The 57,671-nt window shown below is 48.0% G+C and carries 48 protein-coding genes and 6 pseudogenes (2 of these 54 only partly in view); 21 read left to right on the top strand and 33 right to left on the bottom strand.

The features are described 5' to 3' along the window. Together NST99_RS11325 and NST99_RS11320 are read left to right on the top strand one after the other, a co-directional pair. Positions 1–513, top strand: the final stretch of a protein-coding gene (locus NST99_RS11325) for a hypothetical protein (RefSeq protein ID WP_341091679.1). Its footprint begins 711 nt before the window's first position; 513 of the gene's 1,224 nt are visible here — the last part of the coding sequence; its start codon lies off the left edge, out of view; the stop codon is at positions 511–513. Between the two features lie 43 nt (positions 514–556). Then, a complete protein-coding gene (locus tag NST99_RS11320; RefSeq protein WP_341091678.1) occupies positions 557–1,384 on the top strand; it encodes a GNAT family N-acetyltransferase in 828 nt (275 codons plus the stop codon). 179 nt (positions 1,385–1,563) lie between these two features. Here the strand turns inward: NST99_RS11320 and NST99_RS11315 are convergent, their stop codons facing one another. Then, entirely contained in the window at positions 1,564–2,856 is a 1,293-nt protein-coding gene (locus NST99_RS11315; protein ID WP_341091677.1) for an amidase, read from the bottom strand. Between the two features lie 156 nt (positions 2,857–3,012). Here NST99_RS11315 and NST99_RS11310 point away from each other — a divergent pair, with 156 nt between their 5' ends. The 4 genes from NST99_RS11310 to NST99_RS11295 all read left to right on the top strand — a co-directional run bounded on the left by NST99_RS11310 (position 3,013) and on the right by NST99_RS11295 (position 8,371). Beyond that, positions 3,013–3,687 carry a response regulator transcription factor gene (locus NST99_RS11310; RefSeq protein WP_341091676.1) on the top strand — a complete coding sequence of 225 codons (675 nt, stop codon included), beginning with the start codon at positions 3,013–3,015 and terminating at the stop codon, positions 3,685–3,687. Then, the gene (locus tag NST99_RS11305) at positions 3,684–4,739 is read left to right on the top strand and encodes a HAMP domain-containing sensor histidine kinase (RefSeq protein ID WP_341091675.1); all 1,056 of its coding nucleotides are present in this window, start codon (positions 3,684–3,686) and stop codon (positions 4,737–4,739) included. Before NST99_RS11310 ends, NST99_RS11305 begins: the two co-directional genes overlap by 4 nt. A 120-nt stretch (positions 4,740–4,859) precedes the next feature. Next, entirely contained in the window at positions 4,860–6,611 is a 1,752-nt protein-coding gene (locus tag NST99_RS11300) for an ABC transporter ATP-binding protein (RefSeq protein ID WP_341091674.1), read from the top strand. Then, positions 6,611–8,371: an ABC transporter ATP-binding protein gene (locus NST99_RS11295; protein WP_341091673.1), complete on the top strand. Its 1,761-nt coding sequence runs from the start codon at positions 6,611–6,613 to the stop codon at positions 8,369–8,371. Before NST99_RS11300 ends, NST99_RS11295 begins: the two co-directional genes overlap by 1 nt. A gap of 481 nt (positions 8,372–8,852) precedes the next feature. Here the strand turns inward: NST99_RS11295 and NST99_RS11290 are convergent, their stop codons facing one another. The 7 genes from NST99_RS11290 to NST99_RS11260 all read right to left on the bottom strand — a co-directional run bounded on the left by NST99_RS11290 (position 8,853) and on the right by NST99_RS11260 (position 17,513). Further along, positions 8,853–9,095 (bottom strand): hypothetical protein, encoded by a 243-nt coding sequence (locus tag NST99_RS11290; protein WP_341091672.1) that lies wholly within the window; start codon positions 9,093–9,095, stop codon positions 8,853–8,855. 161 nt (positions 9,096–9,256) lie between these two features. Beyond that, positions 9,257–11,713, bottom strand: a complete 2,457-nt coding sequence (locus tag NST99_RS11285; protein ID WP_341091670.1) for an O-antigen ligase family protein — start codon at positions 11,711–11,713, stop codon at positions 9,257–9,259. A gap of 191 nt (positions 11,714–11,904) precedes the next feature. After that, positions 11,905–12,093 (bottom strand): glycerol-3-phosphate acyltransferase, encoded by a 189-nt coding sequence (locus tag NST99_RS11280; RefSeq protein ID WP_341097619.1) that lies wholly within the window; start codon positions 12,091–12,093, stop codon positions 11,905–11,907. A 170-nt stretch (positions 12,094–12,263) separates the two neighbouring features. Continuing rightward, the gene (locus NST99_RS11275; protein WP_341091669.1) at positions 12,264–13,199 is read right to left on the bottom strand and encodes an aminoglycoside phosphotransferase family protein; all 936 of its coding nucleotides are present in this window, start codon (positions 13,197–13,199) and stop codon (positions 12,264–12,266) included. Between the two features lie 12 nt (positions 13,200–13,211). After that, positions 13,212–13,679 (bottom strand): GNAT family N-acetyltransferase, encoded by a 468-nt coding sequence (locus NST99_RS11270; RefSeq protein ID WP_341091667.1) that lies wholly within the window; start codon positions 13,677–13,679, stop codon positions 13,212–13,214. 19 nt (positions 13,680–13,698) lie between these two features. After that, the gene (uvrA, locus tag NST99_RS11265; protein WP_341091665.1) at positions 13,699–16,578 is read right to left on the bottom strand and encodes an excinuclease ABC subunit UvrA; all 2,880 of its coding nucleotides are present in this window, start codon (positions 16,576–16,578) and stop codon (positions 13,699–13,701) included. A 20-nt stretch (positions 16,579–16,598) separates the two neighbouring features. After that, entirely contained in the window at positions 16,599–17,513 is a 915-nt protein-coding gene (locus NST99_RS11260; protein ID WP_341091664.1) for a nucleotidyltransferase, read from the bottom strand. A 123-nt stretch (positions 17,514–17,636) separates the two neighbouring features. On the opposite strand from NST99_RS11260, the gene NST99_RS11255 reads away from it, so the two are divergent. Next, on the top strand, positions 17,637–18,527 hold the full coding sequence (locus NST99_RS11255; RefSeq protein WP_341091663.1) for an AraC family transcriptional regulator: 891 nt from the start codon (positions 17,637–17,639) through the stop codon (positions 18,525–18,527). 103 nt (positions 18,528–18,630) lie between these two features. Here NST99_RS11255 and NST99_RS11250 read toward each other — a convergent pair whose 3' ends face one another. Beyond that, complete coding sequence (locus NST99_RS11250) at positions 18,631–19,524, bottom strand: GNAT family N-acetyltransferase (protein ID WP_341091662.1); 894 nt, start codon at positions 19,522–19,524, stop codon at positions 18,631–18,633. Positions 19,525–19,627: 103 nt separating this feature from the next. Beyond that, positions 19,628–19,969, bottom strand: a complete 342-nt coding sequence (locus NST99_RS11245) for a winged helix-turn-helix transcriptional regulator (RefSeq protein ID WP_038589298.1) — start codon at positions 19,967–19,969, stop codon at positions 19,628–19,630. Between the two features lie 105 nt (positions 19,970–20,074). On the opposite strand from NST99_RS11245, the gene NST99_RS11240 reads away from it, so the two are divergent. Further along, the gene (locus tag NST99_RS11240; protein ID WP_341091661.1) at positions 20,075–20,455 is read left to right on the top strand and encodes a RidA family protein; all 381 of its coding nucleotides are present in this window, start codon (positions 20,075–20,077) and stop codon (positions 20,453–20,455) included. A 170-nt stretch (positions 20,456–20,625) separates the two neighbouring features. On the opposite strand, the pseudogene NST99_RS11235 reads toward NST99_RS11240, so the two are convergent. The 7 genes and pseudogenes from NST99_RS11235 to NST99_RS11200 all read right to left on the bottom strand — a co-directional run bounded on the left by NST99_RS11235 (position 20,626) and on the right by NST99_RS11200 (position 27,102). After that, positions 20,626–22,186 (bottom strand): annotated as a pseudogene (locus tag NST99_RS11235) (IS1182 family transposase). A gap of 199 nt (positions 22,187–22,385) precedes the next feature. Beyond that, positions 22,386–23,153, bottom strand: a complete 768-nt coding sequence (locus NST99_RS11225) for a hypothetical protein (protein ID WP_341091659.1) — start codon at positions 23,151–23,153, stop codon at positions 22,386–22,388. 356 nt (positions 23,154–23,509) lie between these two features. Beyond that, a pseudogene (locus NST99_RS11220) lies at positions 23,510–23,920 on the bottom strand (transposase); the annotation flags it as partial. Positions 23,921–24,188: 268 nt separating this feature from the next. Next, positions 24,189–24,455: a CD3324 family protein gene (locus tag NST99_RS11215; RefSeq protein WP_341091658.1), complete on the bottom strand. Its 267-nt coding sequence runs from the start codon at positions 24,453–24,455 to the stop codon at positions 24,189–24,191. Positions 24,456–24,841: 386 nt separating this feature from the next. Next, positions 24,842–26,143: a DUF1963 domain-containing protein gene (locus NST99_RS11210; RefSeq protein ID WP_341091657.1), complete on the bottom strand. Its 1,302-nt coding sequence runs from the start codon at positions 26,141–26,143 to the stop codon at positions 24,842–24,844. Positions 26,144–26,180: 37 nt separating this feature from the next. Continuing rightward, positions 26,181–26,588 (bottom strand): iron chaperone, encoded by a 408-nt coding sequence (locus tag NST99_RS11205; protein ID WP_341091656.1) that lies wholly within the window; start codon positions 26,586–26,588, stop codon positions 26,181–26,183. Positions 26,589–26,634: 46 nt separating this feature from the next. Continuing rightward, positions 26,635–27,102, bottom strand: a complete 468-nt coding sequence (locus NST99_RS11200) for a DUF1801 domain-containing protein (protein WP_341091654.1) — start codon at positions 27,100–27,102, stop codon at positions 26,635–26,637. A 214-nt stretch (positions 27,103–27,316) separates the two neighbouring features. On the opposite strand from NST99_RS11200, the gene NST99_RS11195 reads away from it, so the two are divergent. Together NST99_RS11195 and NST99_RS11190 are read left to right on the top strand one after the other, a co-directional pair. After that, positions 27,317–28,300: a glycosyltransferase family 8 protein gene (locus NST99_RS11195; protein ID WP_341091653.1), complete on the top strand. Its 984-nt coding sequence runs from the start codon at positions 27,317–27,319 to the stop codon at positions 28,298–28,300. A gap of 110 nt (positions 28,301–28,410) precedes the next feature. Beyond that, entirely contained in the window at positions 28,411–28,809 is a 399-nt protein-coding gene (locus NST99_RS11190) for a hypothetical protein (RefSeq protein WP_341091651.1), read from the top strand. 41 nt (positions 28,810–28,850) lie between these two features. Here NST99_RS11190 and NST99_RS11185 read toward each other — a convergent pair whose 3' ends face one another. Beyond that, positions 28,851–29,882 (bottom strand): phosphotransferase, encoded by a 1,032-nt coding sequence (locus NST99_RS11185; protein ID WP_341091650.1) that lies wholly within the window; start codon positions 29,880–29,882, stop codon positions 28,851–28,853. A gap of 277 nt (positions 29,883–30,159) precedes the next feature. Between NST99_RS11185 and NST99_RS11180 the strand changes: the two are divergent. Further along, a pseudogene (locus tag NST99_RS11180) lies at positions 30,160–30,375 on the top strand (transcriptional regulator); the annotation flags it as partial. A gap of 429 nt (positions 30,376–30,804) precedes the next feature. Here the strand turns inward: NST99_RS11180 and NST99_RS11175 are convergent. Then, the gene (locus NST99_RS11175; RefSeq protein WP_341091648.1) at positions 30,805–33,141 is read right to left on the bottom strand and encodes a hypothetical protein; all 2,337 of its coding nucleotides are present in this window, start codon (positions 33,139–33,141) and stop codon (positions 30,805–30,807) included. 191 nt (positions 33,142–33,332) lie between these two features. Here NST99_RS11175 and NST99_RS11170 point away from each other — a divergent pair, with 191 nt between their 5' ends. The 4 genes from NST99_RS11170 (at position 33,333) to NST99_RS11155 (ending at position 38,767) form a co-directional block, all read left to right on the top strand. Then, positions 33,333–34,031, top strand: coding sequence for a response regulator transcription factor (locus NST99_RS11170; protein WP_341091647.1), 699 nt, complete (start codon positions 33,333–33,335; stop codon positions 34,029–34,031). A gap of 24 nt (positions 34,032–34,055) precedes the next feature. Then, positions 34,056–35,498, top strand: a complete 1,443-nt coding sequence (locus tag NST99_RS11165; RefSeq protein ID WP_341091646.1) for a sensor histidine kinase — start codon at positions 34,056–34,058, stop codon at positions 35,496–35,498. 99 nt (positions 35,499–35,597) lie between these two features. After that, positions 35,598–36,365, top strand: a complete 768-nt coding sequence (locus tag NST99_RS11160) for an ABC transporter ATP-binding protein (protein ID WP_341091644.1) — start codon at positions 35,598–35,600, stop codon at positions 36,363–36,365. Beyond that, positions 36,365–38,767 carry an ABC transporter permease gene (locus NST99_RS11155; protein WP_341091642.1) on the top strand — a complete coding sequence of 801 codons (2,403 nt, stop codon included), beginning with the start codon at positions 36,365–36,367 and terminating at the stop codon, positions 38,765–38,767. The genes NST99_RS11160 and NST99_RS11155 overlap by 1 nt, the downstream gene beginning before the upstream one ends. 132 nt (positions 38,768–38,899) lie before the next feature. On the opposite strand, the gene NST99_RS11150 is transcribed toward NST99_RS11155, so the two are convergent. From NST99_RS11150 to NST99_RS11135, 4 genes are read right to left on the bottom strand one after another with little or no spacing between them, the layout of a single operon-like run. After that, complete coding sequence (locus NST99_RS11150) at positions 38,900–40,207, bottom strand: MBL fold metallo-hydrolase (protein ID WP_341091641.1); 1,308 nt, start codon at positions 40,205–40,207, stop codon at positions 38,900–38,902. Next, complete coding sequence (locus NST99_RS11145) at positions 40,204–41,883, bottom strand: ABC transporter permease (protein WP_341091640.1); 1,680 nt, start codon at positions 41,881–41,883, stop codon at positions 40,204–40,206. Before NST99_RS11145 ends, NST99_RS11150 begins: the two co-directional genes overlap by 4 nt. A gap of 5 nt (positions 41,884–41,888) precedes the next feature. Then, entirely contained in the window at positions 41,889–42,983 is a 1,095-nt protein-coding gene (locus NST99_RS11140; protein ID WP_341091638.1) for an ABC transporter substrate-binding protein, read from the bottom strand. Positions 42,984–43,010: 27 nt separating this feature from the next. After that, positions 43,011–43,979, bottom strand: coding sequence for an ABC transporter ATP-binding protein (locus NST99_RS11135; RefSeq protein ID WP_341091635.1), 969 nt, complete (start codon positions 43,977–43,979; stop codon positions 43,011–43,013). Between the two features lie 210 nt (positions 43,980–44,189). Here NST99_RS11135 and NST99_RS11130 point away from each other — a divergent pair. Beyond that, a pseudogene (locus NST99_RS11130) lies at positions 44,190–45,065 on the top strand (LysR family transcriptional regulator); the annotation flags it as partial. A 204-nt stretch (positions 45,066–45,269) separates the two neighbouring features. On the opposite strand, the gene NST99_RS11125 reads toward NST99_RS11130, so the two are convergent. The 4 genes from NST99_RS11125 to NST99_RS11110 form a co-directional block, all read right to left on the bottom strand. Then, entirely contained in the window at positions 45,270–46,538 is a 1,269-nt protein-coding gene (locus NST99_RS11125) for a hypothetical protein (RefSeq protein ID WP_341091632.1), read from the bottom strand. Positions 46,539–46,805: 267 nt separating this feature from the next. Further along, positions 46,806–47,594 carry a helix-turn-helix domain-containing protein gene (locus NST99_RS11120; RefSeq protein WP_341091630.1) on the bottom strand — a complete coding sequence of 263 codons (789 nt, stop codon included), beginning with the start codon at positions 47,592–47,594 and terminating at the stop codon, positions 46,806–46,808. A gap of 103 nt (positions 47,595–47,697) precedes the next feature. Beyond that, positions 47,698–48,606 carry an alpha/beta fold hydrolase gene (locus NST99_RS11115; protein WP_341091627.1) on the bottom strand — a complete coding sequence of 303 codons (909 nt, stop codon included), beginning with the start codon at positions 48,604–48,606 and terminating at the stop codon, positions 47,698–47,700. Positions 48,607–48,872: 266 nt separating this feature from the next. Further along, positions 48,873–49,616, bottom strand: coding sequence for a MerR family transcriptional regulator (locus NST99_RS11110; protein ID WP_341091626.1), 744 nt, complete (start codon positions 49,614–49,616; stop codon positions 48,873–48,875). Positions 49,617–49,782: 166 nt separating this feature from the next. Between NST99_RS11110 and NST99_RS11105 the strand changes: the two genes are divergently transcribed. From NST99_RS11105 to NST99_RS11095, 3 genes are all read left to right on the top strand, one after another. Continuing rightward, the gene (locus tag NST99_RS11105; protein WP_341091624.1) at positions 49,783–51,474 is read left to right on the top strand and encodes a M3 family oligoendopeptidase; all 1,692 of its coding nucleotides are present in this window, start codon (positions 49,783–49,785) and stop codon (positions 51,472–51,474) included. 177 nt (positions 51,475–51,651) lie between these two features. Then, on the top strand, positions 51,652–52,302 hold the full coding sequence (locus NST99_RS11100) for a Vat family streptogramin A O-acetyltransferase (protein ID WP_341097616.1): 651 nt from the start codon (positions 51,652–51,654) through the stop codon (positions 52,300–52,302). A gap of 103 nt (positions 52,303–52,405) precedes the next feature. After that, complete coding sequence (locus NST99_RS11095; protein WP_341091623.1) at positions 52,406–52,597, top strand: hypothetical protein; 192 nt, start codon at positions 52,406–52,408, stop codon at positions 52,595–52,597. A 79-nt stretch (positions 52,598–52,676) separates the two neighbouring features. On the opposite strand, the gene NST99_RS11090 is transcribed toward NST99_RS11095, so the two are convergent. From NST99_RS11090 to NST99_RS11080, 3 genes are all read right to left on the bottom strand, one after another. Continuing rightward, positions 52,677–53,390, bottom strand: a complete 714-nt coding sequence (locus tag NST99_RS11090) for a glycosyltransferase family 2 protein (protein WP_341091621.1) — start codon at positions 53,388–53,390, stop codon at positions 52,677–52,679. Positions 53,391–53,592: 202 nt separating this feature from the next. Beyond that, the gene (locus NST99_RS11085) at positions 53,593–54,228 is read right to left on the bottom strand and encodes a hypothetical protein (protein ID WP_341091620.1); all 636 of its coding nucleotides are present in this window, start codon (positions 54,226–54,228) and stop codon (positions 53,593–53,595) included. Between the two features lie 132 nt (positions 54,229–54,360). Continuing rightward, complete coding sequence (locus NST99_RS11080; protein WP_341091618.1) at positions 54,361–55,140, bottom strand: hypothetical protein; 780 nt, start codon at positions 55,138–55,140, stop codon at positions 54,361–54,363. 228 nt (positions 55,141–55,368) lie between these two features. Between NST99_RS11080 and NST99_RS11075 the strand changes: the two genes are divergently transcribed. Together NST99_RS11075 and NST99_RS11070 are read left to right on the top strand one after the other, a co-directional pair. Beyond that, positions 55,369–55,743, top strand: coding sequence for a VOC family protein (locus NST99_RS11075; protein ID WP_038589217.1), 375 nt, complete (start codon positions 55,369–55,371; stop codon positions 55,741–55,743). Between the two features lie 152 nt (positions 55,744–55,895). Continuing rightward, entirely contained in the window at positions 55,896–56,768 is an 873-nt protein-coding gene (locus NST99_RS11070) for a stalk domain-containing protein (RefSeq protein WP_341091617.1), read from the top strand. Positions 56,769–56,865: 97 nt separating this feature from the next. On the opposite strand, the pseudogene NST99_RS11065 reads toward NST99_RS11070, so the two are convergent. From NST99_RS11065 to NST99_RS11055, 3 genes and pseudogenes are all read right to left on the bottom strand, one after another. Continuing rightward, a pseudogene (locus NST99_RS11065) lies at positions 56,866–56,948 on the bottom strand (formylglycine-generating enzyme family protein); the annotation flags it as partial. A gap of 22 nt (positions 56,949–56,970) precedes the next feature. Further along, positions 56,971–57,339 carry a DUF4180 domain-containing protein gene (locus tag NST99_RS11060; RefSeq protein ID WP_341091616.1) on the bottom strand — a complete coding sequence of 123 codons (369 nt, stop codon included), beginning with the start codon at positions 57,337–57,339 and terminating at the stop codon, positions 56,971–56,973. Positions 57,340–57,363: 24 nt separating this feature from the next. Beyond that, positions 57,364–57,671, bottom strand: a pseudogene (locus NST99_RS11055) (TetR/AcrR family transcriptional regulator); its annotated part runs 138 nt beyond the window's last position; the annotation flags it as partial.

Genomic DNA, 57,671 nt, shown 5'->3' with positions numbered 1-57,671 from the left:
CTGGAACAGTTCGTTCAGAATATCCGCAATCACCTGCCAATCGACGAAACTTTTATTATTGACCAATGTGATCCGGCCCATGGGTATGCCGGCATCAGCCAGAGAGGCTCTTCGCTTTTCCTATGCAAACAGAATTTTAGCGAGAATTCTTCAGAACTATGTACATACGGTCTAAAGAACAGGCAGATGGAAAGATGCGGACTTGAGGAGTGTTATGACACTATTTATATCGGAGAAGATCTGAACAAGCTTGGAATCAGAACATCGGAGCCTCTGGACCAGATTTATGATCTTGACAGCGGTGAGCTGTTGTACACGGCCAGCGATCAATATACGATGGTAAGGATGATCAATGCTCAGTGTATGCTTACCCGCAAGTTCATCGCAGAGCAGGAAACCCTGTTGCTGCAGCTGATCGACATTTATACCTTGCAAGTCATTGGAGCTGTTACCGGCCGCTGCGCATCCATCAGTTATATTCCGGAGGCTGGGGTATACCTTTGTTCTGAATAAAACAATTAAGGATTTACGATTACAAAAAACGGAGTGTGCAGCCATGAATATTCGCAGAGCAACCACGGCAGATGCCGGGATTTTAGCTGAAGTAATGAAAAGAACGTTCGACCTGGAGATGAAGCGCTGGGCAACGGAAGAGAATGAATATGATAATAATCTACGCCCGCCGGGATATGACTCTGCAGAAATGCACAAGTATTTCATCCGGGAATCAGATTATTTTGTCTTAGAAGTAGAGCAGCATATTGCAGGCGGGTTCAGCATTAATTACACCGGAAGAAGACATGCCCGTCTCGATAAAATCTTCATTGACCCGCAGTATCAAGTCCGGGGCTTCGGATCGAAGATCATGAGTTTTCTCGAAGAGGAATTCCCTGCTGTCCGGGTTTGGAAGCTGGAAACCTCCAGCAAGCAGCTGAGCAACCACCATTTCTATGAGAAATCCGGTTATACGCGAATCTATGAATCCGCCACCGAATTCGGCTATGAAAAGGTCAAATCGGGCACGGCTGTAACAGCAGAGGAAGGTGTGAGATTTGAGGACCAGCAGCTCTCCAAGGCGGAATTCGAGAATTGTATGATGAATGAAGCCGACTTTTACAATATGAATCTGGAAAAATCCTCCTACAGCAACAGCAATTTAAGACGCAGCCTGTTTACGGACTGCAATATGAGTGACTCCAAATTCACCAACCTGAACCTTCAGAGCACACTTATTGCAGATTCCCGGTTAACCGGCAGCACCCTATTCGGCTGTGATCTTTCCAATGTGAATATTCAGGAATGCAACCTGTCCGGCCTGCGAATCCATGATATTCCGGTAGAAGACTTGTTTGCAGCTTTTCGTTTCCTCACCTGTCGAGAATAGGTACATTGCCATGCCGCCGATAATGATTTCAGGATCTCCTCCCATACCTTTAGCTTGGCGGTATTGGTATCAATGGCTTTTACAAGTGGAAACGGATACCGTCCTCATAAGGACGGTATCCGTTTCAGCGAGAAATAGAAGGATAATTTATAGCATAAAGCATATGAATTCTTATATTTTCACAAATCCCGAGCCACTTCCCGGGCCCAGGCCAGCAGCCATTCATCCTCGCCAAAGCTTCCGATGCACTGAAAACCGAGCGGCAATCCCTCAAGGCTTGCTGACGGAAGGCTGAGAGCCGGGCATCCGGCAAACCCCCATATGGCGGGCATACCAGACCATCCGGTATTATTGTCCGCTACCTTCGGAGCGATTCCGCCTTGGGCTGGAGACACCCAAATATCTATCCCTTCTTTCACCATCAGCAATTTCAGCTCTTCACGCAGCCCCCATTGCTTCCTGCGGTACCCGTCCAGTTCATCTTCCGGGATGGCTTTGCCTCTAAGAATAGCCTCTCTCACCGGAGGACCATAGAGCTCAGCATAATGCTCAAACCAGGATGCATGCCCGCGCGCCATCTCTCCTTCAATGAACCGGAGCATGCTGTCCCCGTAAATAAACTCATCTTCCCATGGCATGTCTGCATAACGGACCTCGTAGCCCAACTGCTCAAGATGTTCGATTTGCGCAGTAAAGGTGGCTTTGACCTCCGGGCTCATCAGTTCCATGTACACTCCCCGAGGGATACCGAGTACAGGCTTCCGATCTACCTGGCGGGGGGTCCAGTCCGGAACAAGATGGGCTGCAGCCACTTCCATGCTTGGCAGATCCTGTGTGAAGAAGCCTATTGTGTCAAAAGAAGGTGACAGCAGAATCACTCCATCCAGCGGGACTCTTCCATAGCTCGGTTTGAATCCGGTCACCCCGCAAAAGGACGCCGGTGCGATCACAGAGCGCAAGGTTTGGGTGCCTACTGCGAGGGGACATAGGCCGGCGGCTACCGCTGCTGCAGATCCTGCGCTTGATCCGCCGGGCGTGTGTTCCGTGTTATGCGGATTCCGTGTAGCAATAGGCCCATTGTAGGCAAATTCTTCGGTCACTGTTTTTCCGGCAATCAGCACTCCCAAGTCACGAAGACGTCTTACCAATGAGCCTTCCTTATCAGCCAATACTTCTGGAGGAAGCGCGGAACCGGCACAAGTGGGTAAACCGTCGACATGCAACAGATCCTTAATGGCGATAGGGATTCCCCATAAAGCCGGTTTGACTGCCATTGCAGCGGATGAAGCCAGCAAACGCTCCGCTTCAATGGCCAACCGCCCCTCCAGATGCTCTTCCGGAACAAAGGCATGGATCTGTGGTTCAAACTGGCGGACCCTTTGCAGATAAAGCTTTACCGCTTGCAGTAATATAATATCCGGTTCTTCATCATTACTGTGCAGGTCGGTTAAGGTGGAGCGGGCAAGTTGCACGGTATCATCTCCAAGGTCATTTATATAATCTCAAATGATATACGATGCCAAGTCCTATAAGTTACATAAATTCCCTATACTTCACAGTTTGTTCATTGCAGAAGAAAGATGATATTATGACCCTGAACCCCCAATGAAATGAATTGGAGTGAAATCATGATCAACATTCTGGTCGTAGAAGATGAAAAGCATGTAAGAAGACTACTTGAAGCTGTTCTAAAACGTGAAGGATATTCTGTTGTTACTGCCGAAGACGGAGTTAAAGCTTTGGAGGTCCTTGATTCACAGCATATTGATCTAATCATTCTGGACATCATGATGCCTAATATGGATGGTTATGAATTCGCAAAGGAAGTAAGGGATGCCAATAGCTTGATCCCCATACTTATGGCTACAGCCAAACAGCTCCCTGAAGATAAGAAAAAGGGGTTCCGGCTTGGAACCGATGATTATATGACCAAACCCATTGATACCGAAGAAATGCTTCTCAGAATCCAAGCTCTGCTTCGCCGTTCCCAAATTGCGAGTGCCCGTAAGCTGGCAGTGGGTAAAGTCGTACTTGATTATGACGCCTTGACGGTAACCCGCGAGGATGAGAAACAGACCCTTCCGCAAAAAGAATTTTATTTGTTGTATAAGCTATTATCTTATCCTGAGCGGATTTTCACCCGAATCCAGCTCATGGACGAAATATGGGGCATGGAAAATGAAAGTACGGATACAACCGTTAATGTGCACATCAATCGTCTGCGGAAACGGTTTGAAGCTTATCCGGAGTTTGAACTGGTTTCTGTTCGGGGTCTGGGATACAAGGCGGTGAGAACACCATGAGCAAGATGAGTAATAAACTCAGCAGCAGAATCTCTCTTCCCCTCTATTTCTCTCTTGCCGTATTCGTCATCTTTCTCATTACTGTTGTGATTACCGGGCTGCTCTTCTATCTTGCGAATGTTTTTGGTCTGTTAAATGAAGAAATCGCCAAAGATGGCACCTTGCTTCCCGTAATGACATTAATCGCCTGCACAATTATCGGTACGACGATATCGGCTGTCACAAGCCGGAAAATGGTAAAATCCATCCGGATGTTTATAGAAGCCACGGACCGGCTTGCCAAAGGTGACTTTTCCATGCGTCTTCAGCTCAAAAGCCCTCCGGAATTTAAAATTCTTTCGGAGAACTTTAACCGGATGGCCGAAGAGCTTGGGGGAATTGAAATTCTGCGAACCGATTTTATCAATAATTTCTCCCATGAATTCAAAACCCCCATTGTCTCGATCAAAGGATTTGCCGAAGTGCTCAAGCATGATGATCTTAGCAAAGAGGAACGGGATGAATATCTGGACATTGTTATTGAGGAATCGGCTAGACTAGCCTCCCTCGCCTCGAATGTTCTTGAGCTTTCAAAAATTGCGGCGCAGACGATTTTAACGAATAAAGTACGGTTTAATGTTGGGGAGCAGATTCGCCAATCTGTGCTGCTGCTTGCTGCCAAATTGGAGAAGAAGAATATGTCGCTGAATGTTAACGTTCAGGATTACAATATCTCTGGAAACAAAGAGCTGTTGAATCAAGTCTGGCTGAATTTGTTGGATAACGCGATCAAGTTCACACCTGACAATGGCCTAATTGAAGTTCAAATGAAGCAAAATGAAAATACCATTGTCATTCTGTTCCGCGACAACGGTTGCGGGATTAGCCAGGAAGGACTTACCAAGATCTTCGATAAATTTTATCAGCAGGATACTTCCCACTCGACAGCAGGCAATGGGCTTGGATTAGCGATCGTGAACCAAATCATTCATCTGCATGAAGGAACGATTGCCTGCAGCAGCACCCCGTCACAAGGTACCACGTTTACAATTACAATACCGGATGGACTTTGACTCTAGTCTTGAAAGAACTGAATGGTTCTTTCAAGGCTTTTTATTTTTTCAGAAAAGTTAACTTTCAGTTTATCTTGTTTCGTTATCATGAATGCAACGCCACATAAAGGAGTCAGAGATATGGTCACTATACTTAAATACTTGAAACCGAAGGAATGGGCTCTGGTCGGGTTTAGCCTCCTCTTCATTGTTGCACAGGTATGGCTGGATTTGGAATTGCCCGGCTATATGAGCGATATTACCCGTCTTATACAGACACCGGGAAGTGAAATGAGCGAAATCATTACAGCCGGAGTCTGGATGCTGCTCTGTGCCCTCGGCAGCTTAGCCACCTCCATTATTGTGGCAGGCATTGCCGCCAGAACCGCGGCTAACTTCTCTTCAAGATTACGCTCCAAATTGTTCGATAAGGTACAGTCCTTCTCCATGGAAGAAATCAACAACTTTTCTACAGCCAGTCTAATTACCCGGTCCACGAATGACATCACGCAAGTGCAGATGCTGATTGTCATTGGTCTGCAGCTGCTGTTGAAGGCTCCTATCCTGGCAGTCTGGGCGATGCTCAAGATCACGGGCAAAAGTTGGCAGTGGTCGCTCTCTACCGGTGTCGCTATTGGAGTGTTAATCCTGATTGTCGGCATATGTATCGTGCTCGTGCTGCCGAAATTCCAAAGATTACAGCAACTGACGGACAACCTAAATCGTGTAGCAAGAGAGAACCTCACCGGACTGCGTGTCATTCGCGCGTATAATGCAGAAGGCTATCAGGAAGATAAATTCGGCGTAGCCAACAACGAGCTTACCCGGACGAATCTCTTCGCTAACAATGTATTGTCCATGCTGATGCCAAGTATTTCTCTCATTATGAGCGGTTTAAGTCTCTCTATCTATTGGGTAGGTGCTGTGTTGATTCAGAATGCCGATGGTGCCGCGAAGCTGGGCTTATTTTCCGATATGATTGTCTTCTCATCCTATGCGATGCAGGTGGTTATGGCGTTCATGATGTTGATCATGATTTTTATTTTAATGCCCCGTGCCCATGTCTCTGCCAAAAGAATCAACGAAGTGCTGGACACTAAACCAAGCTTACAGAACGGATCGCTTACTTCCTCCAAGGCGGATCGGGTTGGCGAAGTCGAATTTAGAAATGTCAGCTTCAAATATCCTGATGCAGAGGATTATGTTGTTGAGGACATCAGTTTTACGGCAAAAAAAGGAGAAACCGTGGCATTTATCGGTTCAACCGGATGCGGAAAAAGTACCGTTGTTAACCTGATCCCCCGCTTTTATGATGCTACAGCAGGTGAGGTGCTGGTGGATGGTATCAATGTCAACCAATACGAGCAAAGTGCACTGCGCAACAAAATAGGATATGTATCCCAAAAAGCGATTTTGTTTGGCGGCACGGTAAGCTCCAACGTTGCTTTTGGTGACAACGGAAGTAATCTTGCATCTGATGTCGTTGATGCCGTTTATACCTCTCAAGCTTCGGATTTTGTGGAAAAGATGGACGGCAGCTACGAGGCTCATGTCGCCCAAGGCGGCTCGAACCTGTCCGGCGGGCAGAAACAACGTCTGTCCATTGCCCGGGCCATTGCGCGCCGTCCTGAAATATTGATCTTCGACGATTCCTTCTCAGCCCTTGATTATAAGACAGACCGCAAATTGCGCAGTGAGCTGAAGAAAGAAGCCCGCGGCACAACGATGCTGATTGTTGCCCAACGAATCGGTACAATCAAAGACGCGGACAAAATTATTGTACTGGAAGCTGGACGTATGGCAGGCATGGGGACACATGATAAATTAATGCAGTCCTGTAGTATCTACCAGGAAATTGCCTACTCACAACTTTCTAAGGAGGAGCTGGCCTAATGAACAAGAGCAAAGAGCAACTCAACACCTGGAGCAAACTTCTCCGCTATGGCAGAAAATATATTCCCGTAGTTCTTATTGCAATTATCAGTGCAGCAATCGGTACGGTACTGACTTTGCTCGGGCCGGATAAGCTTTCAGAGATAACAGACTTGATCACCGAGGGCATCGTCACCGGTATTGATATGGAAGCTGTAACTTCCATTGGACTCTTCCTTGTATTTATCTATCTCCTTAGCTCTGTATTGTCTTTGGCACAAGGATTAATTATGTCCGTAGTTACACAAAAGGTTTCCAAAAGCTTAAGAACCGATCTCTCCCGTAAAATGAACAGGCTTCCGATCTCTTATTATAATAAGTCTACAACCGGTGACATCCTGTCCCGGGTTACAAACGACGTGGATACCATCGGGCAAGCGTTAAATCAAAGTGTCGGCACACTGGTCACTGCCCTCGCCCTGTTTGTCGGGTCTCTCCTCATGATGTTCAAAACGAACGTGATCATGACCATTACAGCGATTGTTGCCACCGTAATTGGCTTTGGCCTCATGGCGGCAATTATGAAAAAATCTCAAAAGTATTTTCAAAGCCAGCAAGAATATTTAGGAAAAATCAATGGCCATGTGGAGGAAGTCTATTCTGGACATACTGTAGTGAAGGCCTACAATGGCGAATCGCAAATGCGCAGTACATTTGAATCCTTGAATACGAATCTTAAAGATAGTGCATTTAAAGCACAGTTCCTCTCCGGTCTCATGATGCCGATTATGATGTTTATAGGCAATCTGGGGTTTGTGGCCGTTTGTGTCGCAGGTGCTATACTTGCTATGAACGGAACGATATCCTTTGGGGTTATTGTGGCCTTCATTCTGTATGTCCGTTATTTTACACAGCCGCTGTCACAGATTGCGCAAGCCGCACAAAGTCTGCAATCGGCGTCTGCCGCAAGCAAACGTGTCTTTGAATTCCTGGATGCCGAGGAAATGGACAATGAGAGTCACAAGGAAGGACATCTTGAAACCGCTGCGGGCAAAGTGAAATTTGAGCATGTGCAATTTGCTTATGACAATTCAGCCAAGCTTGTTATTAAAGATTTCTCTGCAGAGGTTAAGCCTGGACAAAAAGTCGCTATAGTCGGTCCTACCGGCGCAGGTAAAACAACGCTTGTAAACCTTCTAATCCGGTTTAATGAATTAATGGGCGGGGAAATTTATATTGATGATACCCCAATCAGCAGTTTGACCAGAGAAAATATCCATGATTTATTCTGTATGGTTCTGCAGGATACCTGGCTTTTTGAGGGCACTATCAGGGAAAACCTAGTGTACAACAAAACGGGCGTAACCGATAATGAAATCGAAGAGGCTTGTAAGTCAGTGGGCTTACACCATTTCATACAGACCTTGAGTGCCGGATACGATACCGTGCTAAACGACAAAGTCAATTTATCTACCGGGCAAAAGCAACAGCTTACGATCGCCCGCGCGATGCTTAAGGACGCGCCGATGCTCATCCTCGATGAAGCAACAAGCTCGGTCGATACAAGAACAGAGCTGTTGATTCAGCAGGCGATGGATAAGCTCATGGAAGGAAGAACTTCCTTCGTGATTGCACATAGGCTCTCAACAATTAAGAATGCCGATGTGATTCTGGTTCTGAAGGATGGCGATATCTTGGAAAGCGGCAGCCATCATGAACTGCTTGCCAAAAATGGCTTCTATGCGGAGCTTTACAATAGCCAATTCGAACAAGCATCTTAATGCGGTTACAAAAGAAGTGGAAACGGCTTGCCGTCCTCAAAAGGTTGACTTAAATCATTGGATTTTGCCATGTGGGGCGAAATTCAAATGCACTTATGCTTCTCATTCTGCCATTTAGCCCGTGTGCGGCAAATTCAAATGCACTTATGCTTCTCATTCTGCCATTTAGCCCGTGTGCGGCAAATTCAAATGCACTTATGCTTCTCATTCTGCCATTTAGCCCGTGTGCGGCGAATTCAAATGCACTTATGCTTCTCATTTCACCCGGAGCCCAGTAGCCCAGTGGCACCAATATCTAATATCCTGTGCAGCATAGTGATAGTGTTCCTGGCACTTTTACTCAATCCCAAGTAGCTGAGCCAGTGCATCATCAAGTTTTCGAGTGATACACAATTTTCACAATCTATAGTTTTCTTTACCACAAAAAAGCCGCATACCCCACAGATCGCGGGGTATGCGGCTTTGATTGTTGTGCCAAGTTTCATTTTTCACTCTTGACCGTAAAGCTGCGGACCTTCATCCATTTCCCTGCAACGAACTCATCAATGGTCCCTGTTTTTGTTCTGACGCAAAATTTGTGCTGTGTTCCTTTGTCAAAGCCCGTGGCCTCAAAGAGTAAATCATCGCCTGCCGGACCTTTATAATAGACCTGCTTCAGGCCAAGCCTGCTGAGCAGTTCCAGCTTTACATTCTCAATATACGAACGTGAAATCTCAGTTGACATCCAGGTTCCTCCTGCGGTATTCTCTACTTTCTTTGGATCTGACCAGCTCCGGGAAAGCTGTGTCTTCTTAGAGGATAACGCAAAAACGCCTCAATTACACTTTAATTTTCAAAAAATGCAATATGCAAAACGATTTCTTATTCAGGAGAGTGTCGCTTCCTTTAATACTGCTTAGCTAAGATTTCATCAATTCGGGCCGCCTCCTGTGCGTCCGCTGCAATCAGCAGATCATGGACCGCCTGGTCCTGGCCTCCATTCTTTTTCAGTGCAGCCAGATACCAGCGGGCGATCTCGCGGTTAGTAACATCCGCATAATCTGCACTTAAGGCCTGCTTTAAGATATCCGATGCTTCCTGTACTTCGCCCATCATAAACTTTATCTTACCCGCGTTCAGGGCGATGAGCGGGGTTACAGAGAATGGATTTCCTTGCAGCTGTTCGGGTGGCAGTGTCTTCAGATGCTCCACACCGGCAGTCACATGATCGTAGGCTTGAAGTCCAATTGTGAAATATTCTTGTTTAGCCGCATCGTCCTTTAAATTAAAGGCTTGCTCTCCCAGCATAAAGGAGCGGCTGATCAGCGTACTGTACCAATCGATATCCCACTTGTACTTGTTGGCATTATCGTGGTAGACCTTGAGGGCAAGGTCGCTTTGATTTTTAAGGTCATAATAAGAAACCAACTGCTTCAATAACTCTTTATCGTAGGGCTCTCTCTTTAGCGCAGTCGTCAGTAAGGTGTGCGACTCCTCCAGAAATTGTTCGTTCTGCGTCTGGGAATACACCTGCTGATCCAGTGAAGACAGATAGATCGTCGACTCCGGATGGCCTGGACGTATCTTCAGCGCCTTGACCAGCGGAGCTTTGAGTTCATCATAGGATTGACTGACACTGAACAACTGCCGGGCTTTATTGCCGGCATTGTTGGAGCTGATATAGTTAATGGACAGAACCAGCATGAACACCGCTCCTGCCGTAAGGATTGCAAGGTACCCGTAACGCACCCCTGCCTTGTTCCAGTTCCGGCGCAGCGGTTTGCTGTCCATCACCACTGCCATTCCGGCCATGCCCAAAAAGACCAGAATCCCCATAAATGCATAGCTCATATTGAAATCCAACAGACTGTGAACAAGAATGGATAATGCAATAATCAGATAAAAGAAACCATTGCTGAATTCATCCTGCTTCCTTGCCGTATACCCGCGGATATACTTATAAAAAATATAGAGAATGAAACTCATAAACACAACAAACCCGACTATCCCCACCTCTATCAGATACTGCAGGAAAAAGTTATGCACTTGGTGGCTGACATAGGGATTATTCTGATATTGCCCGAACACTGCCTGCCAGCCGCTACCTCCGATCCCAAGAACCGGATTATCCTTAATAACCTTAACAGCATCCTTATAAAAGGTAATCCGCTCCAAAACACTATGCTGCTTGAAGTTAATATTCTCCAGCCGGACTTCAATGTGGTCCGGGAGAATACTCCGCACGCCTGTACCGATCAGCAGAAAGGCAATAATACCGACAAGCGCTACCGAACCCAGTGGAATCCACATTCCATTCAGTTTTCGGGAGTTCTCGCCGTCCAGCTTGCCTCGGAGCCATGGAGCCAGGTAACGCTGCACTGCCCAGCTTAATCCGGCTGTGAGGAGCGAAGCCCCGAGCAAGTAGCTCCAGCCCTTTAATGCCGATGATGACGTGAAATCCGTATTGAGGCTGATTCCCAGATTAGTGACGGGTGACGCAATAATTAAAGATGCCAATCCAGAAATTCCAAGATGAATGATCCATAGAATCTGCTGCACAGACTTCAGGAATAACAACAGCAATATAAATACTACCGGCATCATGACAAGCCCGCCGCGTGACAGCGTGAGCAGCATGGAAACGATAATCGGGACGAGCATGAACCCGTGTATCAGCCAGCCGTACCCCTTTTTGGAGCGGACCAGTGCAAACAGAGCAACAAACAGAAAGGCCATTAAGAAAGCTGCATACGTATTGGCATACTGAAATATCGAGGTCAGGCGCAAACCGTTGGAATCAGTTATCAGTGCGCCATTGTAAGTTCCATTGACCACTTCCTTTGTGAACCAGCCTACCAGACTGCCCGCTAACTTCCCGCTCCCCAACCAATTGAGCAGGCCAAACCATACAATGATATAAGCAATACTCAAGATGGCCTGCTGTACCGCAAAGTTTACCTGCTTTTGCTTTAACAGGTAGAAGGAGATTATAAAGACGGCAGCGTACATAGTCTGAATAAACAGCATGTTCATCGCTGAGAAATGCGAAACAGCTACAAACAGTGTTAGCGCGTAAATGACCGGCAACATAAATGCAGCCAGGACAAGCAAGTCACTTTGCTCCTGCAGCTTGAATTTTTTATAATTCAAACCTACCCAGCCAAACAGCATAAGACAGCATAATAGAGCAGACACAAAGAGAGGTTTCTCGAATATGAGCTGCTGACTGTTAAACAATCCCCTCTGAAATGGCGCCCATCCCAGAAAAAGTATAAAAGCGGCAGCCAGCAGCCATACTCCCCCTGTTGATCTTTCGTTATGCTTCAGCTGCACAGCGTTTTTTCCATACACAGGTTTCGACACAAGTTATAACCTCCACACTTACTAGATTCATAAATTTATAATGTTTAATAAATCTCACAAGCCCAATGAGCCCTTTTTCCATATTTCAGCAGATGGTAGAGCTAAGAAGCCCGTAGACTAGTAGAATCAGTGTAAACAGCGGCTGGAGCGCCATAAACACACCTATTCCTGAGCAAATCCCTTACCTCCTTTTAAATCCAGGCCGCTACTCCGTATTTCACGCCAAATACCCGGGCCATGTTCGTCGTTCCGGCATTTTCACTTCCTAGCCCCCTGATATCCTTGTGCATAAACTTGTTTGAGACTATCACCGCTCCGCAGATATTCCCCAGGAAATAGCTGACGACTCCAATTAAAGACAGTTGCCACCAATACTGCATTAAGATAATTTGATCCACTCCTTAGCGTATGTATAACGCAAGCATTTTCAATTGATGACTGTAATAATATGTAACTTATATTGTACAGGAAACTCGAAAAATGTAAAATAATGAACTGGCAGGAAGATTACTGTGAATAAGCGAAAGTATCATACCCTCGTTAAAAGTCATCATTTATCATCATTAGCTTTCAGCAAGGACGCCAGAAGTTTCCTCCCGTTTGCTATAACTTTAGGCATGTTATTTTGAGTACCCCAATAGAGATCTCCCAAAGCCAGCTTGATGCAGCAAATTCGAATATGGATCTGCTTTTGAGTCAGTATCTCATCTCCGTAGCCTTCAAAAAACGCAACCTTGGCCCGTTCATCCTTAATAAAATATTTCTCAAGCAGTACCGAAAAATGGTCAATATCTACGCCCCATAACATGTTCTCGAAATCAATCAGTCCGGTGAGAATTCCGTTAGAATCTACCAGCCAGTTGCCCGGGGTTGAATCCCAGCTTATAGGGACAGGCTTGCTGCCTTCAAAAACACCGGCATTCTGTAGAGCCCACTCCAGCAGTTCAAGCTCAGCAGGCTGAAGAAGGTTTAGTTCCATACATTTGCCGGCCATATCCTCAAGCGTGCTGCGGATATAGACAACAGGATCCGCATGATGATATAGCTCAATGGGATTTCCGTCTTTATCCGGACGGCCAAACCAATCACCGGTCTGTGAATCATGCAGCTGCCTGGTCAATTGCCCTGCTTTATTGTAAGCAGTGTATCGCTCAGCCGGCTTCAGGTTTGCCTCTCTCATAGTGACTCCATCGAGTGCGGAGATTAAGATAGCTTGCCAACCCACTCCCTCAAAAGCTGCAATTAGCTCCGGCACATAAGGCTTTAAAGCATTCACCCAGTGGTTGTAGGCATACACTTCGGGATGCCATCTTTGAATACGGCTATGAGTCTTCAGGTAATAACATGTCTGATCTTGGGCCGCTTGAATCTTCCACACTCCTGTTCTTGAGCTGCCTTGTCTGTGATCTGAGAGAACTGTAAATGATCCAATACGCGCTTCTACAACAGCAGACAATTCATATGGATAAATCTGTGGCTGATTCAATGTTATCCCCCTTTATGATGGTGATCTGCGAAGGACAAATTTCTGATGGGGATAATCAAATTCCTCTATCAGCTCATCCTCAACAAATCCAAATTTCTTATATAACGGACGCGGTGCTGCCCCCAGCGGATCATTTGCTCTAAACGTAGTTACGGAAAGCTCTGTATCCTCCGGAAACAAAGATAACATTTGATCGATCATTGCTGTGGCGATTCCTTGTCTGCGGTGATCCGGGTGTACGGCCATGCAGGAAAGACATTTGGCATTATAGGAGAAGAGCATCAGCCCGGTAACCTCGCCAGCATAGACCGCGCAGATAGCCGTCCGCCTGTTAATGTTCTTAATTACGGTCTGTTTATAGCCCTCCAGCAATTCTTCGCTGTGGAGACCCGGAAAATTACTGCGGACAGCTTCAATCATTGACATCCATGAATCAACATCCTGCATTTCCGCAAATTTCACTTTGTATTGTCCGTTCATTACTTTCGCTCCTTCACTCCTACTTCCGTAGTTCAAGCACACTGCGCAGGTATCTTCCAGTATGGGAAGCCTCCACTTGTGCCACCTGCTCTGGAGTTCCCTCCGCAACAACATATCCGCCCTCATTGCCGCCTTCCGGTCCCATATCAATGATATAGTCTGCCGATTTCATCACATCCAGATGATGTTCAATGACGATGACAGAATGCCCGCTGTCCATCAGCTTGTTCAGGGCAAGCAGCAGCTTCTGTATATCCGCCAGATGCAATCCCGTTGTAGGCTCATCTAGAATATACAGGTTGTGGGCGCCTTTCTTGATCTTGCCCAATTCGTAAGCCAGCTTCACTCTTTGCGCTTCTCCGCCGGACAAGGTGGTTGAACTTTGGCCAAGGGTCATATATCCCAGTCCCAGCTCATTCATAATCCCCAGTTTATGCTTAAGATACTTATGCTCCTCGAAGAAAATACTGGCTTCTTCCACGGTCATTTGCAGAACATCGGCTATGCTTTTATCCCGGATCTTGATTTCAAGCCCTTCTTCAGAGAACCGGTTGCCTTTGCACACCGGGCAGATGGATTCAATGTCAGCCATAAACTGCAGGCTTGTGACGATAATCCCGTCGCCCGCACAGTGTTCGCATCGTGTCCCGTTTGCATGGGTAAGGCTGAAGTCGATTGGCTGATACCCGCGCGCTACGGCAACAGGCTGCATGGCGAACAGGTCACGGATTTTATCGTATATCCCGATATAAGTGGCCGGATTGGATTTGCTGTTTCTCCCGATCGGTGTCTGATCAATATTGATCACATGGTTTAGCAGCTCCGAACCGAACAGATAATCATGCTCCCCGGCGACAATCCGTGCACCCGTTTTATCTATTCTCAGCTGCTTGGACAGAATCTCGTTGATCAGCGAGCTTTTCCCAGAGCCGGATACCCCGGTCACGCAGATAAAAACACCCAGCGGAATGTCCAGGTCCACATTCTTGAGATTATTCTCCCGGGCTCCCTGAATGGATAAGAAGTGATCTCCCAGATTCCGCCGCTGCTTGGGAATAGGGATGCTTGCGCTTCCGGATAAGTATTGGCCCGTAACCGACTCCGGCTCGTCCATAATATCCTTCATCGTTCCGCTCGCAACAATCTCCCCGCCATGAATACCGGGCCCTGGACCAATTTCGATGATATGGTCGGCAGACTGTATCGTATCCAGATCATGTTCAACCACTATGATCGTATTGCCGATATCGCACAGCTTTCTCATCGTATCAATCACCTTGCTCGAATCGCGCGGGTGAAGTCCGATGCTCGGCTCATCCATAATATAGAGCATGCCCATCAGCTCACTGCTGATCTGCGTCGACATTTTGATCCGCTGCATTTCGCCTCCGGACATACTATCGCTTCTTCTGCCCAGGTTGATGTAATAAAGCCCGATTTCGATCAGCAGGGAGATTCTCGTATGCAGCTCGCGGATAATGGTCTCCCCTACATCCCGTACCTCTTCCTCAAAGGTCAAGCCATCCAGAAATCCCAGCAGCTCATGCAGCTGCATGCGGCTAAGCTGGTCAAAATTCCGGTCCCCGACCGTAATCTGTAGCCGTTGTTTCTTCAGCCTCGCTCCACCGCATGCCGGGCATATTCGCTCGATCATGCACTCCTTGATAAAGGCCGGTTCAAACGCCTCCGAGGTGGATGACTTGCGGATGTATTGCTTGTACCAATGTTCCATCTCATGCACAAATCCCGCAAACGGCCGGTCCCGGCCGGTAATCCAGTTCTTCTTTTGGGAGGCAGGCGGGTGCAGCATGGGGACGAGTTCGCCTTTGCTGCCGAAGAAGAGCAGCTCGTGAACCGATGTAGGAAGGTCATGGAATGGTGTATCCAGGCTGAAGCCATATTTTTGGGACAAGCTGTACATCATCACCGAGCGGTAGCTGTCTTTGCCCGATGTGTTGAACACCGTGTTCTTCAGCGCTCCTTTATTAATGCTTTTCTCCGGTGCAACCACCAGAAAACGCGGCTCCACGACATAGGACATGCCCACACCCATGCAGGTATGGCAGGCGCTTGCCGGTGTATTGAAGGAGAAATGGAACGGCTGCATATCGCAGAGGAAAAAATGATGCTCCCGGCAGCCAAAATGCTCGTAAAACCCGTCGTCCACTCCCCCGATCACTTCTACCTTGATCAATATATCCTCATCCAGCGCCAGCATCGCCGCCTCAATGGTCTTGGTCAGTTGTATGTAGGTGTCATGCTTTAAAGTGAACCGGTCAATAACCATTTCGATCTTGTAGATTGCAGATTCATCCAGCTCAATTTCTTCCGACAATGACACCGGAGCCCCATCAATAAGCAAATGCTTGAAGCCTTTGGTCCGCAGCTGCTGGAAAGTATAGCTGTAGTCTTCCCCGTAGATCTTGTATACTGGAGCCCGAAGCTCAACGACCGTGCCTTTAGGCAGCGCCGAGATATGTTCGGCGATCTGGGCTGCAGACAGCTGCTTGAGCGGATGGCTGCATTCCGGACAATGCCCGGTACCCGCTGTCGCGAACAACAGCCGCAAATAATCATTGGTATCCGTCACAGTCCCTACGGTGGAACGGGGATTATTGTTGCCCTTTTTCTGCTCTATGGCAATAACCGGGGACAACCCCCGCACAGAATCAACCTTGGCTTTCTTCACCTGGCTGATCCTGCTTTTGGCAAAATTCGAGATTGAATCGAGAAATCTCCGCTGTCCCTCCCCATAGATGACATCAAACGCAAGAGAGGATTTGCCCGAGCCGGATACCCCGGTGATGACCGTTAACTTGTCCCGCGGGATCTCTACGGAGATATTCTTGAGATTGTTCTGCTTGGCCCCCGATATTTCAATTGTCGTGCGTACGGACATATGACAATTCCCCCTTCTCTTTATGGAATATACAAGAAACCAATTTCCTCGACGGCCGGTTTGCTCTTGGAGGTGATGCGGATCGTTTGTGACACCTTCTCGATGACACCCTTCTCAGCCATATACTCCAGGATGTTGATCAGAAAATGACTTTGCATATGAAAATGCTTCGCCAGCAAGGTTACGGTCTTCATCTCCTGATCTGCCATAAATTCAATGACCGGGCGCTTAATCATGTCGAGATGACGGTCCAGGACTTGTCCTATTGTGTCTATGGCGTTCTGAATTTCATCCTCACTTAAGCGCCGGGACATAGGGTTCTGGTAAAAGGGGGCCATACGTTCCGGACTGTGTTCGAGGATCTTAAGGACCGACTCCCGGATCGGCGGCTCACCTTGTGAGCACAGCTCCATATTGGCGATCAGATTGCCTGCCTTAAGCAAAAAATACTGGGCATAAAGCAGATCTTTGCGCACCGTCAGCCATTTTTGACATTTGTAGTACACATCAATCAACTCACAGGCATTCCAAAGCAGGGACAACGCAATATCATAGCTTCCCAGCTGCTTAAATTCTTCGAAGTAATCATAGAGACTATCATCAGAAGTATAGATCATCCAACCCTTCGCAAAAAAAGACTGCGGCATCGACCCGCCGATCATTCGTTCAAAACCCCGCTTGAAGGTACTTCGCTCAAACAGCTGGACGTTTATCGTAATTCCATCCTCCACGAGGCAATACGCGTTCTGTTGCAGGGTTTGGTCGCGGACGACCAGGCCCATGTCGATATCGCTTTTCTCCCAGACTGAATCATAAGCGAGACTTCCGCACACAATGACGGCAATAACGTTCGAATCTTCCCTGACCCTGTCAACAAAGCTTTCCGTCGCGGCCAGATAGCGGTCTTTTAACTCCAGCAGTACTCTATCATCCATATCCAATTAATCCTCCACCGCTCCCTATGATTGAAATCGCTTGCCGATTCTGGAGCTTGTGGTAAAATTATACTTCACGTTTTCCATGAAAACCGGACAGAAATTGCTGGAAGGGAGACCCCAATGGATCATTATTTACTGGAAACCATCAACCGGACAACGGAATATATTGAAGAGCATCTGCTGGAAACGCTCTGTCTTGATGATATCTCCGGGCATGTCAATGTCTCCAAATTCCACCTGCTGCGCATCTGGAAAGGGGCTACAGCCACTGGATTAATGGAGTACGTGCGCAGAAGGCGGATTGCCCTGTCGCTTGGCGATCTGCTGAATCAGCGGAGCAGCATTGAATATATTTCCGCCAAATACGGCTTCAGCTGTGAACGGACCTACAACAGGGCCTTTAAGGAAGAGTATCATGTCACTCCGGCCAAATGGCGCAGATCGCCTTCCCCGCTGAATATCCTGGACCGGTTCAATGCCGACTTTATGAGCCGCGCCGGAGATGGCCTCGTTTTTTTTCGCTCCATCTCGGTATTGCCCCCTTTTTCAATAGCAGGACCCACCTATACTATTCATGCAGAGGACAACCTGCTGTCCCAGGCTGCGGCCTGTTATGGTGTCGAATTCTTCACGCTTTCCCGTTCCAGGATTATGAATCCGGTAGAGAAGGATGTCTATATCGGCTTCACTTCCATTCCCGAGCCCTTTACCGGGTCTATGACCTACCAGCCCTCCCTGCAAATCAACCACAGCAGCATCATCCCGCCTGACCTGAATATCAAACATATTAAACCGCATAAATACGGTGTGTTTACCTATATCGGGCTGCATCGGCCTGAGGAGATTACGCCGCACTCTCTGAGTGAAATCTGGGAATACATCACCTCAACCTGGATGCCGACTGTACCTTTTCAATTAGAGGAGAAGTTCAGCTTTGAATATATTAATTACGCCAAGGGCAACAAGCATTATTGCGAGTGTGATCTGTATTTTCCGATATCGGGATTATGAATTAGAGTCGCCTCAAAATAGTACATACAACAAACCAAGCCCCAGTACCTCAGAGCTTGGTTATTTTGCGCGCTATAAAGGGATTTACGTTCAACATAGAATACTATATTTCTTTCTTCCACACGGTCAGCTCCACGCCCAGCTCAAAACCGATATGCTGATAAAAAGGCTGCATGGGACCCGTATATGCCTTGACCATCCCCATTGCCCGCAGCCGGTTTAGCGCTTCATAAATAATCGTTCGCCCCAGCCCATGCAACCTGTAATCCCTATGAGTACCCACCGGTTCAAGTATGCCTAGCTTATTCTCCTCATCCAGAAAAGCATTGCAGAAAGAAACGACCTCCCCTAGCTCATTAACAAGAGACAGATCAAGCTCAGGCCGATAACCGGGAGCTTCAGCAATCCCTCCGTAGTATTGAAGCATCTGCTCCGCATATGGAGTTCCCGGATAATTGAACGCCATAATATGCCCCTGCGCCTTAGCCCTATTTGAGACTTCCGCTCCAGAGCAAAGAGTGAACCCCGAGGGAATCTCCACAGGGAAAATCCGGTCCAGCGCGATAGAAACGAAATTATCGCTTTCGTTTGGAAGAAGCTCATATCCGCGACTTAGCGCCATCTTTTCCAGCTGTGGCATAAAGGCCGGAACAGCCAGTTTGCAATAACCGGCTGTTCCCTGGCGGGACCTCTCTTCAATGAATTCGAACATTTCCATGAGCAGGCTTTCCTGCGGCTGTTCTGTATCTAGCTGGAAATAGAAATCGCCATCCTTGCAGGCTACCGCAACCAGATTACCGTCCTCTTCTTCCCATAACGCTATATTCTGCTCCCATTCGGGAAGCCACCCTGCATTCTTTTGCAGGAAAAAAATCTCGAATTCAAAGCGTGCAATCAGCCAACTATTCGGCCGCCCAAGATTGCTATAAACATGTGAAAGAAATTGGCGTACTTTCAGCATATCTTCCGAAGTATAGGCTCTGAACCGTACTGTCATCGTTAACCAGCCCCTTAATCTCTGTATGACCTTATTGTAAGGAAACTGCAGGCTGAGATGATATACCGAGATTACTTATTAAAAGTTGTACACCATGACTCATCTAATTATTTTGGTGTATCGTCCCCCACTCACATAAACCTTCCAAAACAGGCAATAACGTTTCGGCTTTATCTGTCAGACTGTACTCGACTTTAGGGGGAACTTGTGGATACTCTTTCCGTATCACCATACCGTCAGCTTCCAGTTCTTTCAGCTGTGAACTCAATGTTTTATACGTAATAGCTCCTATCTGTCTTTTCAGATCATTAAAGCGAACCGGTTGATTTTCTGCCAGCAGGTACATAATCACCATCTTCCATTTACCGCCAATAACGGACAAGGTGTAACCAAAAGGTGTATCTTGAATATTCTTAACCTTACCTTTATATTCAGCCATACTCATATTTACACTATCCTTTCTGGTAGTACCTATCAAAAAAGTGCGTACTATATTTTTATTTACGTTCACTTTATACTGACCTTACTTTGAAGTAAAGGAGAGAAAAAAATGGCTAATGTCAAAACCTACAATCACGATCTTTGGGATCACGGCATCACGCAGGGATACAGCGTAAACGGCACCATCTACATTTCGGGACAATTTTCGCACGATACGGAGGGCGCGTTTGTGGGCGAGGGCGATATCGAGGTACAGACCCGGCAGACGCTGGAGAATCTTGATCGCGTGCTGGCGGGATTTGGTGTCACGAGGTCGAACCTCGCTTATGTGGAGGTTTATCTGACAAACGCGCAAGACTTTGAGACATGCCTCAAACTGTTCAAGGAATACATGGGAGATCACCGGCCAGCCGGCAGTCTCATCGGTGTGACCTTCCTGGCGTACCCTGAGCAACGGATCGAAATCAGTGCGGTCGCACACACTGACTAACTCCATCATCATACCTTGAAATCCAGCGCCTTACGATGTCGCAAAACTACGATGCTCGCGGCTCTTCATAAAGTTAAAAGGGGCTGTCCCAAAAGTAGATATTCTACTGACGAGTCAGATTCTCAAATTTCTCAAAAGCTTCAAATGTTAAAAAAGCAGCGATCCTCCCGTTATTGGAGAATCGCTGCTTTCTGTTTTTGGTCCATTGCAGCTTGCTTCAATAGATTATGGGCGAGCGAAAGCCAACCGACTTCTAGCGTCACTTTCTCCATGCCGCGAAGCAGAAATCGCCGGAACCCCCGGTTGTTCTTCAGTTGTCCAAATACACTTTCCGGCTCCGTCATTCGGCGTACCGCTAAGGCATAGCCCTCTTCACTCCGCAACCGTTCCCGCGCTTGGTTCTGGTATCGCAGCCGTTCCAGGCTGACGACCACCTCCCGATTTCCTGCCGCTTTCGTGCAACGCTCCTTTAGGGGGCGACCTTCACAGGAGCTGCTTCGGTAATGACGTCTATGAATTTCATAGCCGCTCTCTAAGGTCTCCTTGCTTCCCCTGTGGAAATGCAGCATGTTCCCGGCTGGGCACGTCCAGTGATCCTCGGCTGTGTTGTATGTCCAGTTCTCGATTTTACCAATGTTTGCTTTCCAGGCTTTACTCTTTTCCTTATGGTAGCTACCGTACTTCACCACCGCCTGAATCTCTTTCTTTTCCAGATAGGCGTAGTTTTCTTCACTGCCGTAGCCTGCATCCGCAATGACTGTCTTTGGCAATTGTCCGAGGATCTGCTGCGTTTTTTCCATATGCGGCTCTAAACAGCGGGTGTCGGTCGGTCTTTGATGTAAACTGTAGGCTAAAATAAATTGGTTTTCGGTCCCGATTTGCACATTGTATCCCGGTTTCAGTTGGCCATTTCGCATGTGGTCTTCTTTCATCCGCATAAACGTTGCATCTGGATCTGTCTTGCTGAAACTGTTCCGGTCACCAAGCAGCTTTTGATATTGTTCGTACTTCAGCAGTCGGGGAAGCAAATCCTTACGCAACATCCGAACCGCTTTTTTCAGTCGTTTGTTCTTGGGCTTCTCCAGCAGTTGCGACTCTAGCGCCTGAGCCATTTGTTCGAGTTTCTCACTGCTGATCTCAGCGGACTCGCCAAGTTCGCTCAGGTCCTGGCCGCGGTGTTCCTGTTCTTCTTGTTCCTCCGCAGCCTCAATGTCGGCAAACAATGTATGTACCTTTTCTTGCAGCTTGGACTTATGTTTACTAACGGCTTTCCCCCAAACAAAGGTGTAGCGATTGGCATTGGCCTCGATCTTGGTACCATCCACAAAGTAATGCTCCAGAGACACGTATTTTTCGTCAGCCAGAAACTGAAGCACGGCTGTAAATACCGTTTCAAGGACATTCCTCATTCGCTGGGAACGGAAGCGATTCAGCGTGCGAAAGTTGGGGCGTTGCCGTCCGGCCAGCCACATGAAAGGGAGGTTCTCTCGCACGGCCTTAGCGATTTGACGAAACGAAATAGATTCGCTGAGTATAGGCGTAAATAATGACTTTAGTAAGCATCTTAGGATGATAGCTGTCGCGGCCGCCGCCGGGATAGGCAGCGTCAAAAATGGCGTCGTCCAGTCGATTGACGGCGGCATTCACGACACGAACAAGGTGACTTTCTGGAATATCTTCTTCCAGATCCATTGGCAAGCAAAGTTGGTCCATGGTATATTGAATGTACAAAAGAAACCTCTCCTTTGAAATGGTTGTGTGGTAACTCCATTTTACCAAAGGACGGTTTCTTTTTGTGATTTTAGAAAGATTTGAAGAAACTTTTTCCGCTTAAACAACGGTCCGTTCGCGGAGCGTCCACCCAAGGGCTCACGTTGATCCTACTCCAAAATAAGGGGAAGAGCATTAAGTTCACGGATATATTTCTGTATTAATAGCGGTTTACTGTGTAGTTGTTCCCGTAATTATTATCCCAATACGTTTGTCCATTTGCGGTGTAGGAGATAGCGTACTGAATTTGCGTAACACTTGGGTCAATATTATTAAAGCTGAAATCCCAGATTTCTACGCTGCCATCGGAGTTCGCCGGTATGGAGTAGCTGGCGTATCCTTCCCTGGTTGTATTCCAGTTATCGGTTGTATATTTGATTTTAACCTCTTTGCTGTAGACTGAATTTTTGACATATACACTTCCCGAGAAGGTGTTCTCATATAAATCATCGTAAGCGCGAAAAACGTTCGGTTTACCAAGAATGGTTGAACTTTGATTAAAACGGCTGACGGAATAGTTTTGTCCGTTGTTATTGTCCCAATACGTTTGTCCATTGACTTCATACTTAATTGCAAATTGAATCGTTTGGGCATTTGTGAGCTGTGGATTATTATTGCTCATGTTATCGGTGGAAACCATAAAACCCCATTTTTCATGCGTGGAGTCCGTTGGGCCTTCATAGGAGGCGTTCGTATCATACCACTGACCGTCTCCAGGAGCATAGTGAATAGTTACAGTTTTTTGGTTGCCCAGGTTGTTTACTTCGATATTGCCGCTGAATCCAACGTATCCATACTTGTAAAGATATAGATTGGCTGAAGTCAGTTGAACAGGCTGGTCACTGGCAAAGACAGATTGTGCAAACGTTAGCACAAAAACAGCTGCCAAAACCAAAATCGATAAACTATTCTTCATCTTCTTGAACATTTTACGACATCTCCTATTTTTTGGTATGAAATTCAAGGTGAGTATACCATAAAATATACCAATAATAAACATATTTTATGTTAATTTTTGATGAAATGGATATGATTAGTTTTCATGGAAAACCCGTAACGGCAAGCGTTTGCACATTTGTGTAATCTTTTGAACATAAGAATATCTCTGGAGCACAGCGGACGGAGGCTATTCCTGGACAGAGCTTCATCCCTAATGACCAGCGGGCGAAGCGGAGGCAATGGGAGAAATGTAGAAGGGGCTGTCCCAAAAGTAGATTTCTTTGACTGTGATAGCTTTCTTCATTCTTAAAACCACAAAAATTGAGCAAAGCAGCGATTCTCCCGTTACTGGAGAATCGCTGCTTTGCGTTTTTGGTCATTGGCTGCTTGCTTTAATAGATTATGGGCAAGGGAAAGCCAACCGACCTCGAGTTTCACTTTCTCCGTCCCTCGAAGTAGGAAGCGCCGGAATCCCCGGTTGTTCTTCAGTTGGCCAAATACACTTTCCGGTTCCGTCATCCGGCGCACGGCCAAGGCGTAACCTTCTTCACTCCGTAGAATCTCCCGAGCCTGACTCTGGTACCGCAGTCGTTCCAAACTGACGACCACTTCTCGATTTCCTTCGGCTTTCGTACATCGTTCCTTCAGTGGGCAGCCCTCGCAGCTCTGGCTACGGTAATGACGTTTTCGGATTTCATATCCACTCTCTAACGTTTCCTTGCTTTTTTTGCGGAAATGCAGCGTTTGTCCGGCGGCGATTTCTTTTTTGTGAATTTAGAAGGATTACAGAAACTTTTTCCTTTAAAAGCAGCGGAGAGGACGGAACGATTGTGGAAAAGCGGCAGCGGTCGTCTTGGTCTCCGGATTTTCACCGCTAAGGGGAATGTAAAAAATCTGGAGACCACAGCGATTGGAACAACGGTCCGTTCGCGGAGCGACCACCCAAGTGCTCACGTTGATCCTACTTAAAAACAAGGGGCTATCCCAAGCAGCCATTACATCACTTTTGGGACAGCCCCCAATGTTATCTCTTCGAATATACGATTTTCTTAATACTCTCTACCGACAATCCGAACTGGTCTGACAATTGATCGATGGTCACACCCTCGCGGAAACTCTGGCGGATCTTTTCATTACGGGCAATATAATAGTTTGCCGCACCAGAATTCTCGCCCCATTTTCTCCGCTCGGTTGAACGGGTTGGAATATAGATCAATTCCCCCTGAATATACCGCTGGATCTCCTGGAGTAGTCGATCCGGGAACACATCTGTCGCTCTTATATAATCCATAATTGGCTCGCTCCTTAAAATAGAATAGATATTCTAAGGGCAAAGCCTGCTTTAATAAACACAACTTTTAAGTTACTACAGGCGAAATTATTCCTTCGCTCCATGCCAAGCTTCGCCTTGTTTATTCCGCAGGCTTTGCATGGAGCTTGTTGAGTACGAAATCAATAATCTGGTACAAGGTTTACACCCCCTAATCAGCGCCTTATGTCACCAAGCAGAGTTACAAATCATGGTATTCACAAATCTTACTGTAAAATATAAATTCAAACAAGGCAATCACTAAAATTAAACCTTCCGGGAGCTCTGAAGGAATACAAAAATCACCCCCACATCCGAAGATGTTCAGCTCCAGAGAATAAGGGTCCTTCTCCAGTGACGTTAATATACTAGGATTGCTGATATACGGTAGCTGTAATCTTATCTTTCGGACAAATAAACATATAATAGATGCCCTCTCCGTAAGGGCCAAGCTGTGACCAATCCAACTGGGCTATAAATATCATATTTTCAGAGCAGCAGGGACAGGCCGGATATTCTGCATCCTGAATCCAGGTCGGGTGTCCGCCAACCTGCGAGGCTGCGGGTTCCAGTGTCCACTCCACGGCATGATAGGCATTTCGCGGTTGGGCAGCGAGATGCAGGCGTGGTGCAGCGGCTAAATACTCGTCATTATCGTCGGCTAGATTAAGCTCCGGCAATGGTTGCGGTGCTTGATTGTATAGGCTCCAGCGGGGTTCTCCTTGAACTCCAGTTTCCATATAAATCACACTGTAACTGCCGCAGGACAGGCATGTATCCACCTTAAGCCACTCATCTTCCAGAGCCAAATCACGAATCGACGGGTGATTCTTCCGCAGCTCCATCAGCCGCATTAACCCGCCGCCGCACCACGGGCATTCCTCCGGGGCCGCTCCCAGAAACCGCGCCGCTTCTTTTGCAGCAAGTTCAGCATCCAGCGGTTCCGCTGCCCGTTCAATTGCAAATCCGGTGTGAGAAAACAAATCCCGCCGCACTCCGGCTTCTGTAAGCTTCCAGCCGGCTTCAAGTGAGTATTGATCAGGTGAAACAAAAAGCTCTTTCGCCCACTGGGGCGGATGCTGCCGCCACTGCTGAAACTGCTGAACAATCCGTCCGTCTCCTATCCAGGCTAAGGCCAGCAGCAGATGATTGCGGTTCTCACTATCCTGTTCCACCTGTTCCAGCAGCTGATCCCGGACCTCCGCTGAAGCATCTTTATACAGAATCCCCGGGTAATACAGCTCATGGCCGATGAGCTCAGGGATACAGTCCGTAAGCCGCACGTTGTTGTAACAGAGCAGCGACAAAAGAATATCCACGCTGGTCTCCTCGTCACCGGCAATGAGCAGCTCTAATGCATATACCTTCATCCTCTCCGCATCCTCACCCGACAAGGAAGAATACACCTGCTCGCGGTTTAAGGGATAGGGCAGATAGCGGATCAAAGGGTCGTAGGCTCGTTTTGCATGCATAATCTTAAGCACTTCCACCGGATCAGTGATTCCTTTATATAGATCCACATCCCTGCGGTGCTGTTCAATATACGCCTGGCGTTTGCGGCGTTCCTGTTCCTGATAACACGGCATGCAGAATCCGCCCGTTTTGTGGGCAGTAGCCGGTAAAATGGTTGCCGCACAGTCTTCGCTTTGGCAGGGAATCCGTTCCGTCACTATATTTCACCTCACTCACTTACAGGTTCACCCTGAATTATTTCTCCTGCTTCTGCTCTTCCTTCTTCTTTTTCGCTTTGTCCTCTGCATGTTGAAGATTCTCAGCCACTCTAAATTCAACGATCCGTCTGATCAAATCATAGGGCATCGGCTTATCTAAAGGGAATTGAACGGAACCTTTGGCTCCCTTGTATTCCGCCAGCTCCTCTTTGAAGGCTTCAATCCCGCTCGGTGCCGGATACAATCCAATATGTTTCTTAAATGCCGCAAAATGGACCAGATTGCCATGCAGCTCGAAAGTAGGCATCTGATAACTTATCTTTTCTTTCGCCTCAGGGGCCGATTCTTGAATGACCTTTCTCAACGTTTGGAGGATCTCCTGAACTTCAGGAGCAGATCTTGAAATATAATCATCCACAGATTCATAAGTAATTTTGTTGTCCATAACGTTTCTCTCCTTTAGCCTGCCAGCGGGGAATCCCCAGCATAAATTATTTTTTTCTGATCTTTTCTGTTTCCCGCTCGTAGATTTCAATGTACTCCTGCACCGCAATCTTGCGGCTCAGTTCGGCAATAAGCCCGTATGGAATGTTGTTTGTTTTTTTGAACCGGATACATGATTTGCCCATATCAAGCTTTGTCTGGACATGCTTCGGATACTCCCCGCGGAACCACACCAGCAGCTCAGGGTGCATATACAGTCCCATATGATACAGTGCGATAAAATTCTTTTGTGAGGCTATGCTTATAAACGGAAGAGGCTGTTCAGCATTCACGTGATAACCCGGCGCATACAAGTGATGTGGAACAACATAAGTAATCATGCCATAGGACATCGTTTCCTCGAAGCCGCTTGGAAGATTCCCCTTGATTGTGCTCCGTAGCTGCTTAATGGCTTCCTGACGATCTTCCGGCAGTTGGCTGATGTAGTCTTCCGGACTTTCCGACTCGTATTTCATGCTGACCCTCCTCGAAGAAAACACTTTAATTTATCTCAATATTAAATTGAATCCGGAAACTAGACAAGTTTACGTCAACGTCGCCTGCTTCCTTCCATCCAGCAGACCGTTTGAAAATGGGTGAATGGAGTAGGCATATCGCCTGATCCATGTATCCATGGCAAACGTATACTATGGTACATTCACACAATAAAGTTGAGAAAGGAATTAGCGTATGATCGAACTTGCGTTAGCTTTTCAGGATCAGGATGGACACTATGCCGAGCATGCCGGAGTTGTTTTAGCCTCGGTTTTCCACAATACCGCTTCCCGTGTTAATGTTCATATTTTGCATGATCAGACTTTAACGGAAGAGAACAAGTCAAAGCTCATGAGACTAACAAGCCGATATAAACACACCATTACCTTCTATCCCATTACTCTTCCTGAAAACATGCTTCAGGTAATGGAAAATGTAGGCTCGATTAATGTATGGACACAGGCATGTATGTACCGCTTGCTTCTTCCCGCACTTATCCCGGTTGAAAAAATCATCTATCTGGACTGCGATGTGCTGGTCAATATGGACCTTGAAGAGCTGTGGCGAATTGATCTGGGACAGTATTATTTAGGCGCAGTTTGGGATCAGGGCATTATGGAAGTTGCACATGTTATCAATTCCAAAGGTTTGGTTCCCGAGCGTTATTTCAATTCCGGAGTGGTTCTGTTTGCCCTGAATACTATCCGCTGCCACCAGGAATGGTACGAAGAAACACTGCACTTTTTGCGCAGTTTCCCGGATTCCACGATGCCTGATCAGGATGCATTGAATGCAGTTTTCGGGGGGAATTACCTTCAGTTGGATCGGCGCTTCAATTTCTTCAACCAGTCTATACCCAATCATGACTTCCATAATAAAATTATCCATTTTACCGGAGCGGAAAAGTTTTGGGATCAAAACTCTCCGGGGGCAGGTCTGCATCATAAATACCTCAGCCTGACGCCGTGGAGAAAATTCAGAACGTATTTGAAACGGAGAAAGCGGAAAGTCACCCACCTTAAACTTCGTTACAAAAAAAGCAGAAGACTTCACTTGAAAGTGAAACGGTCGAAGACTCTCCGCCTCTCCTTAACCGAACTAAGCATCATTAGACAGCTCAGAAGCCGTAGAGCGAATCTTCTCAAAGCCAAAAGAAAAAGCCGTTATACTAGACATTAGCTTGGAGCAAACAGCCATTTGATATGGCTGTTTGCTTGCTTTTGGACTATATAAACTAACCGGGCGTAAAATATGGAGAACTGTAAAGAAAGTAAAAAGGAGCTAACACGATGAAGGATTCTTACATACAGGCAGCGGCAAAACTTAGCACTCTCTTGTTCATGATCATTGCTTTGATCCAATTGCTGCTGACGTTCGGTTTGCCCTGGGGTGAAATCACAATGGGCGGGAGATATAAAGGCAAATTGCCTGGAAAGCTGCGTTTGTTCAGTCTGCTGTCGGTTTTCATTCTCTTGTTCTTTTCAGCAGTTTCACTGCAACACGCCGGAGTCCTTGCCTCAGGATTCAGCTTTCATTTCACATCTATTTTTATCTGGATCATTGCTGTTTATTTGGGCCTGAATACGTTCGCCAACCTTTTCTCCAAGAGTCCAAAAGAAAAATGGATCATGACCCCTTTAGCCGGGATCGCCTTCTTGTCCGTGTTAACAGTGGCCATTTACAGGTAAGCACCGGTCAACAAATTCACCTATCTTACCGAAAGGCAGGATCAACTCTCCATTTCCTCCAGCCATTTAATGCAGACCGGTATAAAATCAGCATAATCCGCCATAGCTTGTATTGTCGGTATGACTTGACTCGTTCCCAGCTCTTGTTCCGCAGCGTCTGTGCTTTCCTCTCCTAGCGATCGTTTGATGCTATAGCTGAGCCAGTCGAGCTTCCCTTGAAATCCGCAATTCAGCACGTCATGCCAGTTATCGCCGATCTTGCCTCCATGCTTGCGGTATGTGTTTATCATTGTACGGAAAACGTCTTTGTTAACATTCCCCGGCTTAGAGCCCGACCAATACAAAGCTACTTCGATCAGCTCCTGCATGGGGTTAACCGCCCCGGCTGCTTCCCAGTCAATGATAACCGGAACATGATTGTTATCCCACAACACATTTTTCGGATCTAAATCTCTGTGGCTGATCACCTTGTTATTCATCAAAGCAGCCCCTGCTGCGTTCGCCTGCTGCTCCCATAGTTGCAGTTTACTCAAGTATTCTGTCAGCATGGACGACCATTCCAAGTGAGCTTGCTCTCCCTTGAGGGCGTAACTCTGCCAATCCACGGTTGACGGTATAAAATCTTCCTTGGCTGAATTAGCCTCATCTGTAAGTTGAGAGAAATCTATGCGATGTATGCCTGCGAGAATTCCGGAAATTTTCTCACAGGCATCCATATCAATGGTCCCGGAGGATAGCGGCTTTCCGTCCACCCAAGGAAACAGCAGCACATATTGACCCTCTACTTCATGCATAAAGTTCCCCTTCGATACGAGAGCCGGAAGAGCGTTTATTCCTTGCTCACGGGCCAGAGTTGCCACCTTTTCCGCAAAAACATAGTTCTCCATCGCTGTGCTCCGCTTCATAATTTGCGGATTCAGCACTTTAACAGCATATTCAGCTCGGTCCGTAGTTAAGCGGTACATTTTATGAAGGAACCCGCCGAAAATTTGTTCCGGCTGTGTTGTTAATTGCCCTAAATCGTAAGCTGCACACAGCTTGTTGAAATCGAATTGCTGATGCAAAGTTTCCATAGTCTATAATCCTTCCACATAATCAAATTGGCCCGGCCTTCGGCCTCATTCTAATCTAGCATAGAATTGGTTATTTCTGGTGTGAGAAAAATGCTTCTGAAATGGAGGATTATCTATTTTCAATTGTTGAATGGGAAGCTTCCACGTATAATCAGAATTATAGGTCGTGAAGAACACGCCGCTTTTACACTATGCATCTCTCGTATGTTAATCCGGGATGAGTGGTGGGAAAGCGGCTTTTCTTTTTGTTCGAAACAATTATTAGGGAGGGAAAGCAATGGCGCGGTTCGAGCAGCAGTACATGGAATGGTTAGAAAAGAATATCACGAATGAGATTAATCCTAGACGGAGGGAGCTGCTGGCCAAAGGTTTGGGACATGGAACGGTTGAATTTTTAAAGAGAGTGTGGTTTCCGGCAGTCGGTAATTTTGACCATCTGTTTCCTGAATGGGAGGTTCGGGATTTCAATAATGGCTATCGGTATTTGGATTTGCTCAACTCTCTCCTATTTAGGAGTAACTGGAGGCGAATAAAGGCTATACGGTCCGCGAACCTGCTAAAAAGAGCTACCCAGCATAAATAGAGGCTATACAGTCCGCAGCTTGCGGGGATGATCTGCTAGGTACGTATTCAGGTAGTTTTTGGGTTACGTACTCCGGTACTTTTCCGCTGCGTTTTCCGTTACTCTTTCGGGTTGGATACTCTGGACTTTTCTTATGCGCTTTCCGGTACTTTTTCCGGTAGTTTTCGAATGCGTTTCGGTACGGTTTTCCCTGCCGCAAGCGCCCAATCAATCACACCAAGGAATCGCGCAGCAGCCTATTAGTAAGTACTTACTGAGTACTGGCCATCTGGTGTTTATAACAACTCAAGAAACGGCATTTCTGCCGTTTCTTTGGATGCATTGCCAGAGAGTTACCCTCTATTCAAAACTCTGCAGCAGCCGCTCAACATACTCCGTGGAAACTTCGGCACGCTTGCGCAAATTGCTCTCCCACCCCAGCTTCAAATAAGAGGATAGCAGCTCTTTCATAGCAGCCCCTTCGTCAATAAAGCTGCGGATATACCCCTGTGGCTGTGCCAAGTGCAACGCGGTTCCCAATTTAACAAGGGCCGTCTCCGTTTGCCCCCTACCCTGATAAAGCACACTCTGCAGGACCAGCACCTGAATCTGGCCGCGCTGACGGTCCTCCTGGCATAATAACTGATACATCCGCTCCAACAGCTGCAGTGCGTTATCTGATTGTTCGCAAGCCGCAAGCACTCTCGCCAAGATCAGATGCTCGGCAACAAGGTTCGGAGATACCTCATCCGTATAGGCTACATCGCAGCTCTGCAGCCACGCGCGGGCCTCTTCCACCCGGCCCTGCTCCAGTGCCAAGAAGGCTTGCTCCGCTTCAACTCTTTTCATAAATTGCAAATGATCCGGGGAATCAATCTGTGAGCCCAGACCGGAGAGCAGCTCCGAAGCACCTTCAGGATCACCCTGGGCGTTATGAATTCGCACGGCGCTGACGGTAAGGTGAATCAATATCCGTGCAAAAGGTTTGATATCCTCACGCTTGAGCGCCTTATGAACAGCAACAACAGCTTCCTCCAGGCGGTTCCACTCGTAGAGCAGCTTGGTATAGGAGACAAACAGGAAGCCCACAAAAGGATATTCCCGCTTACTCTCCCAGACAGATATCCACTTCACCAATGTCTCTTCTGCATAATGAAGATCGTTAATATAGACCAAATGATCATCGAAGGCATCGTATCCCTGGTGTCTGTTGCGCCCCATCGTTTGAAAAAAGCTGCCCTCCGGTATATGCTGCTCCATCTTTTCGAAGTATTTCGACATGGTTACCAAGTCCTTGCGCAGATAGGCAGAGACCGAACTCATGAAGTAGATATTGCCCATCGCCTGATGATATGCTTGTTCGCTTAAAGTGGCTTGCAGGGTTTGGAATGAACCCTCAGCCTGCTGAGTTCTTTTAAATGCTGCTTCCCATTTCCCCACTCCGAGCAGCACAGAGATATAGAAGACTTCCACCATGGGTTTCCCGGCATAATAATGCTCCGGAATGACGGATAACCATCGGTTGAGCACAACACTTCTGGACTGCAAAAGGTGAAGGATATTCTTCTCAATCAACCGGACAGCGTCCTCATATTGCTTGCCCTCCAAGTAATGCTCCACCGCTTCCGCTTCAAATCCATAATGCTCCCACCAATGCGCCACATGGATATGGGCCTCAGTTATTTTTGCCGGATCTTCGGCTGTCAGCTGTTCCTGCAAGAAATCCGACAGCAAATGATGATACCGGTACCAGTTTCTCTGATCGTCCAAAGGGATAATGAACAAATTCAGCTGTTCCAGGCTCTCCAATTGCTCCTGGCAATCGAGCTGACCGGTTACGACTTCACAGATGGAATGGTTCATCCGGCTCAGGATCGAGGTTTCCAATAGAAATACACGTATGGGCTCAGGCAAATGAGAGAATATCTCCTCCAGCAAATAGCGGGAGATGTCCTGATGCTGACCTCTAATGCTATCAATGGAGCGGGGGATGTTATCACTGCTCTTTAGAGCAATTGCGGCCAGCTGCAGTCCGCTGATCCAGCCTTCGGTCTGGTGGTAGAGCTGTGTCACCTGTTCCTTCGTCAACCTTAAATCCGTTGTCTCCCGGAAGAAGATCATCCCTTCATCCAGTTGGAAGCTCAAATCCTGCATAGTAATTTTATGTACAGTGACTGCTTCCGTTATACTGCTGATCAGTATGGCCAGGTCGGTACGGCCAGCTATAAAAAAGTGAATATGAGGCGGCAAATGCTGGAGTAGATAAACCAGCGAATCATGTATTTCCGGGAGACTGATGAAATGATAATCATCGAGTATAATGACCAGATCGGCAGCAGTTTCTCTGAATTCATTCAGCATAACGTCCAGTGCAGGCTCGGAGAAGATTGAGGAACCTTTCTTAAGCAAAGGCCGGATTCCGGCTCCAAACCCAGGAATCTGCTCCTCGACCGCAGCAGCCACATAGCTCCAAAACGTGATCCAGTCGTTATCCTGCTTATCCAGGGACACCCAGGCGGCACGCGATCCGCTGTATTTGACCCATTCACTTAACGCTGTTGACTTCCCGTAACCTGCGGGTGCTGATACAACAGTGAGCCTTGCAGTCATTCCTTCATTGATCTTGTTCATCAGACTTGGCCGGGGGACCAGGGAGTTGCGGCCATGGGGGATGTGAAGTTTTGTGCTCTCAATCATTATGTATTCCTCCAAATTGCAGCAAGCAACCCTATGTTTTAAATTTGTATAGTTAAGCCTATTATATCAGACGATACTTCCGATAATAAAGCTATGTTCAGCCCGAAACCATAGAGAACATAAGGAGTTATAGTGAATCTCCGGAATGCCCTATATAATGGAAGCAGAATAAACAAGTAGGAGTGTAAACGATGCAGCAACGCAAACGGATTCTCATCATTGAAGATGAACAGGACATTTCCCGTATTCTGAAGGATTATATTACATTGCAGGGTTTTGACGTACATATTGCAGACAATGGCGTGGACGGTCTTCGGCTGCTGGAAGCAGTACAGCCCGATTTCATTATTCTGGATATCATGCTGCCTGATGCAAACGGGATTGAGCTGTGCAGACAAATCCGCGATAAAACCCGGACGCCAATTCTCATTCTAAGCGCCCGCAGCAGTGATACCGATAAAGTGCTGGGGCTGGGATTCGGTGCGGATGATTATATGACCAAGCCCTTTTCCCTCAGCGAGCTGGTGGCAAGAATTCAGGCTCACCTGCGCAGAATGGAGAGCCTCGGAAATCCGTTGCCGCAGGACGAACTGATTTCTATCGGTACCCTGACCATCGACAAAAAAGCTTATAAGGTAACGCAAGGCGGTCGGGAGATTCCGTTGTCTGCCAAGGAATTTGAGCTGCTGTTCTTTTTGGCCGAGCATAAAAATCAGGTGTTTTCCAAGAGCCAGCTGCTCGATCAAATCTGGGGCTACACCTCCTTTGGAGATGAAAGCACCATTACCGTGTACATCCGCCGGCTGCGTGAGAAGCTTGAAGCGGACCCCTCCAATCCTGAGTATCTCAAAACCGTATGGGGAGTCGGCTATAAATTCAACCTGGATTAAATCAAAGAATGGAGCCGCTGAACTATGTATTGGAGAAATTGGTTTAAACCGTGGTTCGCCTCAGCCATCGCTTGTATTGTAATTATGGGGGGCTGCGGGGCGTTCATTCAGTATAGACTTTCGGCTACGGAACAGGATGTTCTTCCGGACGAAGTGGTGAATCAGGCTCGTATTGAGATAAGCCGCATTATGTTGGTTCTGGAGCAGCATCACACAGAAGTCTCCAGTCAGAACAGGATACGGGAAGAACTGCGTAAGTGGAGTGAAGAGAAGCAGCTCCATCTGCAATACACTGGCCTTGATGGTACCCTTCTTTTCGACTCCTCGGCTCCACATTCCATGAATAAGGACAAGCTGAATCTTAAAAGTGATCTGCATTATGATCTCTACAGCTCCAAAACAGCACAGGAAAGGTTCAAACTGGCCTTCCCGGTTGTTGATCCTGAGTCTGGAGTGCAGGCGGGGAATGCGATCTTCACCTTGCCCGGCTCACTCCTCGCTTATAGGCAAACTGCGTCTTTTCCTGCCATGTTCACTCTGCTGATGATAGCCTTGTTCCTCTTGCTGCTGCTTCTATTCCGGCTCCGGTACAAAATCAATCACGACCTCCTTTATCCGGTTAACGGTTTAAAGGATCATGCCGAGGCCATTCTCAAGGGGAACTACGGGCAGAAAGCCGAATATGCAAAGCAGGATGAAATCGGTGAGGTCTACGCCGTATTTGATCAAATGCGGAGTGAAATTATGACGCTGAGCATGCAGAAAGAAGCGCAGAGCAAGGCCCAGAAGGAGCTTATCTCCAATATTTCACATGATTTAAAAACACCGCTAACCATCGTCAAAGCTTATATTGAGGCGATCCGCGAAGGGGTCTGCTCCGACCTGCCGGCGGTGATGGCGTATATGGAGATTATGCAGGCGCAAGCCAACAAGATGGCCATGCTGGTCGAGGATTTGCTGGTGCATGCTTTAAGAGATCTGGACCAAATTTCTGTACATCCCGTGGAGCATTACAGCAAGGAGATTTTCGAGTCCATCCTCAGGCCAATGGGCCCTTATATCCGTACAGCAGGCGTGGAATTTACTGAGCCTTCCGAAATCCCAAACGTGCTGATCCGCATAGATCCTGTCCGAATCGAACAGCTTCTATCCAATCTTATCGCCAATGCGCTGAAGCATACTTCAGCCGGAGATACGATCCGGGTAGCCATCGTTCAGGAACAGCATCAGCTTACGGTGACCGTATCCGATACAGGCGAGGGAATTCTGCCGCAGGACATGCCTTTTATATTTGAACGTTATTTCCAGGGACATGCGCCTTCCCAATTGGAGAAGCGGTTCAATGAGGGGTCCGGATTGGGTCTGTCGATCTGCAAACATATTATTGAAGCCCATCATGGCACCATTTCCTTTAAAAGCGCCAAACATCAAGGGACCGAATTTTATTTCACCCTGCCTATCTCCTGACAGCTCCTTGCCTTGTAATACTTTATTAATAACCTGATAAGCTTATTGCAAGATTCCCCCTCTACAATGAAGGAAAATGATACCTGGAGGGATTTATGTATGCCGAAAACCGCGATACTTCATACCAAAAACCTGTGTAAAACCTATTCCACCGGCAGCGAGCAATTTCACGCCATCCGAAATATTGATTTGGACATCTACCAAGGGGATTTTACTGTAATTATGGGAGATTCCGGGTCAGGAAAATCAACGCTGCTCTACTTGCTTAGCGGTTTGGACACGGTCACCGCAGGTGAAGTCCATTTCAGCCAGCAGCGTATGGACAGCTTCTCCGAGAAGGAGCTTTCCGGGCTGAGAGCTGGAAAAATCGGATATATCTATCAGAGCAGCAATCTTGTACCTGATCTGACACTGCTGGAAAATATCGCTTTACCCGGCTATGTTGCAGCAAGGCCACGGCGTGAAGTGAAGCAGAAGGCCTTGTCGCTGATGAAGGCCATGAGCATTGAAGAGCAGCAGCACCGGCTGCCAGCTGAGGTATCCGGGGGCCAGCAGCAAAGAGCTGCTATTGCGAGGGCATTAATCAATACGCCTGAGATCATTTTTGCAGATGAGCCGACAGGAAGCCTGAATTATGATCAGGGCGTTGCGGTACTTGATATTTTGACAAGCATGAATGCCGAAGGACAATCCATCGTCATGGTCACTCATGATATCAAATCGGCCTGCCGTGCGAACCGGCTGATTTTTATCCGCGATGGTCAGGTTGGCGGCGTGCTGGAGCTTGGTGCTTTTACCCCTGATCAGCTGCAGGACAGAGAGTCCCTCATCTTCTCCTACATCTCCCGTGAAGGGAGCCTTATGTAATGCATGCTATAATGACGATTTGCTGGGGGAATCTGAGGAAACGCAAAGTGCAGAACAGTCTGATTGCGCTACTTATTCTGCTGTCCACGCTGCTGACCAACACCGCGATAACCGTTATTTCCAACTCGGAAGATCTTTACGAAAGCCTGCATCGCGACACTAAAGGCTCCCATGAACTATTAATGTTCAGCAGAGGTCTTCATAATCCGCAGAAGTCAGCCCATTGGTGGTCCCAGCAGGATGGCGTAACGGCATCCGTGCTGCTGCCTTACAAGCCATTGGCAGGAGTCAAACACCGAGGAGAAGATATCCCCAACCTGTATTTGTATATGATGAATACACCGGACCGGCCCTTTGGCACAGATGAGCTTGTATTTGCCCAAGGACCGGAGACTGCTCAACCCGAACAGGGTACGATTTGGATTCCAACCTCACTCGCCTATAAATATGATGTTTCCATTGGTGACGAGCTTCAGTTCAAGACAGGTAATACTCCTCTTAGCTTAACTGTATCTGCTGTCGTAATCGACCTTCCGCTGGGAGGGCCCTTTTCCACAACCGCGCGAATCTGGATGAACAGCAGCGACTACCAGCAGGATCTAAGCTCTGCTCAAGACACTGATTCATATATTCTGGGGCTCCGTTTCGCTGACTACAGCCAGCGTGCTGATTATTGGGAACGGTTTGAAGCCTTTCTGGGTACTCCATTCATGGAGGAGAAGACCAGCTTTGAGCAAATTTCTGCTTTTTACTTTATCATGAATAAAATCATCGGTTTTGTCATGAGCTTCCTTAGCATTGTAATGATACTGGTTGCCTTGTTTACGATCAGCTTTACGATTTCGGACGCGATTCTGGCCAATTACAAAACCATTGGGATTTTCAAATCCATGGGTCTGACTTCAAGGCAGATTATAGGCACCTACGTTGCCCAGTACAGTTTTCTTGCACTGCTGTCCATCCTGCCCGGGCTATGGATCAGCCGCTTTTTATCCGGAGTGATTATTGACCAGTCTCTATCCTTCTTAAAAACAGATCATTCCTCGATCCAGCTACAGGGAGCTTGGAGTGATTGGATGGTCGGAGCAGGGATGCTGCTGCTGATTCTTGTATGCGTGTGGATTTATGCCAGCAAAACGCGTTCCATCCAGCCGATGCAGGCCATTCGTTATGGCATGTCTGAAGCTTCGCACAGCAGCCTTGGCAAACGTTCGAAAGGCCGGGGAAAGCGGGGCAGTGAGTTTGAACGCTGGCCGGTTCCTGCTGTCATCGGGCTGAGAAATGTAACCAAAAATCTTAAGGGCTCTATCCTGATGCTTATTCTGACCACCGTTACAACGTCAGTGCTGGTCTTCGGCTTCGTCCTGTTGAACAGCATCTATCAAATGCAGAAAACCTCGCCGCTGTGGGGTTATGATGCCTCTGATATTGTTGTCATGGTCGTGAACGAGGCGGATTTTGACCGTGAAGCTCTGAATGCCGGGGTTAAGGCCGATCCTGCTATCCTGAACCTTAACTGGGCAGGCCAATCCATCGGCGTTGTATCTGCAGAAACCATGCGAAGCTCCGGGAAGGTGGGCGATACTTCACAATCCCTCAGCATTCCGCTTAATGCCGTAGAAGGAAGTCTGGATGAGGTGGGCTTCGCCTCCTTAAACGGCAGAAATCCAGCCAACCGGAATGAAATTTCCATCGGCATCAACATCTCCAGGCAGCTTGGAAAAGAGCTGGGGGATGTTATCGAGCTGTATGTTGAAGGAGAGCGGCACACCTTTACAGTGACCGGCATTTATCAGTCGATTGCCAATATGTCCAATCAGGCCAGAATAACCTCGGATGCACTCACCCAGTTTCACCCTGATACGGCGTACTTGAATTTAATAAACGACGATGATGCAGATAAGATAGTGCAGCAGCTGAATGACAAATATGGCCCTGGAATTCAGGCCATCAAACAGCAAACCCTGCTCGATTCGGTATTCAAGGAAGCTACGGCGGTACTGATCCTTCCGATGAGCATTCTGAGCCTGCTGTTTCTGCTGGTCACCTGCCTCATTATTTACAGTACCTGCCGGATTCATATCCGCAAGGAAACCAAGACCTATGGCATCTACAAATCCATCGGGCTGACTTCGAATAACATCCGGGGTGCAGTAACCTGGAGCATTGTGGCGCTGTCCGCAGCGGGTACGGCTCTGGGCATCGGCTGCGGGGTATTTCTCCTCCCCGGCATATTAAGAGGTCTGCTCTCCACCTATGGTATTGTCAAGCTGCCGCTCCTAATGCAGTGGGCTGGCATCTCCTTCCTCGCTTTGCTTAGTATAACCGTGGCCGGTCTCGGCTGCTGGATCGCCTCCAGCGTTATCCGCAGCACTTCACCACGGGTTCTGGTCACGGAATAACAGCAGCTATTTGAATAACCCATTGAACCGACCTTTTGCGTATCGCTGGGTTTAGTAGATAAACAGCAAACAGACAGCAAGCCAGCTCAGGTATCGAGCTGGCTTGCTGTCTGAAGAGCGTATTCGAGTGCATCAGAAGGAGATACTGTCTCCGGGAAGCAGAGAATACAGTCCCGTAAACCCTTCTTCCTCCAGGATGGAAAGCACCTGATCCGTCTGCTTCTTAGGGGCATGAACCAGCACTGTGCGGCGGCTTGGAACAGCCCGCAGCATCCGGCGGATGTCAGGAAGGCCTTGATGCACCTTGTAACGGATCAGAGAAACCTTGCAGCCGCCGCTGCTCTGCTGCCCAAGCAGGTTGCGGCCAAAGCTGCCTTCAGGCAAATGGCCTGTAAAAATCACATGGCTGCCGGGAACATCAAGCAGCTGCCGGTAATACCACTGGGCTGTAGGAGACTGGAGCAGTGCGTCGTTCGTGAAGATTATCTTATTCTTCCGCTCCAGCAGTGCCTCCTTCCGCTCGGAAGGACTGGAGACTGCTTTCAAGTTCCTGCTGTTCAGGAGCCGGTCAATGCTGCCGGGAGCCTCATCTCTCAGCCAAGCTGAACGGGTTTGCAGCGCTCGGAGCGGAGCCAGCAGAGCTTCTTCCACCACAAGCTGCGCTTGTGGGAACCACTCAGCAGCCCAGATGAGCAGCTCCTGGCCCCGGCCTTGCAGCGGCATTGGCAGCAGCACGCAGCCGCCGCCTTCTAAAGTATCCCGGATCACAGTCTCCAGCTGCAGCAATTTCACATGCTGCTCTTCGGGATCCGCTCCGTAGGCGGCGTCGATAATGGCCAGATCGGCTTCTCCTTGCCCCCTGCCTGCCTCAGGCCCGGACAAGAACAGCGCCTGTGGCCGGTCCACTGCCAGCAGCTGCGACTCCTCGGTGTAATCACCGGAGAAGTAGATCCTCTTCCCCTCCCATTCCAGGGCAAGCCATACCGCACCAGCCAGATGTCCGCTTCGCCCCCACTGCACACGCAGGCCGGGTGCAACGTTCAGCCAGGTGCGGGGTCCGGCCTGCTCGTCCAGAAACATAAATTCCATTGCCTGCTTGTCTTCATCTCCATAAGGCAGCCCGGCTGACTCAGCGGCCGTATATCTGCTCCACGCCTCAAAATAGCCGGGCAGCTGCCTGAAGGTATCGCGTGTTGTCCATACTTTTCCCTTATAGCCATATTTATAAAGCAGCGGAAGGGCCATCGAATGGTCCTCATGGGCATGGGACAGAAAGACCGCTTGAAGCTGCGGAATAACCGCGGCATCCAGCAGCGGATACTCTCCTTTCCCTTCCTTCTTCACACCACAATCGAGCAAAATACAGGATTCCTTACCCTGTAAAAGGTAGGAGGAGCGCCCATGCTCCCCGGCGCCCCCCCATATCGTCAGCTTGGTCATAGTTGTCTCCGCTTTCTGTCTGGACTTAAGTATTGAATTACAAGCAGCAATGCAGTTGTAACGCCTACAGAGATTACGGCCATTGCCATGCCCATCGCCACTGCACCCTGTTCAAACTGGGCAAAGATATAAGTCGCCGACGTCTGCATCGACGGCGGCAGAATCAGCAGCGAGGCCACCAATTCACGGCCGGAGATGGTGAAGGTCATCATCCAGCCAGCCGCCATTCCGGGAAGAATGAGCGGCAGCAGGATACGGCGGAACACGTAAACCTTGCTTCCGCCAAATACCTGCCCCGCCTGCATCAGGGAGGAATCAATCTGCCCGTAGCTGGCTTTTACATACTGCACGGTGTAGGGAAGGAACAGCACGACATAGGTGAGCACGACCATCCCATAGGTGTTATAGAGCGGGACCGGCATCCAGCGGGCATTCCACATGAGGATCAGCCCAACAACAAGGACAATGCCCGGTACAGTATTCGGCAGCAGGCTGAACAGATCGGTCCATTTTTGCCGCCAGGCTGTGCCCTTGCCAATGATCAGCGCGAGCCATGTGCCAAGAATTACTGCGATGCTCGAAGCAACAATCGCCAGGCTGAAGCTATTGATTAGTGCCTGAAGGCCTGGTGAGCCTGGAGAGAGCAGCTCAGCATAATGACTTAACGTCAAGTTCCCCCACGACAGCCCCTCCCCGCGCAGCTTCAATAATGAGGCGGTAATAATGGAGAAATACGGGACTCCGACGGAAGCGAGCAGCAGCAGCACAATATACCCCCAGCTGAAGAAGCCCAAGGCTCCCTTTGCGGCGTAATGCTTGCTGCGTATCCCTTTCCCGCCCACCAGGCGGTAAGAATAGCGGCTGCTGATAATCGTCTGGATATACCAGAGGATCAGGCAGACTCCGAGCAGCAGGCTGGCCAGTGAAGTCGCTTTGCCGAAATCAATCGGCCAGCTGGAAATATATTTGTGAATTTCCGAGGTCAGAACATAGAACCCGATTTTGCGCCCGAAGGTCGCAGGTGTCCCGAATTCGGCAATTGTCTTAACAAAGATTAGCAGCACACCAAGCCCGTAGCTCGATAACAGCAAGGGCACAATAACTCTTCTAACCTTGTAAAGGAATGGAGCGCCGTGAACCGAAGCCGCTTCCTCCAAGCCGCCCCCGATCTGCAGCAGTGCATTGCGCAGCAGCAGATAGAGGAAAGGAAACAGATGCAGGCTCATGATCAGCACCATCCCCCCATAGCTGAAGAAGTAAGGGGTCAGTGCTGCAGAAGACGGAAGAACCTGCTCCATATAGCCACCCGTTTGCATAAATAACATCCACCCCATGGAACCGATGTAAGGCGGTGTCATGAACGGAATCAGCAGGACAACATCCAGCCAAGCGTGGCGCCCGATGTCACTCTTGGCCATAATCCAGGCCAGCGGCAAGGCGAACACTGTAGTCAAGGCGACTACGCTTGCTCCAAGACCCAGAGAATTCAGCAGCACCTTCATTAGCCCGCTGTTTCCGGTAATGGTCCTGAGCGGCGCGGTGATATCGAGTTGTTGACCAGAATAAATGCTGGTCCAGAAGATCAGAAGCAGCGGCAGCAGCACCAGAATGGCCAGTATACACAAAGCAAGGCTGCTGCTCACCCACTTAAATGAGCGTACAGCGTTAATTTTCATTCCGCTTACTTGAACAAATCCGTGAATGTTGTGGACACTTCATCGCCATATTCGTTCATCCAATCCCATTTCACGTCAAAGGTTTTGATCTCATCCAGATTGGCGCGGTTCTCCGCCTTCACATCGCTTCTTCCCGGCAGCAGGTACGCCTTGGCTACAAGTGCCTGGGCTTCATCGGAAAGCAGATAATCAATAAATGCTTTGGCGTTGTCCACATTTGCACTCGTCTTAATAATGGCTGCCGGACGCGGGCTGATCACTGTGCCTTCTGCCGGATACACGATATCCACCGGTTCCCCATCCGCTTTAGCTTTATAGGCCATATAATCTACCCCTGCGGCAACCACGGATTTGGCACCGGTAATTACCGGATCCAGTGCTTCCTGATTCGCCCCTGCCATCGCCACCCCATTTGCCTTATATTGCTTGAACAAATCCCAGCCGCTGTCTCCCTGAGCACTCAGGTAACCGGTCATGAAATCCAGTGCCGAGCCGGAGAGCGATGGATCGGGGATGTTGACCACGCCCTTCCATTCCGGCTGGCCCAGGTCAGCCCAGGAAGCCGGCGGTGTGGTTACTTTCTTGGTGTTATAGACAATTCCCAGTGCCGACGCACTGTAGCTGAAGTAATTCCCTTCCGCATCCGACCAGTCACTGACAAGCTTGCCGGCATTCACCGCTTCTTGATAAGGAAGCAATATCCCGTCGTTTTTCATGCCCTGCATGGAAGGCAGGGAGGCAAGTACCACCACATCGACCACCGGGTTGGTTTTCTCCGCCTCCATCCGCGCCAGAATCTTACCTGTGGTACCCTGGAACATTTCCACTTTGACTCCCGTTTTCGCTTCAAACCCTTCTTTGATTTTATTCGCCAGTCCCTCAGGTCCAGCACTGTATACCACCAGACTGCCGCTAAGCGTATTCTCTGCCGGTGGTGAGGCTTGTTCAATAGCAGACGGAGTATTACTGTTTTTGCTCTTGCTGTCGTTCGCTTTGGCGTTAGCCTCGGGTGTATTGGAGGAACCGCAGCCAGCCAGACTGATGCTTAACACGGCAGTCAAGAGAACGGAACCTAGTTTGCTTTTTTTAATGATTTTCAAGGGAAGACCTCCTAAGAATAATTGTGGTTAGTTCAGATGGTGAATGTGCTCCTGTGAGGCGTAGACCTGAATGCTCTCACCCACCGTTAAGCGGTGTGAATGATAGGCCGTCCAGGTGCCCATTCCCTGCATCTCCAGAATGACCTCATAGCGGTCACCCATATAGCTGACATGCCGGATGACTCCTGTAAATACCTGAGAGGCTCCCTCTCTGTCGATCCAGCGTAGTTGCTCCGGCCGAAGCATTTGCTTCCCGGGGACAATCCAGTTCGACCTGCCGATAAAACGGGCCACAAATGGCTCAGCCGGCTTCCTGTAAATTTCCTCGGGGGCACCAGTCTGCAGGATGCTTCCGCCATGCATGACAACCACCTCATCCGACATAGACATCGCTTCGGTCTGGTCATGTGTCACGTACAGTGCGGTGATGCCCATGTCCTTCACCAGGGCGAGCAGTTCCAGCCGCATCTCATCCCGGAGGACGGCATCCAGCGCACTGAGTGGTTCATCGAACAGCACCAGCCGGGGCCGGGTCACCACCGCTCTGGCAAAAGCGACCCGCTGCTGCTGCCCGCCGGACAGCTGATGGGGAAACCGCAGCTCCAGTCCTTCCAGTCTTACGCTGCGTAGCGCTTCCTGCACCCGGCTGCGCAGCTCCTTCTTCTGCCGCGATGCCCGCAGCCCAAACGCTACATTCTCAAAGACACTCAGATGCGGCCAAAGCGCAAAATCCTGAAAGACCATGCCAAAGTTCCGGCGGTGAATCGGCTGGCTGATCTTCCGGCTGCTCGAGAAAATAAGTTCCCCGTCAGCCACAATTTCTCCGGCATCCGGTGTTTCCAGTCCTGCAAGCAGGCGAAGCAGGGTGGTTTTACCGCAGCCCGAAGGCCCAAGCAACGTGGTAAAGCTTCCTGCTGCAATGGTCAGATCGGCAGGCTTCAGGGCATGCACGTCACCGAATTTCTTTTCCAGTCCACTAATGATAAGCTGCTTCATTCTCATGTACCTGCCTGTTCTTAACTTATAAAGAGATAATGACTGCACTAAAGTAAGGTTGCTATGAACATGTCCTTAGTTTAAAGGCAAACAATTCCCGCAATATTTGCCGGGTGTAACGCCGATATTAACTTTTTCACCGATTTATTTTAACATTCATAGAATTTTTCTATGTTATCGTTTAGCTAGCAGACGAGGGAGTGAATAGAAATGAACCTGAATTTGATTAAGCTGCAGATCGTAGAACTGCTCTATAAACACAGGAAAATCACGACAGTAGCCGAAGAACTGGGACTGAAGCAGCCTACAGTGACTTATCATTTGAAGAATTTGGAGCAGCAGCTCGGGGAGAAGCTTTTTGAGTCGAAAATGGATAAAATGATCCTAACGGAAAGCGGCAAGGCGTTTCTTCATTATGCTGTCAAAATCAATGCACTGGCCGCAGAGGCCGAGCGGGTAGTGAAGGAATTCAGTAATGCAGGCCGCGGCACGCTCAAAATCGGTGCAAGCTATGTGCCGGCCACATATATTCTCCCCCAAATCCTGGGCCAGTTCGGAGAGCAGCATCCGGGGACAACGATTTCGCTATCGGTTAAGCCCTCCCCCGTAATTAAAGAGATGCTGGTGAATCATGAAATTGATCTGGGCATATTGTCCACGGAATCCTTTTATGTGCCGACTCTGCACAGCCAGTCCTTATGCGAGGATGAGCTTGTACTGGTGTTCGCCCCCACGCATGAATTTGCAGCTCAGACCAGGCTTAGTCCGTCCGAGATTGCATCGGCCCATTTTATTCTGCATGATATGGAATCGAGCACACGCCAGTTGACCAACAAGTGGTTTGAACGATCCGGCGTAACGCCAAGAGCCCATATCCTGCTCGATTCACTGGAGGCGATCAAGCAATCGCTTATGGACGGCAGACATGTGTCTTTTATTTCGCGGCTTGCCGTGGAAGATGAGGTGGCGAGGGGGAAATTAATGATGCGGACTATTCCGGACTACAATTTTCAGCGGCATATCTTCTACTCCTATAATCGCGACCGCCACTACTCCCCGCTGATTGGGTTATTCATAGACCTGATACGGTACGATCAACATCTGAAACCGAGACAAGCAGAAAGCGAATCGAACATCGTGATTAGAGATAGAGTTATTGAGGGCAAGGGATTGCCCCCTCCCGCTCCACGGCCTTCACCAGCTGAAAAACGTGTACTTACCCGGTCACGCGGGCAACAAAAAAAACGGCATTTCTGCCGTTTGGGAATGACTGTTCAAAGCTCAGCTTACTTACGAAGCTTTCTTGCCATACGCATATAACTTATATCCCCATACATATATCGTTCCGTCCTTGCCAATGATGACCGGAGACCGTGCGTCTGTGTTACTGGGCAAGCTCCAGTTGATCTTTTTAGTCTTCATATTGATGGAGCTGATGTAATTGCCATCGTATAGACTATCATAGCCGCTATATACAATATTCTGGCTGCTGTCAAGGGTGAGGCCAGGTACGGAATACGGATAAAAGCGGTAGACCTTGCCTTTGACAGTCGGCTGAAAACTCCAGAGCAGCTTGCCGGCAGGACTATACACATGCTGTGCAAAAACAATATGCCCATCCCTGCTGATGGAAGCCGGAATCTGGTTGCCGATATGGCCCGCTTCTACGCTGAGGGTCTTGGTGATCTTCCCGGCGGTATTGATAATATACAAGTTGTTGTCCCCGCCATAGGGTTCACCGCTCACATAGAAATTGTTGTTGTAATAGACAGGAGCATACGGACTAATGCCTTTATACTTCGTGCTGGACAACAATTCCCCCTGCTTGCTGATCTTTAAAAATTGGGCATCCGTGAATTCGGGCTTCATCGCTCTTGAACTATAAGGTCTCATGAATCCCTTGGATATCGACAAGTATACGTTGTCCTTCACAATTAGAGGAGCAGAGAAATATACCGGGACCGTCTCCGTGTCCGAAACCATTGTGTTGTTGAACTTGGTTTCACCACTCGCATTCATGCCGATCAGTTTCACATGTTCCGTATATCTCTTCGATCCGCTTGCTTGAGTAAAGTACGATAGCGCAAGCGCCACATAGCCGTCATCACCTACGGTGATATTGCCGAGTCTCATTACATATTCGTATGTATTTTCCCAAAGCAGTTCTCCGGCGATAGAGTATTTGGATACAATCGCCGTTCTATCGTTCAGCCTTGAAGAATCAGTCAGCTCCCGGCCGTCGAGCGAGCTTGATACGATCAGAAACTTATCGTTGGACAGGTTGAGTGTATTCGCCTCTACGCCCTTTATTTCCTTGGACCAGAGGATCTCGCCGCTTGCCCGAAGTGACGTTAATTTCACTACCCGCGCTCCTTCGGACAGAACATACAAAATACCTGCTGAATCAACAACCACCTGCTTAATTTCTCCTGTGAACGGAACCGCCCACTTCAACTCCGGCTTGGCTAACGGTGCAGCATAACTGGATTGCCGGGGCCCATTATCACCCGGATAGACGGAATTCGCAGCCGCTCCCACCCCGGGAATCCAGCTACCCATTAAAAACATGAACAATATTGAACATAAAACAGCCTTTTTCAATCCCATTTCCCCCATAACACATTAGATCTCTATGCGAAACATACTTCATCTGTCAAACTCTGGTTGCATAGGAAGTTGTAATAATAGGCTCAGTATACCAAATTGTAACAGGGTTGCCAGCCTTCCTGCAGAAATCCCCCCGGAGTACACCGCCACAGCCATGCGCTCCAGAAGCTGGTTAGAAAGTTCCTGTCAGTGATCAGCGGCTGGATGCTACACTGGCTTCTATTCGAAGATAGCTATGATCCCTTCCGCCACTGGCTTCCACAGGCGCGGGTACTCCTGATTTATCAGTCCCCTCACTTGCTCCGCCTGAATGCTGCTGAAATGATCCTGTTCGACTAGGATCGTGTACGCCCCCTTGGCCACGTCGCCGATCGCAATATGTCCGCTTGCATAACCCCCGATGGCGATCCGCGAAGCAATCGCACAGCCGCCGAGCGAGAACATTCCGATGGACAGCCCGCCGATGGCGAAGATCCCAACGGCAAGACCCCCAATAGCGATAATTCCTGCGGCCAGTCCGCCAATGGCCAGAAGAAAACCGAGAGCCAGCCCGGCAATGCTCATCATCCCCCCTGCAAGTGCGCCGAAGCATAGGCCGCCAAGCGAGAGGATTCCGACTGACAAACCGCCAACGGCAATATTCCCAATAGCCAGAACTCCCTTGGCGACATAAATTCCGCGTCCGACATTAATATGCACCAGGGGAATCCCGAACAACGTTCGTTTGCTCTTGTATTCATAATGATACTTTGCAGTAACATCAGAGTGGAAATTCCCAGCATCGAGTGGCAGGACTGCTTCCTGATTACCCGAAACTTCTTTGACCATATGGTCCATACTTACACCAAAGAACTCGCTTAAGGCAATCATCTTATCCATTTCCGGATACGACTGACCCGATTCCCACTTAGATACGGCTTGCCGCGACACACCGATAACCTCCGCCAAATTTTCTTGGGACATCCCCCTTTGTTTTCTGTAGCCTTGCAGTTTATCCGCAAAATCCATCATCATCACCTCAAACTTATCGTATTAAACCGTCATGTTCCTGACTACCAAGCGACGTTAACAATCTGTCAACCACAGGTTGCATATGTTCGGAAACACGGTTTTAAAGCATTTGACGGATTCCTTGAGCTACGACATCGGGCCGTTCGATATGAATATTATGTCCGCTGTCTTCCACAACGACCAGTTCGCCCTGGTCAGACAACTGGGACATTTCTTCAGCTACATCCAATAAACAGCTCGTTATTTTATCGGCGATCCCTGCCGGTACTTTCTCTAAATGCTCCACTTTTCCACTTTTTAGTACAAGCAAGGGCATTCCTGGCGGAAGACCTTTTTTTCGGACTGCATCATAGCCAAGCTGTAAATTTTTGAATTCCTGATATACTGCCAATCCTGTCGCTCTCTGTGGGGTCATTAGTCTCATCCGTAGAGATATTGACTCAGGGAAATGCTTCAACAGAGCTTCAAAATCCTTCAGCTTGTTCCGCTGCAGTAGCCATTTCAGGATACCTGCTCTAGTCAACCAATACAGCATCCGAAACATCAATATTCCCGACTTTTGCCCCTTCACATGTTCTCTTGGGAACCGGTCTGTCAGCTCATCTTCGTGACTAGCATCAACAAGCACGATGCCAGCCAGATTTTCCGGATACCGCTCCGCATAAAGACGCGCATTTACACCACCATAGGAATGGCCCACATAGATAAAAGGCTGTCGAACTCCTGCTGCCTGAAGCAGCTCGTGCAAGTCTTCAACAGCTTGCTCATTGTTTCTAGGAACGGATCCCTTCTCACTCCAACCATACCCCGCCCGATCGTAAACAACAGTCTGTGCAAATGGCGCTACTTTCTCCTCAACTAGTGACCATGTATCCGAATAAGATCCGTAGCCGCAGCCATGATCGAAAACAACGGTCTTACCTCCCGGTAACCCATTTATTCTGATATGCATTTGTTTGCCTTTAACCCGAATTAACTTTCCTGGCGGTGGGATCAACTTCGTCTTCAACATCAGCACTCCTTTGCTGAACCGATGATAACATGAATGCATTTGGATTTCCGTGACAAAAAATAGTTCTGTACCTTATCACCAAAAACCGCCAAACACTTAAACGTGCTTGGCGGAATATCGGTGCGTACAGCTCTGCTGTCCGTTTGGAATTCACTCTACTGCGCTTGCGCTGCAAGTGGAAACGGCTTTGCCGTCCCCAAAAGGACGGTATCCGTTTCAGCGAGAAATAGAAGGATAATTTATAGCGTGAAACATATAAATTCTTATCTTTCAAAATAATCTGCTGCCGCAGACAGATAATAAGCAAGCCCGGTCTGCTGGCCTTCAAGCATCTGCAAATGAAAGTCATCCCCGAGGAAAAAGCGGTTCTGCAGTGCAAAATCCTGTGCTGAAACCGGATGCCCCTGCCCCTTCAAAAACCCAAGATGGCTTTCGATTAACTGTGTGATGGCCGCATCACTGTGCTTCACTCCTGAACGCAGAGCTTCCGCCATCGCCTTCATAAAAGCTGCTGCCTCCGCCGCCATCTCATTCATCCCCTGAAGATCAACGGGAGCCGCACCAAGCAATTCAAAATCATATGTTTCTTTCAAATGCTCATACTGTGGCTGCATGGCCTCCGCCCACTCTTCCTCACTCTCAAAACCTGTAAACAGCTCTTTATCCTCCATTTGTTCTCCCTTCTTTCTGCTCATAATAGATTTCTTTAGTGTTCCAAGCATACTTTCCAGCCTTTGCTTGCGGAGAAGCAGAAGCTTCTCCTGCTCTACAAGAATCGTTAGTCTATCCGGCTCATCTTCCAGCAGCTGCTTGATTTGCTCCAGCGTAAGATCCAATTCCCTGTATAAAAGAATCTGCTGCAGCCGTTCCAGCTCCTCCGTCCCATACAAACGGTACCCCGCTTCACTGATCTCACACGGCATCAGCAAGCCGATTTTGTGATAGTGATGCAGAGTTTTGACGGTTACCTTGGATAGTGCGGCTGTCTCCTTTACGCTATAAAGCAACTGAACCCGCTCCTTTCAAAACTTAGTTTAGGGCCTCCTCTAAGGGGAGAGTCAATACCACACATCCAAATTAATTAAAGGTCTCCGAACATTATTTTTTTGTTTTTTTGATGCTCCAGCGTATATAATATAGTCCATATGGTAGAGAAAGGATGTTGATGGTTTCATGAAATTTACAGAATACCCTTATGAACGCCCCGACGCAAACAAGTTCAAGCTGGAGTTCACGGCGCTGCTAAAAGGTCTCGAAGCGGATAACTGGGAGGAACAAAAGGCCGCAATCCTTGCGCTGAACAAACTCCGCAGTTCTTTTGAAACCATGACAACCCTCGTCTACATCCGGCATTCCATCAACACTGAGGATGAATTCTACAAGGCAGAACAGGATTACGTAGATGAGATCAGCCCCATTGTCCAGGAATACATAACTGAATACTACAAAGCGCTCGTAAACTCCAAATTCAGAGCTGAAATTGAAAAGGAATGGAGCCCGCAGCTTCTCCAGCTGGCTGAAATTTCTCTCCGGATCTTCAGCCCGGAAATTATTGAGGATCTGCAGCTGGAGAACAAGCTCTCCACCGAATACTCCCAGGTGATCGCTTCCGCCAAGATCCTGTTCGATGGGGAAGAACGCACCTTGTCCCAATTGACACCGTTTGAAACGGCAACAGACCGCGATACGCGCAAACGTGCATATCTGGCCAAAAATGAATTTATGGCCGCACATGAGGCCGAATTCGACCGTATTTACGACGAGCTCGTTAAGGTTCGTGCCCGCATAGCCAAGAAGCTGGGTTACGCCAGCTTTGTAGAACTCGGTTATGACCGGATGATGCGAACCGATTATAACGCCGGGATGGTGGCCAATTTCCGTAAGCAGGTGCTGGAGCATATCGTTCCTGTCTCCCTGAAGCTGAAGCAGCGCCAAGCCGAGCGTCTGGGTCTGGATGCCCTGAAGTATTACGATGAAGGCTTTAACTTCAATACAGGCAATGCTGAACCCAAAGGCGATCCCGAGTGGATTGTCGCAAATGGTGCAAAGATGTACAAAGAGCTTTCTCCGGAAACGGATGAATTCTTTACTTTTATGAAGAACAACGAGCTCATGGATCTGACAAGTAAAAAAGGCAAGCAATTCGGCGGATACTGTACCTATCTGAGCCAGTATCAAGCCCCGTTCATTTTCTCCAATTTCAACGGAACGGCAGGAGATATTGATGTGCTGACCCATGAAGTGGGCCATGCCTTCCAGGTCTATTCAAGCCGTAATATGCTGCTGCCTGAATATGAGTTCCCAACTTCGGAGGCGGCGGAAATTCACTCGATGAGCATGGAGTTTTTTGCCTGGCCGTGGATGGACCTGTTCTTTGAGCAGGATGCCGACAAATACCGCTTCAATCATTTGGCGTCTGGATTGGAGTTCATTCCCTATGGTGTTTCTGTGGATGAATTCCAGCATTTTGTCTATGAGAATCCAGAGGCCACACCGCTTGAGCGCAAGCAGGCCTGGCGGGCAATTGAGAAGAAATATTTGCCGCACCGCGATTATGACGGCAACACTTATCTGGAACAAGGCGGGTTCTGGCATAAGCAAGGACATATCTTCCGCTCACCGTTCTATTATATCGACTATACGCTAGCCCAGCTCTGTGCTTTCCAGTTCTGGAAACGTTCAAATGAAGATTTCAAATCTGCCTGGAGCGATTATTTGCGCCTCTGTGAGGCCGGTGGAAGCCAATCTTTTGTCCAATTGGCCCAGCTTGCCGGTCTGATCTCACCCTTCGAGGATGGCTGCGTCAGCTCCGTCATCGGAGAGATTGAAGGCTGGTTAAATTCCATTGACGATAAAGCACTGTAACTGATAAAGCTGCAACACAAAAAGCAATTCCTCCAGGTTGGGGGAGTTGCTTTTTCCGCTTTTCCCTAAGTTTCTCCAACTTGACGGACTGCCATAAATTAGTAAGATAGAATGACTGCGGAGTTTCGCTTACCCCTGCTTCAATATTCCGTAAATATAACTCGCGAGGTGAAAGCCATGATGGCCGGGCCGGATAAAAACAAGCTGTACCCCAATGAGAATATTAAAACTGTATGCTATATCCGTAATCTTCCAGCTAGGGCAAATGTAGAAATCGGTGACTATACCTACTACAGTGACAATAACAACAGCCCGGAGCATTTCTACGAACACATTCTGCACCATTATGAATTTTTGGGCGACAAACTGATCATCGGCAAATTCTGCGCCATTGCAGAAGGTGTTACGTTCATTATGAACGGTGCCAATCACCGCATGGATGGACTGACAAGCTATCCCTTTAATATTTTTGGCGGCGGCTGGGAAAAGGTGACACCTACGCTGGACCAGCTTCCTTTTAAAGGGAATACCGTAATTGGCAACGATGTCTGGATCGGCCAGCAGGTTACAGTTATGCCGGGTATCACGATTGGGGACGGTGCCATTATCGCTTCCAATTCAACCGTAACAAAAAATGTAGAGCCTTATTCCATTGTCGGCGGTAATCCCGCCAGTTTAATTCGAAAACGCTTCAGTGATAAGCTGATCGGGCTGCTGTCCAAAGTGCAGTGGTGGAACTGGGATGAGCACAAGCTGTTTCAACATCTAGAGCTGCTGGTATCGGGCTGTGACGAAGAAGAACTTCAAAGGCTGCTACAGGAAGGTTAATTGCGAAAAGGGGGGATCAGAATGCACGAGGAGTCAGTTTCGCTGGATTCTTATGAAGAAATGGCAGAATACTATCTCAACGATGTGGACAAAAAACCTTATAATGCTTACTATGAACGGCCGCCCTCTAAATGCGATTATGTCCGCTGTACTTCACGCTGGCTTTATACTCGAAGAGCTGCTGGAGCCTATGCCGACGGAAGAATTCAAGCAAGCGCTGCCTCAGTCATATGAGAAGCTGCTGCGCAAACCGCAATTTTTATTTATCCGGGCAAGAAAATCCTCCGAACGCTAATGCCATTATTTCTTGTGAAGGCTTGGGGATTAACCACCTGTGTGGTTGTCCCCCCTTGGCCTTCCCCTCAATTCCACTTCTACACTTTCCGTTTTGCGATTGCCCGGTAATTGTCGGTCACGGCGACAGGTATACTTCCTTTAAGATAAAAGCGGTCTCCCACTTTCCACGTGTGGCTGCCCTTGTTTTCTCTGCGCATATAGACATAGTTATACGGGGATGTGGCATAGGTACGATACCCTTTGGCGCTGCATCTGCGTAAAAAAGCAACATCTTCCCCCAGCGAACGATCCGAAAAACGCACCTGCCTCGTCACTTGTCTGCTGAACAGCAGCGTTCCCCCCTGCACAAAATCCGCAGCTTTATTCTTTTCTCTGGGCGATCTGATGATGAGCCGTTTGGTGCCTGACAGATACACAAGACAAGCATGTTTTCCGACGATATCACTTTTGGTGCGCTTGAGCGCATTCATCTGCTCCTTCAAATAGTACGGGGAGTAGTAATCATCATCATCAAACTTGGCGATAAACGGGAACCGGGCTTTAGCAATCCCACAGTTTAGACATTGTCCTAGCGAAGTTTTTTCGGGTACCTTATACAGCGAGATATTGGGATAGGCGCGTATTTTACTTTGATACTGCTTCAGATTCATGCTGTTTCTGTTAAGTATAATGATTAATTCTTTCGTTTTGTATTGCTGACTTCTGAAGCTGCCTAACAGATTATCAAAAAATTGCGGGCGGTTGGTGCACACGATGATTGAAACGCCGTATGGATCAGCTGCTTTTCCCAAGGCCGTTCTCCCCTCTCCTGTCATCCATTCAACATATGAGCAGGAGCAAACTGCGGTTCGGGCTTATAGTCAGCCAATTACCTCTGCGGCGATTACGTGCTTCCCTGTACCGCTAAACACTCTGAAATATGTACTGCAAATTACAAAAGCAACCCCGCCCGATGGCAGGGTTGCTTTTGTATGGTTTCATGCTTTTCACATTTTAGTCCAATCCATGCTCTTTACGGATATTGTACATGCCTGTAATTAGCAGCTCAGACGGATCACGGTTCAGCTGCAAATGGGTTAGCAAGAAATGTAGCGGAATCGCGCAAACGTTAGGGCCATCCGTAATGGCCGGGAATCCGGCTTCCAGGACAGGTCCATGCTCCGGGTTCAAGGCGAGCCCCGCATGGATTTGCTCAGGAGCAAATTCTTCACGAATAGCTTCGATGCATTGCGGAACCAACACGTTGTCGATGACCGCTTTTGCTTCTTCCTCGTTTGCAGGCGGTTTGGGAAGATCCTTGCCTCCTGGAGTCTTCATCAGCTCGTGGAAGAAAGAGGCCATCCAGATCGCAGGATCATTACCCGACTGAAATCTTGCGATCAGCTCGCGAAGGAAAAACCCGCAGAAATAGTCATTGTTCGACGCATCCTTAACACGGTACACAAACACCGCACCGTAAGCCTCCAGCTGCGACACTTGTCCTTCCACTTCATTAAAGCTCATTTTCAAAGCTACGAGGCCGTTATGATGAACAGCGTTCAGAAGCTCGGACCAATTCTCGGCAGACATATTCTCTTGATTGCCTTCTAGTTCCTCGTTTGTTGGTTCATTCGTTGTCTCATTATTCATTGTCCAATTCACCCCGCTTCCTATCATACCATTCAGCAGCTTGAGAGACTATCTGTACCGATTAAGAGCACGGCTTGTTTTCAAAATTGTCACTTATAAGCTTACCCGTCCTCCTGCTGCTAAAGGTCCTGTTTATTCTGTTATTTTCTTCAATTTCGATGGGTTGTTGATCTTATACTTTACAGGATGCTGGGTGAGCTTCTTAGCAACCACCTTTGCTTCAAAAGAAACTTTATCCCCGACCGCAAGTTCAAGTTTCTTCAATGTGGCGCTGTGGCTGGACCAAACTTCCCCAAGCTCCAGCTCGTAGCCTTCTATTGCTACCTCATCATAGATGATGACCTCATCATCATTATCTGAAAAGTGGTTGGGCACGGTGGTAAACTCTTTGACTGTAGCGGACATTTGCAGTTTCTCTTCAGGCAGTTCAAGCGCTGCTTTCTTTTTCGCTTTCTCCTGTTTCTTCAAGGGTTCCTGCGGTTTTTCCTCAGTCTTCACACCGGCGGCCGGCGGAAGCGTTGTTGGTTCGATTGTGGTTGGTTCGATTGCCGCTGGTTCAATTACGGTTTCTTCACTTACCGCTTCATTGCCAGCTTCATCCGCTCCCTCTGTCACCTCGACTTCAGCAGCTGCTGCTGATTTTTGTCCAAAACCGGAGGTCTGCATCTCCTTTAAATAAGCAGGGTGAATGCAGTGCTGCTGCTTATTCTCAAACTGTATCACTACAGTCATACTATCGACGTACCCCACAATTTCACAAGGCAGCGTGATGCCGTTTCTCTTGTACAGAAAGGTCTTCACCCGTGTTGCTGTACTCGACAAGAGATTCCATTCCTTGCATTTGTTTATCAATTCATCTTCACTGTCAAATTCCTGCAGCTCTATAGGTCCAATTGCGAACGAATAGGTCATCTAAATTCTCACCTCTCCAATCAGTGTAACTTATTATCCCACATTTCCAGGGTCAGCTCAAAACGGATGGCTCCGCGATAGCCGATCCCCCTGCAACACAGGTATCAGAAAACGATAATTAGTTCATTGACGGGTGGTAAAATATAACTTATTATCACCGGGTAAACTGGCATCAGCTTTCTTCAAACTGTTACCCGTTTAGTATAAATCCCTTAAAGGAGAGAATGTATGCTAAATCCACAATTATATTTGAATGGTGATTGCTGCAAAGCTATCGAACTTTATCAAAAGGCTTTTAACGCCACTACAGATTCCATCATGTATGATCCCGACAAGGAGCCCCAGAAATTTGTCATTCACGCGGAAATGCATATTCTCGGCCAAAGGGTTATGTTCAGCGACTACGGCGGCAACAAAGAACATTCATCCGATTCTATCTTAGAGCTGGTCGCTACCTTTGATAACGAAACAGTTCTGCGGGAGGCCTATCAGATCATGAAGGATGAAAGCACCACAATTACGCCCATAGGTCCGGTATTCTTTAGTCCATGTATGGTCCAATTTGTGGACAAATTTGGCGTTCGATGGTGTTTTATGGTGTAAGCTCCAAAACTCTCTCTATTCTTCCTTGATAATAACATTAAAGTTGACGATAAGAATAAGGTACTATAAATTAATAAGAGAGGAAAATTAAACCTCATTTAAAGTACATATTTAAAATAAACCAAGCAATGAATTAGGAGGATTTAATATTTATGCACATTTCAAAAAAAGCATTCGTTTCTACCATTCTGGCAAGCGGATTGTTGTTCGGGGCTGCCGGTGTCTACGCTGCTGACGGGATTTCTTTAGTCAAAGCTTACCTGAATAGCACAATTAAGTTTACTGTAGATGGAGCTTCCTGGACTCCTAAAGATGCTAGTGGAAACAAAATCTCCCCTCTGGTCTACAACGGATCTACCTATCTTCCCGCCAAAGCCGTCGGTGAAGCGCTGAATGCGGAAGTCCTCTGGAACAGCGGCAGCAACACCGTTGTCATTTCAACCACTGGTGGCGCCAATGCCGGTATCCCTTATAATGATGCTGCTCCTAGCACACCAGCAGCCAGTGCTCCAGCAGCCAGCGCTCCGGCAGCCAGTGCACCTGCAACTCAGACGGTCAGCACACCGGCTGGTTTGATTACATTGCCTGCGAATCATGATCTCAAAGCCTCAGGTGAAAAAAATAAATCCATAGCGGCAGCTTTTATCAAAGCCTATGGCAATGCCTTGACCTCTGGATCAACTGCCGAATTCGATGCTATGGTGGATAAATATTTGATCGATGATGTAAATGACTATGACATGGGCTACAAAAAAAGAACGAAGGATAACTTCGCCAAAACAGTTCAATCAGACATCAAAGTCAATGAAAAAGATATTATTACGAAATATGCAGCCATTTTAAAAAGTGCATCTGCCAACGATGTAACGTTAGACACGGACTACTCTAATAAAGGTGATTCTTATACTACTTTGGCTTATGAAATAGACTTGCCCGGTTTCTTCATCTCTAAGTTCAGTGTCTTTATGGAATTTGAACTAGACAAGAAGACCAACATGTATTACCTCAAAGCCGTCAATATGTAATTTTGCATTATAGTCCATTGAGCGGGGACACCCTCTAGCAAATAATTGGAGACACTATGGTTGTCCGATTTATTTCTAGGGGGGGTTTCCGCCTTTTTTAGGATCTGGGAATACGAAATCCGAGATCGTCAATGAAAAACGTAGGGTGACTGCGGCGGGGCAGGTTGCTCCACAACCTCTGACTCCACTTCCGATCTATCTTTTACTTCAGCGTGCTTAACTTTTGAATCGCTTGTTGTTCGGTTGGCATGAATAAGAAGTCATTCCCATGGTTACATTCATAGATGAAATCTTTAAGGCTTTGGCTGTTATACACGGAAAAATCACCAACCAGCGCAAGCTTCACTTGATAATTAATGAACTTCTGCAGGATCTCGCCAGCCAGGCGTGTTTTCAAGTCGAAAAAGCTGTCGCTTACATTGGATTGGTTCAGAACGATACGGTCACAGTCCGTTTCATATCGTACGGTAGCTATAAAATCCAGCGCTGACTGCACATCCCCAATTAATACATCGCTGCTGCTCACAACAGCAATATCTACGCCACCTGCTTCTACCTTTGCTACATTCATAATTGTCCTCCTAAGATTGCATATTCAATGCTTGGTGAACCTTCTGACATACTCCTCGCAAATGTACCGGTTGTCTTCGCTGCGGCTTGGCGGTATGTCCGCTACTCTGAAGAAGCTTAGTCCTACTACCATAGCCAGCAGCCCATAGGCAGCGCTTTGCGCATCCTCTACAGTCATTTGTCCCGCCTTGTTGCCGTAATCAAAGATCTTTGCGATGCATGGACATCAGCCAGATAACTGCTGGACACAACTTCCTGTAAATTACGGTCCAAGACAGCTTTCGAAAAAAACTGAATAAACAGCCTGCCTTGAGCTGAATACGGAATATGCAT

It is taken from the genome of Paenibacillus sp. FSL L8-0470, assembly GCF_038008625.1.
GTDB lineage: Bacteria > Bacillota > Bacilli > Paenibacillales > Paenibacillaceae > Paenibacillus_AQ.
This window is presented reverse-complemented; position numbering and strand designations above follow the sequence as displayed.

What these genes read in the sequence shown, in the direction of transcription:
- NST99_RS11320 (WP_341091678.1), top strand. Translation starts at nt 557, where the DNA reads ATGAATATTCGCAGAGCAACCACGGCAGATGCCGGGATTTTAGCTGAA.
- NST99_RS11310 (WP_341091676.1), top strand. Translation starts at nt 3,013, where the DNA reads ATGATCAACATTCTGGTCGTAGAAGATGAAAAGCATGTAAGAAGACTA.
- NST99_RS11305 (WP_341091675.1), top strand. Translation starts at nt 3,684, where the DNA reads ATGAGCAAGATGAGTAATAAACTCAGCAGCAGAATCTCTCTTCCCCTC.
- NST99_RS11300 (WP_341091674.1), top strand. Translation starts at nt 4,860, where the DNA reads ATGGTCACTATACTTAAATACTTGAAACCGAAGGAATGGGCTCTGGTC.
- NST99_RS11295 (WP_341091673.1), top strand. Translation starts at nt 6,611, where the DNA reads ATGAACAAGAGCAAAGAGCAACTCAACACCTGGAGCAAACTTCTCCGC.
- NST99_RS11290 (WP_341091672.1), bottom strand. Translation starts at nt 9,095, where the DNA reads ATGTCAACTGAGATTTCACGTTCGTATATTGAGAATGTAAAGCTGGAA.
- NST99_RS11280 (WP_341097619.1), bottom strand. Translation starts at nt 12,093, where the DNA reads ATGCAGTATTGGTGGCAACTGTCTTTAATTGGAGTCGTCAGCTATTTC.
- NST99_RS11270 (WP_341091667.1), bottom strand. Translation starts at nt 13,679, where the DNA reads ATGAACGGACAATACAAAGTGAAATTTGCGGAAATGCAGGATGTTGAT.
- uvrA (WP_341091665.1), bottom strand. Translation starts at nt 16,578, where the DNA reads ATGTCCGTACGCACGACAATTGAAATATCGGGGGCCAAGCAGAACAAT.
- NST99_RS11260 (WP_341091664.1), bottom strand. Translation starts at nt 17,513, where the DNA reads ATGGATGATAGAGTACTGCTGGAGTTAAAAGACCGCTATCTGGCCGCG.
- NST99_RS11255 (WP_341091663.1), top strand. Translation starts at nt 17,637, where the DNA reads ATGGATCATTATTTACTGGAAACCATCAACCGGACAACGGAATATATT.
- NST99_RS11250 (WP_341091662.1), bottom strand. Translation starts at nt 19,524, where the DNA reads ATGACAGTACGGTTCAGAGCCTATACTTCGGAAGATATGCTGAAAGTA.
- NST99_RS11245 (WP_038589298.1), bottom strand. Translation starts at nt 19,969, where the DNA reads ATGAGTATGGCTGAATATAAAGGTAAGGTTAAGAATATTCAAGATACA.
- NST99_RS11240 (WP_341091661.1), top strand. Translation starts at nt 20,075, where the DNA reads ATGGCTAATGTCAAAACCTACAATCACGATCTTTGGGATCACGGCATC.
- NST99_RS11225 (WP_341091659.1), bottom strand. Translation starts at nt 23,153, where the DNA reads ATGTTCAAGAAGATGAAGAATAGTTTATCGATTTTGGTTTTGGCAGCT.
- NST99_RS11215 (WP_341091658.1), bottom strand. Translation starts at nt 24,455, where the DNA reads ATGGATTATATAAGAGCGACAGATGTGTTCCCGGATCGACTACTCCAG.
- NST99_RS11205 (WP_341091656.1), bottom strand. Translation starts at nt 26,588, where the DNA reads ATGGACAACAAAATTACTTATGAATCTGTGGATGATTATATTTCAAGA.
- NST99_RS11200 (WP_341091654.1), bottom strand. Translation starts at nt 27,102, where the DNA reads ATGAAATACGAGTCGGAAAGTCCGGAAGACTACATCAGCCAACTGCCG.
- NST99_RS11195 (WP_341091653.1), top strand. Translation starts at nt 27,317, where the DNA reads ATGATCGAACTTGCGTTAGCTTTTCAGGATCAGGATGGACACTATGCC.
- NST99_RS11190 (WP_341091651.1), top strand. Translation starts at nt 28,411, where the DNA reads ATGAAGGATTCTTACATACAGGCAGCGGCAAAACTTAGCACTCTCTTG.
- NST99_RS11185 (WP_341091650.1), bottom strand. Translation starts at nt 29,882, where the DNA reads ATGGAAACTTTGCATCAGCAATTCGATTTCAACAAGCTGTGTGCAGCT.
- NST99_RS11175 (WP_341091648.1), bottom strand. Translation starts at nt 33,141, where the DNA reads ATGATTGAGAGCACAAAACTTCACATCCCCCATGGCCGCAACTCCCTG.
- NST99_RS11170 (WP_341091647.1), top strand. Translation starts at nt 33,333, where the DNA reads ATGCAGCAACGCAAACGGATTCTCATCATTGAAGATGAACAGGACATT.
- NST99_RS11165 (WP_341091646.1), top strand. Translation starts at nt 34,056, where the DNA reads ATGTATTGGAGAAATTGGTTTAAACCGTGGTTCGCCTCAGCCATCGCT.
- NST99_RS11160 (WP_341091644.1), top strand. Translation starts at nt 35,598, where the DNA reads ATGCCGAAAACCGCGATACTTCATACCAAAAACCTGTGTAAAACCTAT.
- NST99_RS11155 (WP_341091642.1), top strand. Translation starts at nt 36,365, where the DNA reads ATGCATGCTATAATGACGATTTGCTGGGGGAATCTGAGGAAACGCAAA.
- NST99_RS11150 (WP_341091641.1), bottom strand. Translation starts at nt 40,207, where the DNA reads ATGACCAAGCTGACGATATGGGGGGGCGCCGGGGAGCATGGGCGCTCC.
- NST99_RS11145 (WP_341091640.1), bottom strand. Translation starts at nt 41,883, where the DNA reads ATGAAAATTAACGCTGTACGCTCATTTAAGTGGGTGAGCAGCAGCCTT.
- NST99_RS11135 (WP_341091635.1), bottom strand. Translation starts at nt 43,979, where the DNA reads ATGAAGCAGCTTATCATTAGTGGACTGGAAAAGAAATTCGGTGACGTG.
- NST99_RS11125 (WP_341091632.1), bottom strand. Translation starts at nt 46,538, where the DNA reads ATGGGTAGCTGGATTCCCGGGGTGGGAGCGGCTGCGAATTCCGTCTAT.
- NST99_RS11120 (WP_341091630.1), bottom strand. Translation starts at nt 47,594, where the DNA reads ATGGATTTTGCGGATAAACTGCAAGGCTACAGAAAACAAAGGGGGATG.
- NST99_RS11105 (WP_341091624.1), top strand. Translation starts at nt 49,783, where the DNA reads ATGAAATTTACAGAATACCCTTATGAACGCCCCGACGCAAACAAGTTC.
- NST99_RS11100 (WP_341097616.1), top strand. Translation starts at nt 51,652, where the DNA reads ATGATGGCCGGGCCGGATAAAAACAAGCTGTACCCCAATGAGAATATT.
- NST99_RS11095 (WP_341091623.1), top strand. Translation starts at nt 52,406, where the DNA reads ATGCTTACTATGAACGGCCGCCCTCTAAATGCGATTATGTCCGCTGTA.
- NST99_RS11085 (WP_341091620.1), bottom strand. Translation starts at nt 54,228, where the DNA reads ATGAATAATGAGACAACGAATGAACCAACAAACGAGGAACTAGAAGGC.
- NST99_RS11080 (WP_341091618.1), bottom strand. Translation starts at nt 55,140, where the DNA reads ATGACCTATTCGTTCGCAATTGGACCTATAGAGCTGCAGGAATTTGAC.
- NST99_RS11075 (WP_038589217.1), top strand. Translation starts at nt 55,369, where the DNA reads ATGCTAAATCCACAATTATATTTGAATGGTGATTGCTGCAAAGCTATC.
- NST99_RS11070 (WP_341091617.1), top strand. Translation starts at nt 55,896, where the DNA reads ATGCACATTTCAAAAAAAGCATTCGTTTCTACCATTCTGGCAAGCGGA.
- NST99_RS11060 (WP_341091616.1), bottom strand. Translation starts at nt 57,339, where the DNA reads ATGAATGTAGCAAAGGTAGAAGCAGGTGGCGTAGATATTGCTGTTGTG.